General features: G+C 51.2%; 46 protein-coding genes. 38 read left to right on the forward strand and 8 right to left on the reverse strand.

Features of this window, described 5'->3' with window-relative positions; translation table 11 throughout:
- Positions 1 to 222: 222 nt before the first annotated feature.
- The 24 genes from FYJ78_RS11620 (at position 223) to FYJ78_RS11735 (ending at position 29,869) form a co-directional block, all read left to right on the forward strand.
- A complete protein-coding gene (locus FYJ78_RS11620) occupies positions 223 to 504 on the forward strand; it encodes a TIGR03905 family TSCPD domain-containing protein (protein ID WP_154621557.1) in 282 nt (93 codons plus the stop codon).
- Complete coding sequence (locus FYJ78_RS11625) at positions 464 to 1,267, forward strand: histidinol-phosphatase HisJ family protein (RefSeq protein WP_328597720.1); 804 nt, start codon at positions 464 to 466, stop codon at positions 1,265 to 1,267. Before FYJ78_RS11620 ends, FYJ78_RS11625 begins: the two co-directional genes overlap by 41 nt.
- A gap of 67 nt (positions 1,268 to 1,334) precedes the next feature.
- Positions 1,335 to 1,472, forward strand: a complete 138-nt coding sequence (scfA, locus tag FYJ78_RS11630; RefSeq protein WP_072022752.1) for a six-cysteine ranthipeptide SCIFF — start codon at positions 1,335 to 1,337, stop codon at positions 1,470 to 1,472.
- Between the two features lie 122 nt (positions 1,473 to 1,594).
- Positions 1,595 to 2,980 (forward strand): thioether cross-link-forming SCIFF peptide maturase, encoded by a 1,386-nt coding sequence (scfB, locus tag FYJ78_RS11635; protein WP_154621559.1) that lies wholly within the window; start codon positions 1,595 to 1,597, stop codon positions 2,978 to 2,980.
- Between the two features lie 283 nt (positions 2,981 to 3,263).
- Entirely contained in the window at positions 3,264 to 4,286 is a 1,023-nt protein-coding gene (gap, locus tag FYJ78_RS11640) for a type I glyceraldehyde-3-phosphate dehydrogenase (protein ID WP_154621560.1), read from the forward strand.
- 96 nt (positions 4,287 to 4,382) lie between these two features.
- Positions 4,383 to 5,600 (forward strand): phosphoglycerate kinase, encoded by a 1,218-nt coding sequence (locus FYJ78_RS11645; protein ID WP_154621561.1) that lies wholly within the window; start codon positions 4,383 to 4,385, stop codon positions 5,598 to 5,600.
- A gap of 89 nt (positions 5,601 to 5,689) precedes the next feature.
- A complete protein-coding gene (gene tpiA, locus FYJ78_RS11650; RefSeq protein ID WP_154621562.1) occupies positions 5,690 to 6,439 on the forward strand; it encodes a triose-phosphate isomerase in 750 nt (249 codons plus the stop codon).
- Positions 6,440 to 6,464: 25 nt separating this feature from the next.
- Entirely contained in the window at positions 6,465 to 7,994 is a 1,530-nt protein-coding gene (gene gpmI / locus FYJ78_RS11655; protein WP_154621563.1) for a 2,3-bisphosphoglycerate-independent phosphoglycerate mutase, read from the forward strand.
- A gap of 70 nt (positions 7,995 to 8,064) precedes the next feature.
- Positions 8,065 to 8,760 (forward strand): iron-sulfur cluster assembly scaffold protein, encoded by a 696-nt coding sequence (locus tag FYJ78_RS11660; RefSeq protein WP_154621564.1) that lies wholly within the window; start codon positions 8,065 to 8,067, stop codon positions 8,758 to 8,760.
- 48 nt (positions 8,761 to 8,808) lie between these two features.
- Positions 8,809 to 9,813 carry a GGGtGRT protein gene (locus tag FYJ78_RS11665; protein ID WP_154621565.1) on the forward strand — a complete coding sequence of 335 codons (1,005 nt, stop codon included), beginning with the start codon at positions 8,809 to 8,811 and terminating at the stop codon, positions 9,811 to 9,813.
- Between the two features lie 509 nt (positions 9,814 to 10,322).
- Positions 10,323 to 12,041 (forward strand): N-6 DNA methylase, encoded by a 1,719-nt coding sequence (locus FYJ78_RS11670; protein ID WP_154621566.1) that lies wholly within the window; start codon positions 10,323 to 10,325, stop codon positions 12,039 to 12,041.
- A complete protein-coding gene (locus FYJ78_RS11675; RefSeq protein ID WP_154621567.1) occupies positions 12,041 to 12,574 on the forward strand; it encodes a hypothetical protein in 534 nt (177 codons plus the stop codon). Before FYJ78_RS11670 ends, FYJ78_RS11675 begins: the two co-directional genes overlap by 1 nt.
- Positions 12,575 to 12,602: 28 nt before the next feature.
- Positions 12,603 to 14,390, forward strand: a complete 1,788-nt coding sequence (locus FYJ78_RS11680; protein WP_154621568.1) for a type I restriction-modification system subunit M — start codon at positions 12,603 to 12,605, stop codon at positions 14,388 to 14,390.
- Positions 14,390 to 15,616 (forward strand): restriction endonuclease subunit S, encoded by a 1,227-nt coding sequence (locus tag FYJ78_RS11685; RefSeq protein ID WP_154621569.1) that lies wholly within the window; start codon positions 14,390 to 14,392, stop codon positions 15,614 to 15,616. Before FYJ78_RS11680 ends, FYJ78_RS11685 begins: the two co-directional genes overlap by 1 nt.
- Entirely contained in the window at positions 15,616 to 16,620 is a 1,005-nt protein-coding gene (locus FYJ78_RS11690) for a virulence RhuM family protein (RefSeq protein WP_154621598.1), read from the forward strand. The genes FYJ78_RS11685 and FYJ78_RS11690 overlap by 1 nt, the downstream gene beginning before the upstream one ends.
- A gap of 121 nt (positions 16,621 to 16,741) precedes the next feature.
- On the forward strand, positions 16,742 to 19,786 hold the full coding sequence (locus tag FYJ78_RS11695; RefSeq protein ID WP_154621570.1) for a type I restriction endonuclease subunit R: 3,045 nt from the start codon (positions 16,742 to 16,744) through the stop codon (positions 19,784 to 19,786).
- A 353-nt stretch (positions 19,787 to 20,139) separates the two neighbouring features.
- Positions 20,140 to 21,288, forward strand: coding sequence for a lactaldehyde reductase (gene fucO, locus FYJ78_RS11700; RefSeq protein WP_154621571.1), 1,149 nt, complete (start codon positions 20,140 to 20,142; stop codon positions 21,286 to 21,288).
- A 123-nt stretch (positions 21,289 to 21,411) separates the two neighbouring features.
- Positions 21,412 to 21,786, forward strand: a complete 375-nt coding sequence (locus FYJ78_RS11705) for a RidA family protein (RefSeq protein WP_154621599.1) — start codon at positions 21,412 to 21,414, stop codon at positions 21,784 to 21,786.
- A 180-nt stretch (positions 21,787 to 21,966) separates the two neighbouring features.
- A complete protein-coding gene (locus FYJ78_RS11710; protein ID WP_154621572.1) occupies positions 21,967 to 22,911 on the forward strand; it encodes a nitronate monooxygenase in 945 nt (314 codons plus the stop codon).
- Positions 22,912 to 23,066: 155 nt separating this feature from the next.
- Complete coding sequence (locus FYJ78_RS11715; RefSeq protein WP_154621573.1) at positions 23,067 to 23,831, forward strand: TSUP family transporter; 765 nt, start codon at positions 23,067 to 23,069, stop codon at positions 23,829 to 23,831.
- 23 nt (positions 23,832 to 23,854) lie between these two features.
- Complete coding sequence (locus tag FYJ78_RS11720) at positions 23,855 to 25,321, forward strand: DUF3375 domain-containing protein (protein ID WP_154621574.1); 1,467 nt, start codon at positions 23,855 to 23,857, stop codon at positions 25,319 to 25,321.
- Positions 25,321 to 26,010 carry a DUF4194 domain-containing protein gene (locus tag FYJ78_RS11725; protein ID WP_154621575.1) on the forward strand — a complete coding sequence of 230 codons (690 nt, stop codon included), beginning with the start codon at positions 25,321 to 25,323 and terminating at the stop codon, positions 26,008 to 26,010. The genes FYJ78_RS11720 and FYJ78_RS11725 overlap by 1 nt, the downstream gene beginning before the upstream one ends.
- The gene (locus FYJ78_RS11730) at positions 25,976 to 29,368 is read left to right on the forward strand and encodes an ATP-binding protein (protein ID WP_154621576.1); all 3,393 of its coding nucleotides are present in this window, start codon (positions 25,976 to 25,978) and stop codon (positions 29,366 to 29,368) included. The genes FYJ78_RS11725 and FYJ78_RS11730 overlap by 35 nt, the downstream gene beginning before the upstream one ends.
- A gap of 102 nt (positions 29,369 to 29,470) precedes the next feature.
- Positions 29,471 to 29,869 (forward strand): hypothetical protein, encoded by a 399-nt coding sequence (locus tag FYJ78_RS11735; protein ID WP_154621577.1) that lies wholly within the window; start codon positions 29,471 to 29,473, stop codon positions 29,867 to 29,869.
- 87 nt (positions 29,870 to 29,956) lie between these two features.
- Here the strand turns inward: FYJ78_RS11735 and FYJ78_RS11740 are convergent, their stop codons facing one another.
- Positions 29,957 to 31,117 carry a UxaA family hydrolase gene (locus FYJ78_RS11740; RefSeq protein ID WP_154621578.1) on the reverse strand — a complete coding sequence of 387 codons (1,161 nt, stop codon included), beginning with the start codon at positions 31,115 to 31,117 and terminating at the stop codon, positions 29,957 to 29,959.
- Between the two features lies 1 nt (position 31,118).
- Positions 31,119 to 31,430, reverse strand: a complete 312-nt coding sequence (locus FYJ78_RS11745; protein ID WP_154621579.1) for a UxaA family hydrolase — start codon at positions 31,428 to 31,430, stop codon at positions 31,119 to 31,121.
- Positions 31,431 to 31,588: 158 nt separating this feature from the next.
- On the opposite strand from FYJ78_RS11745, the gene FYJ78_RS11750 reads away from it, so the two are divergent.
- Together FYJ78_RS11750 and hcp are read left to right on the forward strand one after the other, a co-directional pair.
- Positions 31,589 to 32,473, forward strand: coding sequence for a LysR family transcriptional regulator (locus tag FYJ78_RS11750; protein WP_235900045.1), 885 nt, complete (start codon positions 31,589 to 31,591; stop codon positions 32,471 to 32,473).
- Between the two features lie 214 nt (positions 32,474 to 32,687).
- The gene (hcp, locus tag FYJ78_RS11755; RefSeq protein ID WP_154621581.1) at positions 32,688 to 34,328 is read left to right on the forward strand and encodes a hydroxylamine reductase; all 1,641 of its coding nucleotides are present in this window, start codon (positions 32,688 to 32,690) and stop codon (positions 34,326 to 34,328) included.
- A gap of 119 nt (positions 34,329 to 34,447) precedes the next feature.
- On the opposite strand, the gene FYJ78_RS11760 is transcribed toward hcp, so the two are convergent.
- Together FYJ78_RS11760 and FYJ78_RS11765 are read right to left on the reverse strand one after the other, a co-directional pair.
- Positions 34,448 to 38,089 carry a beta strand repeat-containing protein gene (locus FYJ78_RS11760; RefSeq protein WP_154621582.1) on the reverse strand — a complete coding sequence of 1,214 codons (3,642 nt, stop codon included), beginning with the start codon at positions 38,087 to 38,089 and terminating at the stop codon, positions 34,448 to 34,450.
- 53 nt (positions 38,090 to 38,142) lie between these two features.
- Positions 38,143 to 39,786 (reverse strand): ShlB/FhaC/HecB family hemolysin secretion/activation protein, encoded by a 1,644-nt coding sequence (locus tag FYJ78_RS11765; RefSeq protein ID WP_154621583.1) that lies wholly within the window; start codon positions 39,784 to 39,786, stop codon positions 38,143 to 38,145.
- Between the two features lie 527 nt (positions 39,787 to 40,313).
- On the opposite strand from FYJ78_RS11765, the gene FYJ78_RS11770 reads away from it, so the two are divergent.
- From FYJ78_RS11770 to FYJ78_RS11780, 3 genes are all read left to right on the forward strand, one after another.
- On the forward strand, positions 40,314 to 41,972 hold the full coding sequence (locus FYJ78_RS11770; RefSeq protein ID WP_154621584.1) for a hypothetical protein: 1,659 nt from the start codon (positions 40,314 to 40,316) through the stop codon (positions 41,970 to 41,972).
- A gap of 98 nt (positions 41,973 to 42,070) precedes the next feature.
- Positions 42,071 to 43,243 (forward strand): pectinesterase family protein, encoded by a 1,173-nt coding sequence (locus FYJ78_RS11775; protein ID WP_154621585.1) that lies wholly within the window; start codon positions 42,071 to 42,073, stop codon positions 43,241 to 43,243.
- Between the two features lie 35 nt (positions 43,244 to 43,278).
- Positions 43,279 to 44,943: a glycoside hydrolase family 28 protein gene (locus tag FYJ78_RS11780; RefSeq protein ID WP_154621586.1), complete on the forward strand. Its 1,665-nt coding sequence runs from the start codon at positions 43,279 to 43,281 to the stop codon at positions 44,941 to 44,943.
- A 347-nt stretch (positions 44,944 to 45,290) separates the two neighbouring features.
- Here FYJ78_RS11780 and FYJ78_RS11785 read toward each other — a convergent pair whose 3' ends face one another.
- Together FYJ78_RS11785 and FYJ78_RS11790 are read right to left on the reverse strand one after the other, a co-directional pair.
- Positions 45,291 to 45,986 (reverse strand): DUF542 domain-containing protein, encoded by a 696-nt coding sequence (locus FYJ78_RS11785; RefSeq protein WP_154621587.1) that lies wholly within the window; start codon positions 45,984 to 45,986, stop codon positions 45,291 to 45,293.
- A gap of 214 nt (positions 45,987 to 46,200) precedes the next feature.
- Entirely contained in the window at positions 46,201 to 46,689 is a 489-nt protein-coding gene (locus tag FYJ78_RS11790; RefSeq protein WP_235900047.1) for a hypothetical protein, read from the reverse strand.
- Between the two features lie 1,196 nt (positions 46,690 to 47,885).
- Here FYJ78_RS11790 and FYJ78_RS11795 point away from each other — a divergent pair.
- The 9 genes from FYJ78_RS11795 (at position 47,886) to FYJ78_RS11830 (ending at position 51,898) form a co-directional block, all read left to right on the forward strand.
- On the forward strand, positions 47,886 to 48,893 hold the full coding sequence (locus FYJ78_RS11795) for a DUF805 domain-containing protein (protein WP_154621588.1): 1,008 nt from the start codon (positions 47,886 to 47,888) through the stop codon (positions 48,891 to 48,893).
- A gap of 111 nt (positions 48,894 to 49,004) precedes the next feature.
- Positions 49,005 to 49,655: a hypothetical protein gene (locus FYJ78_RS11800; RefSeq protein WP_235900049.1), complete on the forward strand. Its 651-nt coding sequence runs from the start codon at positions 49,005 to 49,007 to the stop codon at positions 49,653 to 49,655.
- Positions 49,656 to 49,664: 9 nt separating this feature from the next.
- On the forward strand, positions 49,665 to 49,865 hold the full coding sequence (locus FYJ78_RS12775; protein WP_195847964.1) for a hypothetical protein: 201 nt from the start codon (positions 49,665 to 49,667) through the stop codon (positions 49,863 to 49,865).
- A gap of 72 nt (positions 49,866 to 49,937) precedes the next feature.
- Positions 49,938 to 50,201, forward strand: a complete 264-nt coding sequence (locus FYJ78_RS11805; protein ID WP_154621590.1) for a hypothetical protein — start codon at positions 49,938 to 49,940, stop codon at positions 50,199 to 50,201.
- Between the two features lie 575 nt (positions 50,202 to 50,776).
- Positions 50,777 to 50,992 (forward strand): DUF1659 domain-containing protein, encoded by a 216-nt coding sequence (locus tag FYJ78_RS11810; RefSeq protein ID WP_456242922.1) that lies wholly within the window; start codon positions 50,777 to 50,779, stop codon positions 50,990 to 50,992.
- Between the two features lie 14 nt (positions 50,993 to 51,006).
- A complete protein-coding gene (locus FYJ78_RS11815) occupies positions 51,007 to 51,219 on the forward strand; it encodes a DUF2922 domain-containing protein (protein ID WP_154621592.1) in 213 nt (70 codons plus the stop codon).
- A 76-nt stretch (positions 51,220 to 51,295) separates the two neighbouring features.
- A complete protein-coding gene (locus FYJ78_RS11820) occupies positions 51,296 to 51,502 on the forward strand; it encodes a DUF1659 domain-containing protein (protein ID WP_154621593.1) in 207 nt (68 codons plus the stop codon).
- 13 nt (positions 51,503 to 51,515) lie between these two features.
- The gene (locus FYJ78_RS11825; protein ID WP_154621594.1) at positions 51,516 to 51,719 is read left to right on the forward strand and encodes a DUF2922 domain-containing protein; all 204 of its coding nucleotides are present in this window, start codon (positions 51,516 to 51,518) and stop codon (positions 51,717 to 51,719) included.
- Between the two features lie 29 nt (positions 51,720 to 51,748).
- Positions 51,749 to 51,898, forward strand: a complete 150-nt coding sequence (locus tag FYJ78_RS11830; protein WP_154621595.1) for a YvrJ family protein — start codon at positions 51,749 to 51,751, stop codon at positions 51,896 to 51,898.
- 622 nt (positions 51,899 to 52,520) lie between these two features.
- Here the strand turns inward: FYJ78_RS11830 and FYJ78_RS11835 are convergent.
- Both FYJ78_RS11835 and FYJ78_RS11840 read right to left on the reverse strand, forming a co-directional pair.
- Positions 52,521 to 53,153, reverse strand: a complete 633-nt coding sequence (locus tag FYJ78_RS11835) for an RloB family protein (RefSeq protein WP_154621596.1) — start codon at positions 53,151 to 53,153, stop codon at positions 52,521 to 52,523.
- Positions 53,154 to 53,162: 9 nt separating this feature from the next.
- Positions 53,163 to 54,425 (reverse strand): AAA family ATPase, encoded by a 1,263-nt coding sequence (locus FYJ78_RS11840; RefSeq protein WP_154621597.1) that lies wholly within the window; start codon positions 54,423 to 54,425, stop codon positions 53,163 to 53,165.
- Between the last annotated feature and the right edge of the window lie 277 nt (positions 54,426 to 54,702).

The following is a 54,702-nucleotide window of genomic DNA, read 5'->3' on the forward strand; positions in this document are numbered from 1 at the left end:
TATCCGTGGTAAAATGATTTTGATCCATAGCGATTCTCCTTTGTGGTTGTGTTTTTGTGCAACTACATTTTACCACAAAGGTTCGCTATGGATTTTTAAGTGTTCAACTTAATTATACAATCCGCCTACTTTTTTAAAATTTTCGGATAAAGAATTGTAAATCCGGACAAAATCCCGTATGATGTAAGAGAAAAAGACAAGATGAAAAGGAGACTGATGGGAATGTATGAATACGAATACCGGACGAAGGGAACTTGTTCCCGCCGGATCACAGTCCGGCTGAACGGCAAAACGATTGAGCAGGTGGCGTTTGAAGGCGGATGCAATGGGAATTTGTCCGGCATTGCAAAACTGGTTCGGGGGATGGATATCGATTTCGTTATCAGCCGGTTCCGGGGGAACCGCTGCGGCAACAGGCCGACTTCCTGCCCGGATCAGCTGGCCGTCGCTCTGCAGGAGGCCTATGAGGCGGAACAGCGGGAAGGGGAAAGCCATGATCTTTGACAGCCACAGCCATACGGAATTCTCAGGGGATTCGGAGATGAAGGCGGCAGACGCGCTGGCGGCAGCCGAATCGCTGGGGCTTGGACTCGTCTTTACGGAGCATTTGGATCTGGCTTATCCGGGGCCGATTTCGTTTACGTTTGATCCCGGGGAATACTGGGAGGCGTATGCGCCGCTGCGCGGCGACAGGCTGCGGCTCGGCGTGGAGATCGGCATGTGGGACAGAACCTGCGAAGGAAGCCGGGCGTTTATCGATATGGCGCCGTTTGATCTCGTGATCGGCTCGGTTCATCTGATCGACGGAAAAGATATCTATTATAAAGAAGCGTATGGCGATGAAGAAAAGGCGTCGTTTTACCGCCGGTATTATCGGCAGATGGCAGAAAATGTGCGGCTCCACTCATTCATCGATGTGATGGGGCATATCGATTACATTGCCCGCTACGCGCCGTATGACAATCCGGAGGTGGATTACGGCACGTTTCAGGAGGAGATCGACGATGTGCTTCAGGCCCTTATCGATACCGATACCGTACTGGAACTCAATACGCGCCGTCTGGGGGAAACGCTGGCGCTGAAAGAGCTGGTGCCGGTATATCGCCGTTATCGGGAGATGGGCGGCCGCTTCCTTACACTGGGGTCTGATGCGCATACGGCGGATGCCGTCGGCATGAATTTTGCCGCCGCGCAGGATTTTGCCGCGGCGCTCGGACTGCAGATCGTGACGTTCCGTCAGCGCAGGATGGAAATTTGCGGGGAATAATTCCTTGTACTGCGCTGCAAAAGCAGATATAATAGAAAGAGATTCTACTTGGATAGGAGGGCGAATGATGAAGCACATCAAGACGGTCAACAAGCCATCCATGCAGGCTACGCTCAAGACGGGCGGCTGCGGCGAGTGTCAGGCTTCCTGCCAGTCCGCTTGCAAGACTTCCTGCACGGTTGGCAATCAGGTCTGCGAAAAATAACCGCCATATCGCGGGGGGCCTTCCCTTTCGGGAGGGCCTTTTTCTATGGAATGCCCATCGAAGTGCATCTCAGCGGCTCGTGCGCGGTCTGCTGGAAGCGGAGAGAACAGGAGTATAAATAGATGAAAGCAAAGATTCATAAATTTGAGCAGAACGGGACTTATATTCTGCTGGATATCAACAGCGGAGCAGTTCATGTCGTCGACCGGATGATCTATGATCTCATGGACACCTTTGACGGCGGCAATGAGGAAGAGGTCGTCAGGATCTGGAGCGGGACTTATGCGGCGGAGGATATCCGGGAAGCGCTGTCCGAGCTTCACGAACTGATGGAGGCCGGAGAGCTTTTTGCGCCGGATATCGATGTGCCGCCGACGTTCCGCCAGACGGGGCTTGTCAAATCGCTGTGCCTCATGGTGGCGCAGGACTGCAATCTGCGCTGCAAATACTGCTTTGGCGACGGCGGAAGTTATGGCCAGAAGCGCGCCGTCATGACGCCGGAGATCGGGCGGAAGGCGGTGGACTATCTCATCAAGGCCAGCGGCCCGCGCAAACATCTGGAGCTGGATTTCTTCGGCGGCGAGCCGCTGATGAACATGAAGACGGTGAAGGCCGTGACGGAATATGTCCGCCGGCGCGAGAAGGAGACGGGCAAGAAGTTCAAGCTCACGATGACGACGAACGGCATGCTGCTGAATGACGAGAACATCCAGTGGCTCAATGACAACGACTTTGCGCTGGTGCTGTCTCTGGACGGACGCCGGGAAGTCCATGACGCCATGCGGCCGGATGCCGGCGGCCATGGCTCCTATGACCGGGTAATCCAAAACTTCCATCGCTGTGTGGACAGCCGCAGGGGCGGAGATTACGATTACCGTGGTGTTTATACGTATCTGCGCGGCACATACACGAAAAAGAACATGGATTTTACCAAAGATGTCCTGTCCATGAACGATGAAGGCTTTGATATCCTGTCGATGGAGCCGGTGGTCATGAAGGACAGTCCGCTGGGCTTTACGGAGGAGGATCTGCCGCGCATCCGCGAGGAGTACGACCGGCTGACGGAGGCTTATATGAAGCGTCACCGCGAGGGAAAGGGATTCTTTTTCTTCCATTTTAACATGGACCTTTCCAACGGGCCGTGCGTGGCAAAGCGCCTGTCCGGCTGCGGCGCCGGACATGAGTATGTGGCGGTGGCCGAAAACGGCGACCTCTATCCGTGCCATCAGTTCGTCGGCCGCGAGGGATACCGGATCGGCCATGTGGATGAAGGCATCACGGATCATGCGCTGTCGCAGTATTTCCGCGAGAGTCATGTGCTGAACAAGCCGAAATGCCGCGACTGCTGGTCCAGATTTTTCTGCTCCGGCGGCTGCCATGCGAATGCGGATCTTTTCCACGGCGACATCCGCCAGCCCTATGAGGTGGGCTGCGAGATCCAGAAGAAGCGGCTGGAATGCGCGATCTATGTTCAGGCTTTGCTGGCGCTGGAAAAAGAGGATGCATAGGCATAAATATTATTTATTGCAGAAGTGGGATGCGACAAGGAAATTGCCTTGTCGCATCCCACTGTTTTTTACCGCAAATTCTATTGCTTTTTTTTGTTTCTGCCTGTATAGATGGCGAAAGAATATTGTTATTTATTTGTAGTGAATATTCAAAAAACAACGAAACCGATTCATGGAATAATTGCTTAAATTTATGATAAAAACATTGACATTTCGCCTTTGCTTATTGTATGATTAGACCTGTAAGAACTGAACTTCTAAAGAATTTAGGGGGTAATTTTCAATGGCAGTAAAAGTTGCTATCAATGGTTTTGGTCGTATCGGCCGTCTTGCATTCCGTCAGATGTTTGATGCGGAAGGTTATGAAGTAGTTGCTATCAACGACCTCACGAAGCCGTCGATGCTCGCTTACCTGCTGAAGTATGATTCTTCTCAGGGCAAGTATGAGTATGCGGACACGGTTTCGGCTGATGATGAGGCTGGCACCATCACGGTCAAAGGCAAGACGATCAAGATCTATGCCGAGAAAGATGCAAAGAACATTCCTTGGGCAAAGCACGATGTAGACGTTGTTCTCGAGTGCACGGGCTTCTATACGTCCAAAGAAAAGGCTTCTGCACATCTGGAAGCTGGCGCTAAGAAAGTCGTCATCTCCGCTCCGGCTGGCAACGACCTCCCGACGATCGTATTCAACACGAACCACAAGACGATCCCGGCTGGCACGAAAGTTATCTCCGCTGCTTCCTGCACGACGAACTGCCTCGCTCCGATGGCGGACGCACTCAACAAGTTCGCTCCGATCCAGAGCGGCATCATGCAGACGATTCATGCGTTCACGGGCGACCAGATGGTTCTCGATGGCCCGCAGCGCAAAGGCAACCTGCGCCGCAGCCGCGCTGCTTCCGAGAACATCGTTCCGGCTTCCTCCGGTGCAGCTAAGGCAATCGGCCTTGTTCTGCCGGATCTGAACGGCAAGCTCATCGGCGCAGCACAGCGCGTTCCGACCCCGACCGGCTCCACGACGCTGCTCTATGCTGTTGTCAAGGGCGAAGTTACGGTTGAGGGCATCAATGCCGCTATGAAGGCTGCTCAGACGGAGTCTTTCGGCTACAACGAAGACGAGATCGTTTCCAAGGATATCGTCGGCATGCGTTACGGCTCCCTGTTCGATGCTACGCAGACGATGGTTTCCCATACGGGCGACGGCAACTCCCTCGTACAGGTTGTTTCCTGGTATGACAACGAGAACAGCTACACGAGCCAGATGGTTCGTACGATCAAATACTTCGCTGAGGAAGTAAAATAATTCGCGCTTAGCTGAATAACACGAAGATCTTTTGAGGTCCGGCCTAAAGTTTGGGCCGGACCTTTCTTCATGCCGTAATTTTTGGAGGTTGAGAAAATGGATAAGAAAACCATCAAAGACGTTGACGTAAAGGGCAAGAAGGTTTTTGTCCGCGTCGACTACAATGTCCCGTTTGACGAGCATCAGAACATTACGAACGATACGCGCATGGTGCGCACGCTGCCGACGATCAACTACCTGCTGGATCATGGCGCGGCGGTCATCCTCGCCTGCCATATCGGCCGTCCGACGGAGGCCCGCGAGCCGCAGTTCTCTACGAAGCATCTCGTGAAGCATCTTTCCGAGCTGCTGAACAAAGACGTAAAATGGGCTTCGGACTGCGTAGGCCCGGAGGCGGAAAAGCTGGCCGCGGATCTCAAGCCGGGTGAAGTCCTCCTGCTGGAGAACCTCCGCTACCACAAGGCAGAGAAGAAGAACGATCCGGAATTTGCCAAGCAGCTTGCTTCGCTGGCTGACCTTGCCGTGGACGATGCGTTCGGTGTTTCCCATCGCGCTCATGCTTCCAATGCCGGCGTTCCGAAATATATTGAATGCGTTGCCGGATTCCTGATGGAAAAGGAAATCAACTACATCGGCAAGACGCTGGAAGCCCCGCAGCATCCGTTCGTCGCCATCATCGGCGGCGCCAAGGTTTCGGATAAGATCGGCGTGATCACGAACCTGCTGGACAAATGCGATACGATCATCATCGGCGGCGGCATGGCGCACACCTTTGATGCGGCCAAGGGCCTGCCGATCGGCGATTCTCTCTGCGAGCCGGACAAATACGATCTGGCGCGCGACATTCTCAAAAAGGCCGAGGAGAAGGGCGTCAAGGTCGTTCTGCCGCTGGACCTCGCTGTGGCCAACATGTTCCCGCTCGCTGATGCAGAGAAGTGGAAGAAGGAAGGCAAGATGAAGGTCGTCGATGTCGATAAGGTCGAGGACGGCTGGGAAGCTCTGGATTCCGGTGAAAAGACGAGCAAGGCTTATGTCGAGGCGCTCAAGGGTGCCAAGACGGTCATTTGGAACGGGCCGATGGGCGTATTTGAGTGCGATGAGTTCGCCAAAGGTACGCTGGCTGTGGCGAAAGCGGTAGCCGACGCTACGGATGCAGGCGCCATTTCCATCGTCGGCGGCGGTGATTCCGTTGCGGCGCTCAAGAAAACGGGCCTGACGGATAAGATCTCCCATGTTTCCACCGGCGGCGGCGCTACGCTGGAATTCCTTGAAGGCAAGGAAATGCCGGGCATTGCGGCGATTGCAGACAAATAAAAGCGATGGTAGCCTTCCGGCCCCCGAAAGGCTGCAGGATGAAGGTGTATACCTCAACAGGTGTTTTACGATAGGGAGGATTTTACAGAATGGCTAGAACTCCGATTATTGCCGGCAACTGGAAGATGAACAATACGATCAAAGAGGGCGTTGAGCTGGTCAAGGCTCTGGCTCCGCTGGTCAAGGATGCGAAGGCAGACGTTGTGGTATGCCCGACGGCTACGGCGCTGTCCTCCGTTGCAGAGGCGGTCAAGGGAACGAATATCCATGTCGGCGCACAGAATGTGCATTGGGAAGACCACGGCGCATTCACGGGCGAGATTTCGACGGGTATGCTGAACGAGATCGGCGTCGACTACTGTGTCCTTGGGCACAGCGAGCGCCGCGGTTATTTCGGCGAGACGGATGAAGGCGTCAACAAGCGCGCCCATGCAGCGTTTGCCGCCGGCATCACGCCGATCATCTGCTGCGGCGAGCCGCTGGAGATTCGCGAGCGCGGCTCGTATCTTGAGATGGTCGCTTTTCAGGTGCTCGAAGCTCTGGCCGGCTTCAAGCCGGAAGAGGTCGGCAAGCTCGTCATCGCCTATGAGCCGATCTGGGCGATCGGCACGGGCAAGACGGCTTCCTTTGAACAGGCGGAAGAGGTCTGCGCGCATATCCGTCAGACCGTGGAAGGCAAATTCGGCAAGGACGCTGCCGATGCCATCCGCATCCAGTACGGCGGCAGCGTGAAGCCGGCTACGATCAAAGATCTCATGAAGCAGCCGAATGTCGATGGTGCTCTCGTCGGCGGCGCTTCGCTGAAAGCCAAGGACTTCAGCGAGATCGTCAATTACTGATTCGCAGAAGGAGCAATATCTTATTATGGCAACACTCAAAAATGCGCCGGTCGCGCTCATCATCATGGATGGCTGCGGACTGGGCGATCAAAGCGATAAGAACAATGCCGTGCAGGTCGCCAAAACTCCGGTGCTCGATGGCCTTTTGGCAAAGTACAAGAACAGTCAGCTGCAGGCTTCGGGCGAATACGTCGGTCTGCCGGACGGGCAGATGGGCAACTCCGAGGTCGGCCATACCAACATCGGCGCCGGCCGCGTCATCTATCAGCAGCTGACGCGCATCACGCGCGATATCAAAAACGGCGATTTCTTCAAGAATGAGGCGCTGCTCGATATCGTCCGCGGCGTGAAGGAAAAAGGCGGCGCGCTTCACCTGCTCGGACTGGTTTCTCCGGGCGGCGTTCACAGCCATCAGGGTCATCTGTATGCGCTTCTTGAGCTGGCTAAGCGGAACGATATTCAGGAAGTGTATGTTCACGCCTTCCTGGACGGCCGCGATGTACCTCCTCAGAGCGCCGGTCCGTTTCTCAAGGAGCTTGAGGAGAAATGTCAGGAGATCGGCGTCGGCACGATTGCGACGATCAGCGGCCGCTATTATGCGATGGACCGCGACCACAACTGGGACCGTGAGCAGAAGGCCTATGAGGCGATTGCTCATGCCGAAGGCGTCAGTGCGGATTCGCCGGAAGAGGGGCTTAATGCCAGCTATGAGAACGGGGCAAACGATGAATTCGTTGTGCCGTGCGTGATCAAGGGCTATAACGGCATGAAAAACGGCGACGGAGCGATTTTCTTCAACTTCCGTCCGGACCGTGCCCGCCAGCTCACCCATGCTTTTGTGGATACGGCCTTCGACGGATTCGAGCGCGACGAAGCGCTCAAGGTTCCGTTCGCTACGTTCTCCCAGTACGAGGACGGCATGAATGCCAAAGTCGCGTTCCCGCCGGAATTCATCAGTCATACGCTGGGCGAGATCATTCAGGACAAGGGCCTGACGCAGCTGCGCATCGCCGAGACGGAGAAATATGCGCATGTCACGTTCTTCTTCAACGGCGGCGTTGAGGAGCCGTACAAGGGCGAGGATCGCATCCTTGTCCCGTCGCCGAAAGTCGCGACTTATGACCTGCAGCCGGAAATGAGTGCGATCGAAGTGACGGACAAGGTCGTAGACGCCATCAAATCCCGGAAATACGACTTCATCATTCTCAACTATGCGAACTGCGATATGGTCGGACATACGGGTGTGTTCCCTGCGGTCGTCAAGGCTGTGGAAACTGTCGATACCTGCGTGGGCCGGTTTGTCGATGCCATCCGCGAGGTCGGCGGCGAGGTCTGCATTACTGCGGATCATGGCAACGCCGATAAGATGATGGACTATGAGAACAACCAGCCGTTCACGAAGCACACGACGAATCCGGTTCCGTTCATCGTCGTCTCCGACCGGGTTAAATCGGTCGCGGACGGAGCGCTCTGCGATATTGCGCCGACGCTTTTGACGCTGGCAGGCATTGAGATTCCGTCGGAAATGACGGGAAAAAATCTCGTCGAACTGTAATGTGATTGGTAAACCAGAGGCGGTTTATGCGTCTCAGTATTATATTTTAGAAAAGAGAGGAATACGAACAATGATTGCTTATTCACAGAAAGTGGAAGACATGGCATGTGTAGCGCAGGAAGTACACCATGGCGCTGCTCCGATTCCTGAAGAAGGCAAATGGGTCAAATCCAAGAATGTTCAGGACATCAGCGGTCTGACGCATGGTGTCGGCTGGTGCGCTCCGCAGCAGGGCGCCTGCAAGCTGACGCTCAACGTCAAGGACGGCATCATTCAGGAAGCGCTCGTCGAGACGATCGGCTGCTCCGGCATGACGCATTCCGCTGCTATGGCGGCTGAGATTCTGCCGGGCCTGACGGTTCTTGAAGCGCTGAACACGGACCTCGTCTGCGATGCGATCAACACGGCGATGCGCGAGCTCTTCCTTCAGATCGCTTATGGCCGCAGCCAGACGGCGTTCTCCGATGACGGTCTGCCGGTCGGCGCCGGTCTTGACGACCTCGGCAAGGGCCTGCGCAGTCAGGTCGGCACGCTCTATGGTACGCTCAAGAAAGGCCCGCGTTACCTCGAACTCGCAGAAGGCTATGTTACGAAACTCGCGCTCGACAAAGAAGGCCGCATCATCGGCTATGAAGTCGTTCAGGTCGGCAAAGTCCTTGAGGCAGTCCGTCAGGGCAAAGACGCCAACGAAGCGATTAAGGCGAATACGAGCACGAAAGGCCGCTTCGCTGACGGCGTGAAGTTCATCGATCCGCGCGAAGAGTAAGATGTCTCTTACGAGTTATTGGGAACCAAATCGAAAGGAATGAATAGAATGTCATTATTCGAAGGCTATGAGCGCCGCATTGACAAAATCAACGAAGTCTGCAAACAGTATGGAATTGCCTCCATCGAGGATGCCAAGAAGATCTGCGCTGACAAGGGCATTAACCCGTATCAGATCGTAGAAGATCTCCAGCCGATCGCTTTTGAAAACGCAAAATGGGCTTATACGCTCGGCGCCGCCATCGCCATCAAGAAGAACGTCACGACGGCTGTGGAAGCGGCCAAGGCTATCGGCGAAGGCCTGCAGGCCTTCTGCGTACCGGGCTCTGTCGCAGACCACCGCAAAGTCGGCCTCGGCCACGGCAATCTCGGCGCGATGCTTCTGTCGGAAGAAGCAGGCTGCTTCTGCTTCCTCGCCGGCCACGAGTCCTTCGCGGCTGCTGAGGGCGCCATCGGTATCGCCAAGACGGCGAACAAGGTTCGCAAGAACAAGCTGCGCGTCATCCTCAACGGCCTCGGCAAAGATGCAGCGCAGATCATCAGCCGCATCAACGGCTTCACCTATGTCGTGACGGACTACGACTACAAGACCAATAAGGTCAACGTCGTTGACACGATCGTTTACGGCAGCGATCCGGAGCGTTCTCAGGTCAAGTGCTACGGTGCTGACTCCGTACAGGAAGGCGTTGCCATCATGCATATGGAAGATGTCGATATCTCCATCACGGGCAACTCCACGAACCCGACGCGCTTCCAGCATCCGGTTGCCGGCTGCTACAAGAAGGAGTGCATCGAGAAGGGCAAGAAGTATTTCTCGGTTGCTTCCGGCGGCGGCACGGGCCGTACGCTCCATCCGGACAACATGGCCGCAGGCCCTGCTTCCTACGGCATGACGGATACGATGGGCCGCATGCACAGCGATGCCCAGTTCGCAGGCTCCTCCTCCGTACCGGCACACGTCGACATGATGGGCCTCATCGGCGCCGGCAACAACCCGATGGTCGGCATGACGGTCGCTGTCGCGGTTGCCGTGCAGGAAGCCATGAACAAATAAATGATTGCTGACAGACGATGACCGGCCAAGCGCTGTCATCGGGCAGAAAAACCGCAGTCCTATCGGGCTGCGGTTTTTTGTATATAGAAAACCCTGGTTAGACCAGGGGTTCGATAAAGCTTTAGCGATGAGTCTTTAAAGGATTTAATAAACCTCCCTTGAAGTATGAAGTTGCGGTCCGTCAACTGCAACCAATACGACAAAGGAGGTATATCGTAATGAAAGATCACGATGTACATAGTTTATCACATACAAAATGGGAGTGTAAATATCATATTAACCAACAGTAAACATTTCATTCATATTATTAACTATATATAAGCTCTTCTGGATAAAAGAAGCATCTAAAAACTTATAAAGGAAAATCTTTGATAATATTATCGCTTGGTTATTAACAACCCTCAAAAAATATTTTGGTTATTAATAACCGCTTGACAAACAGAGGAATATCGTTTATTATAAAACCATCGAAAACGAAGTACACAAGATCTCGAAGGGAGAAGATACATATGTTACATGATGAACTCAATACTTTGTATACCACCAATTGGCATAAGACAGCCTCTATTGGGATTGATATGCTACGTGAAATCGGATATAGCTCCTATCATTATACAAAACTGTTAACGGCATTAGCTGCTTTAGCATACAAGACCAGGAGTACAGATTTATCTACTCAAATTGAATTACAAAAACATATAGACAAATCAATTACAGATTTCGCTACCAAAGGATTTCTTCTTGGTTTTGTACAAGAACACTGGGATATGATCCTGAAATATTCTAACAGTGCCAATATGAAAGAACTGAAAGCAGTGGCGTTATTCTTTAGTAACGGTAAGGGGGGCATTTTCCCTACCCCGGATTGTTTAAGCCTTTTAGCTGGTCATCTTCTTGATATAACCTTATCAGATAACGTACTAGACTTATGCTCCGGAGATGCCAATGCTTCCATCAATCTGCTAAGGACTACAGAGAGTAGTGCTATCACCGATGTAGAAATATCAACAGATTGTATAATCGTCAGCAATATTCGCTCCTGGCTCTTAGATAACCCTATTAATATCAAGCAGGAAAATGTCTTGACGATGGAGCATGATTATTTCAAGGCTGACAAGGTCTTTATTCATGCCCCCTTCGGGTATAGATCTGAATTTGATTTTTCCAATAGTCAATATTCAATGCTGCTAAACTCAATACCACGCGTTGATAGAGGGGATTGGGGATTCATTTTCTCTGCTATCCTGTGTCAGAATGATCCTGGTCGGACTGTTGCCGTTACATCAGCTGCTCCTTTATTCCGTGATAATCGTGGTGTACAAGCAGTTCGCGAAATGCTTGTGAAGAGTGGGAAACTAGAAGCTGTTATCACCTTACCGTCCGGCCTGTATATGCCGTATACCAACGTACAAACACATCTTCTAGTCTTCAGCAACGACAATACTGCAGTTCGCATGATAGACGCTTCTGCGTTAGGCACCCAAAGCATGCGAGTAACCACACTATCCGAGAACGACGTTGATTCTATCTGTCAAGCAATGGAAGAAGATTCCGATAACAGCAAGCTGATTTCACATAAGCAACTTGAGGCTAACCAGTTCAATCTGATTCCAGCAAGTTATTTGCATGATATTTCCGCTACAATCAAAAATGGTGTTCCATTGGGCAAACTTGCACTATCTATCCAGCGTGGAAGTACGCTGCCTTCAAAAGAATTACAAGCCCTGGTCAGTGATGCGCCTACACCATACCAGTATTTAATGCTTCAGAATATCCAAGATAACCGTGTTCAGAAGGATCTTCCCTTCTTGAAAGAGATTGATGCCAAAAACGAAAAATTCACGGTATCTACCGGAGATTTATTGATTTCACGTATGCCTCCGTTCAAGATTGCTGTTATGCCCGATATGGGTAAACAGAAGGTCTTGGCTAATGGCAATCTATTCTATCTGCGTCTTGATTCCGAAAAGATTCACCCGGTTTATGCCATGTTATTCCTGAATAGCAATAAGGGAATTGAAATGTTGAATGCTTTCGCGCAAGGGGCAGCATTGGTTAGCATTTCGAGAAAGTCGTTGGAGCAAGTCATGATTCCGATGATTCCGATGAAAGAACAGTTAGAGCTTGTCGAGAAATACGAATCTCTTATTTCCGAATTGACCACAATCGAGAAGCAAGCCGCGTTAGTTCGTAACCGCATTGCTAGTCTGATGGGAGGTGAAGACTGATGGCTATTTCAGAGGAGAGCTTTCAGGATCTTGTGGCTGCAGTAAATACTGAGATATTCCAACATTTACAGCGCGCATGGAAAGACCAAAAGTTAGCTTCTTATCTAAATAGCATTGGTCTTGGCCATTTAACACCACAAGAAGCAGCTACCTATTGGGAAGATAGCTGCAAGGATGGTAAAATATTAATTATTGGTGCTCCGAGCATCAAGGAACGTGAAATTCTGGCAACGTTGAAAAGTGAGCATATAGCCAAGGATCGTATTGAAATCCATCTTGGCTACGATGAGCTGAAAAATTTTCCATACCAGAAGTTGAGATACAATAATAAATATCGGCTGGTGCTCGTGGGAGCGATGCCTCATTCGACTAATGGAAAGGGAGACTTCTCCAGCGCCATCGCCAATATGGAACAGTCAGATGGATTCCCCAAGATTATCCGCCTTTGCAGTAATGAGCAGTTAAAAATCACAAAGACAAATCTTCGGCAGGCAATTCATAAAGAAATTGAAAGTGGCTATCTGGCAGCCTGAAGGCTGTCAGCAGGAAGGATGAATATATATGGCAGAAAATAGCAATGAGATGATTTCACAGGTCGGGAAGAATATACAGGAAAAAGCAGCACTGGTATGGTCGGTAGCTGATGACCTCGTTGGTGCTTTCAAACCGCACGAATATGGCTTAGTAATCCTGCCGATGGCGGTCATCAAGCGATTCCATGACTGCCTGCTGCCGACACAGGAGAAGGTGCTGGAAACTTATGCCAAAGTCAAGGAACTGGCTGTTAAGGATGGCTTTTTGAAGAAGGCTTCCGGTTATCAGTTCTATAATACTAGCAAATTCACGTTCAAGACACTGGTTGCTGACCCAGAAAATATCGAAGACAATTTCAAAGCCTATCTGAACGGCTTTTCGGACAATGTGCAGGATATCCTTGCCCGCATGGATTTTCCGGCACAGATCAATCGTATGGTGGAAGGTGGCTTGCTTTATCAGGTCATCTCGGACTTCAATTCCGATAAAGCCGATTTCTCCCCCGAAAATGTGGCTGCCGTCGATATGGGCTACATTTTCGAGAATCTCGTTCAGCGCTTTTCCGAGTCCTACAATGAAGAAGCCGGAGCGCATTTCACCAGCCGCGACATCATCTATCTGATGTGTGACCTGCTGGTGGCTGGCGATAAGAATGCCTTTGAAGAGGATGGTATCTCCAAGACCGTCTACGATATGACCATGGGCACCAGTCAGATGCTTACCTGTATGGAAGAACGTTTGAAAGCGTTGGATGCAGATGCCGACATCAACGTGTTTGGACAGGAGTTCAATCCCTTCACCTTCGGTATTGCCAAAGCCGATATGCTGATTCGTGGCGGCGATCCCGATAATATGCAGTTCGGTGATACCCTCTCTGATGATAAATTCACGGGCTATGAGTTTGACTATATCATCTCGAATCCCCCTTTCGGCATTCCTTGGAAGCGCGAGGAGAAGGAAGTTACTGCGGAGCATAAGAAGGGCGCTAATGGACGATTCGCCCCAGGGCTGCCATCAAAATCGGATGGTCAGATGCTCTTTATGCTAAACGGTGTAGCCAAACTGAAAGACACCGGGCGCATGGCTATCATTCAGAATGGTTCGTCGCTGTTCACGGGTGACGCTGGCTCTGGTCAGTCCGAAATCCGCCGTTATCTCATTGAAAATGACTGGCTGGATGCCATTGTACAGCTGCCGAATGATTCGTTCTATAACACGGGTATTGCCACTTATGTATGGATTGTTACCAAGGACAAGCCCGAGGAACGCGCTGGCAAAGTACAGCTCATCGATGCCAGCCAGTGCTACACCAGCCGCCGCAAGAACATCGGCAACAAGCGGGTGGATATAACAGGTGCCTGCCGTGACCTTATCGTCAAGCTTTATGGGGATTACACGGACGGCAACTTCAAGGACACGGACGAGAACGGCAACGAGATTACTGTCAAAAGCAAAGTGCTGGACGCCGTAACCCTTGGCTACAACAAGATTACGGTGGAATCCCCGGAACTGGATGAAAACGGCGACAAGGTTCTCAAGAAGAACAAGCCCGTGGCTGACACCAAGAAACGCGATACGGAAAACGTCCCCTTGGATGAAGATATCGATGCTTACTTTGAACGCGAGGTTCTGCCCTATAATCCAGATGCGTGGATTGATAAGAAAAAGACCAAGGTGGGCTATGAGATTCCCTTTACCCGGACTTTCTATGAATACAAGCAAATTGAGCCTGCTGATGTTATTGCTAAGCGCATTGAAGAGCACGAAAAGAGTTTGATGGCTAAACTCCATGAACTGTTTGGGGAGGAAGCATAATGAAGGCTATAATGCGTGATGAACAGGAAATGAAGTATAGTGGGGTAGAATATCTTGGCTTTATCCCAAATGATTGGAAGGTAGCAAGTGCAAAATATTTTGTAAAAATATCTAATGGTTCTGACCCTAAATCTGAAGGTGATATTCCGGTTTATGGAAGCGGAAAAAAAAGCTTTCGAACCTGTGGCGAATATAAAGAGGGTCCTGCTGTTTTACTTGGTCGTAAGGGAACAATAGATATTCCACAATATATAGATGGTCGCTATTGGAATGTTGATACAGCATTTGATGTTAAGAATAAATCTGGCTATTCATTAAGATACTATTATTATCTTTCAACATGTTTTGACTATAAACGATATTCAACACAAACAGCCTTACCTAGTATGACACAATCTAACTATACTGATATGCGAATTACATTACCTATTTATTTTGAACAACAACATATCTCCAACTATCTTGATGACCGTTGTTCCAAGATAGATGCTATCATTGCTGAAGCTAAAGCCAGTATTGAGGAATACAAGGAACTGAAACAGGCGGTTATCTATGAAGCTGTTACTAAGGGCTTGGATAAGACTGTTGAGATGAAGCATTATAATGACTGGTTCGATAAGTGTCCCTCAAACTGGGAATATAAGCAAATTAGATATCTCTATGAATTGCGTGATGAACGAAACTTTAAACCTTTAAGCGAAGTAAATCTTATTTCCCTCTACACAGACCAAGGTGTAATACAACACGCAGATATTGAAAAAACATCTGGCAATAAGGCTATTACTGCCGACGGCTATAAGAAAGTATATCCCGAAGATATAGTTGTAAATATTATCCTTTGTTGGATGGGGGCTATGGGGCGTTCTGAATATCAAGGGGTTACCAGCCCCGCATATGATGTTTATAAGCCCATTGGGGGTTCAAAAGTTTGTTCAAGATACTACCATTATCTGTTTAGAACAGACCGATTTTCAAAGAAATGCTATACTGTTGGGCGAGGGATAATGATGATGCGTTGGAGAACATACAGTTCTCAGTTTCGAGCTATAAAAGTTCCTGTTCCACCATACAATGAACAGATAGAAATTGCCAATTATTTAGATAAAAGAATATCTCATATGGAAGAACTTATTAACGCAAAGCAATCTCTTATCGAAGACCTAGAAGCCTACAAAAAGTCCCTTATCTACGAAGTAGTTACCGGCAAGCGGAAGGTGGTGGCGTGATGGGCAGGGCTAATATCCGCAACAGCACGGTGGATTTTCTGGTATTTACCAAGGACAGCGGCGTAGGTTCCATCGAGGTGCGCGTACAGGATGGTGATGTATGGCTGACACAGAAGGCCATGGGAGAGTTGTTTGACATTGACCGCAGTGTTGTTGCCAAGCACTTGAAGAAAATCTATATGGATGGGGAACAGGATGAGAGTTCAACTTGTGCAAAATTTGCACAAGTTGCCGATAATGGCAAAACCTATCAGTATAAGTTCTACTCTTTGTCAGCCATTATCGCCGTTGGCTACAAGGTAAACTCCCAGCGGGCTATCCAATTCCGCCAGTGGGCTACCAAGGTGCTGGACACCTTTGCCAAGCGGGGATATGTGTTGGACAAGAACCGTCTTATCAATGGCCAGATTTTTGACGAAGACTATTTTGACCACCTGATTTCCGAGATTCAGGAGATTCGCGCCAGTGAGCGGCGATTCTATCAAAAAATCACGGACATCTACGCCACGGCGGTGGACTATACGCTGGACAGCAAGACAACCAAGGATTTTTTTGCTACCGTGCAGAATAAGATGCACTATGCCGTTCACGGCAGTACAGCGGCAGAGCTTATCATGGACAGAGCCAACCACAAGAAGGAACACATGGGGCTGACCTCGTGGAAAAATGCCCCAGATGGAAAAATCGTCAAGGCCGACGTGTCAGTCGCCAAGAATTACCTGGCTAAAGAAGAAATGCAAGAGCTTAACGAGATTGTCACCATGTATCTGGACTACGCCACCCGTCAGGCCCGCCGCCATATCCCCATGACCATGGCTGACTGGGCCAGTAAATTGGACGCTTTCCTGCAATTCAATGATGCAGAAATTCTCCATGACAAAGGTAAAGTGTCTGCAGCTATCGCCAAGGCCTTTGCGGAAAGCGAGTTTGAGCAATACCGGATTTTGCAGGATAAACACTACGTCAGCGATTTTGACAGACTGATGCAGGAAGCGGACAATTAAAATGGGCACAAGCTTTGCCTGAATTTAATTGTCCCACAACTTGTGGGACAATTGGACAAAACAGCGATAATTTATTTGTGAAAAGGACAACATGAAAAAACAGGTTAAGTAGGTGATTTCATTGGCAGAGAATGAGAAACAGTTTGAAGCAAATATAGAAGAATACCTGATAAGCCCAGCAGGCGGCTATGAGCCAGCAGATGATTCTGGCTATCGGAATTCTATTGATATGGCTTTGGACATTGAGACACTGGTAAAATTTGTCAAAAAAACGCAGCCGATTATGTGGCAGCGTTTCGAACGTCAGTGCAATTCTGACCCATTGCGCAAGTTCTACAAATGCTTTGAAGATGCTGTATCTGAGGATGGACTTGTCTCCGTTCTCCGCCATGGCTTCCGCCACCGTGGCATGGATTTCAAGGTATGCTATTTCAAGCCGGAATCCACCCTCAATGAGCAGGCAGTCAAGCATTATCAGCAGAACATTTGCCAATGCATCCGTCAGTGGCATTATACGGACAAAAACAAGAACAGCGTGGATATGATGCTGGCAGTCAATGGCATCCCCGTAATTGCCATCGAACTGAAAAACCAGTTGACGGGACAGAGCATCGACAATGGTATGGCGCAATGGATGTATGACCGGGACTCCCGAGAACCGGCATTCCGTTTGAATCACCGCATTCTGGCGTTCTTTGCGGTTGATCTTTATGAAGCCGCGATGACTACAACCTTGAATGGTGATAAGACATTCTTCCTGCCATTCAATCAAGGCAGTAATGGACCCGGTGCAGATGGAGGAAAGGGGAATCCTCAGACTTCGGACAATGATTATGTCACAGCCTACCTTTGGAAGAGAGTCCTGCAGAAAGATAGTATGCTCGATATCCTGCAGAAATTCGTAAGCTATCAGGTTACGCTGGAGAAGACCAAGAAGAATGGAAAAATGACGAGCGTCACGAAGAAGAAGCTCATCTTCCCGCGATTCCATCAGCTGGACGTTGTTCGCAAGCTGATTTTCGATGTCCGTGAGTATGGTTCTGGACGCAATTATCTGGTTCAGCATTCCGCAGGCTCAGGAAAATCGAATTCCATTGCTTGGACAGCCTATCGCCTGGCATCGCTCCATAATGCAGATAATGAACCAATCTTTACTTCCGTTGTCATCGTAACTGACCGCCGTAACCTTGACGCGCAACTGCAGGATACCGTCACTGGCTTTGATCATACCCTTGGCAGCGTGGAAACCATCGGTGAGAAAAAGACTTCCCAAGATTTAAAACGCGCCATCAATGCCGGCAAGCGCATCATCGTCACGACACTGCAGAAATTCCCAGTCATCTATGAAGAAGTCAACGACATGACAGGCAAACGCTTTGCCATCATCGTCGATGAAGCACATTCTTCGCAGACAGGCAACTCTGCCATGAAAATGAAAGCGGCCCTGGCCGATACTTCGGACGCATTGAAAGAATATGCGGAAATAGAAGGCAAGGCAGAAGATGAGATCCTTGACTCTGAAGACCGTATGGTTCGTGAGATGATTGCACATGGTCATCATCAAAACCTCTCTTTCTTTGCCTTTACAGCTACTCCAAAGCAGAAAACGCTGGAAATGTTCGGAACAGAATACATGGACGGCTCATTTCATCCCTTTCATATATATTCCATGCGTCAGGCCATCGAAGAGGGGTTCATCCTCGATGTCCTGCAGAACTATACGACCTACAAGACCTGCTATCAACTGGCTAAAAACGTAGACGATAATCCCGATGTACCTCAATCAAAAGCCCTGAAGATGATCAAGCGGTTCAGCGAGCTGCATCCGTATAATATCCAGCAGAAGTCTGCCATCATCGTCGAAACCTTCCGTGATGTCACGAAGAAAAAACTTAAGGGCAAGGGTAAGATGATGGTCGTTACCGCCTCACGTCTTGCGGCTGTTCGCTACTTCCATGAAATCAAGCGGTATCTTACAACGAATCATTATGATGATGTGGAAATCCTGATAGCCTTCTCCGGCAGCATCAAAGATCCGGATGATCCCAGTGGCAAGGAATATAAGGAAAGCAACATGAACGTGGATGCGGAAGGGAATAACGTATCCGAAGCCCAGACCAAGCAGGTCTTCCACGACGAAGGTAATATACTCATCGTGGCGGAAAAATATCAGACAGGGTTTGATGAGCCACTGCTGCATACGATGATTGTCGATAAGAAGCTGCGCGGCGTAAAAGCAGTTCAGACCTTATCTCGACTGAACCGTTGCCACCCAGATAAGGAAGACACCTTCATTTTGGATTTCGTCAACACGAAGGAAGAAATTCTGGAAGCCTTCCAACCTTTCTATCAGGAGACATATCTGGAACAGGAAATCAATACGGATACCATCTATAAAGTCCAGAAGATGCTCCATGAATATAAGCTCTATGACGAAACAGACATCGAAAATGTCAACAAAATCTATTTTGATGAAAATGCCCGCAAGAACAACAAAACGCAGGCGGCCATTACGAACACGCTGCTACCTGTACAACGCAAGTATAATGACCTGAATCAGGAACAACGCTATCAGTTCCGCAAGATGTGCCGCACATTCGTGAAATGGTACTCCTACATCACTCAGATTACGCGAATGTTCGACAAGTCCTTGCACCAGGAGTATATCTTCTGTTCATATCTGGCCAAGGTTCTACCAAGCGATCCAGAAACCCCTTTTGACCTGAACAACCGCGTGCGCTTGGAATTCTACAACCTTCAAAAAACCTTTGAAGGCTCTATTGAACTGGTAAAGGAAGAAAAAGGCGAGTTTGGCCCTGCTAAGCCCAAGAAACCCGTCAAACATGAAGAAACCCTAAGCCCCCTCGAAGAAGTCATCGCCAAAATCAATGAACAGTTCGCAGGACAGTTTGAAGAAGGCGACCGTGTAGTAGCCACTGTCCTATATGAAAAGCTCAAAAATAACAAGAAGCTGCAGAAAGCAGCCAGGAACAACGGGCAGCAGATGTTCATGAACAACGTATTCCCGGGGATTTTTGATGAGACTGCACAAAATGCCTACATCGAAAGCACAGAAACTTTCACCCGAATGTTCCGGGAATCGGAACGCTACCATGCCATCATGAATGCTTTGGCATCCGTCATGTTCAATGAATTTCAGAAATAATGGACACCAAAAAAGGCCGGGTACTCCCTGGCCTTTCGTCAATGCTCATCATTTTTGCGGTTGTCATCGTGCTTGATGCTTCTTATCTCATATAGTAAGCGTATGACGGACCGACAAGCGCTTTTAAGCGCAGCTGGTAAGCAGAGGCCTTATAAGGCCGTAAATATAAAACCCCCGGCTATGCCGGGGGATATTTATTTGGTGCGTCTGTTTTTGCTGAAGATTTTTCTCATGCTGCCTTTTTTGTTTGGCAGCAATCTTTCTTGTTTTTGTGGCAATTTTTTTTGTTTCGGCGTATAATGAGCTATAGAAGTTAGAAATTTCACACTTAATAAAATTCGGGAGGTTTTAGCATGGTTAATCGTATTGTCTTGAACACGATTTCGTATCATGGCAAGGGCGCCATTGAAGAAATCCCAGGAATTGCACAGCGTGAAGGCTTTCATAAGGTCTTCGTCTGTTCCGATCCGGATCTGGTGAAGTTCGGCGTCACCGCGAAGGTTACCGCCCTTTTGGAACAGGCAGGGATCGATTACGCGCTTTACTCGGAAATCAAACCGAATCCGACCATTCAGAACGTACAGGATGGCGTCAAGGCATATCAGGAGGCCGGGGCGGATTCCATCATCGCCATCGGCGGCGGTTCTTCGATGGATACGGCAAAAGCGATTGGCATTATCATCACCAACCCCGAATTTGCTGATGTGCGGTCTTTGGAAGGCGTAGCGCCGACGAAACATCATGCCGTGAAAACCATCGCTGTGCCGACGACAGCCGGTACAGCTGCTGAAGTCACGATCAATTATGTGATTACCGACCCGGAGAAAGTGCGCAAGTTCGTCTGCGTCGACGAGCATGACATTCCGGCTTATGCCGTGATCGATCCCGACATGATGTCCTCGATGCCAAAGGGGCTGACCGCTTCTACCGGCATGGACGCTCTGACGCACGCCATTGAGGGCTATACGACGAAGGGCGCATGGGAAATGACCGACATGATGCACCTTGAAGCCATCCGCCTGATTGCCGAAAACCTGCGTCAGGCCACGGCAAATGATCCGAAGGGGCGCGCCGGTATGGCGCTGGGGCAGTATATCGCCGGCATGGGCTTTTCCAACGTAGGTCTTGGAATCGATCATGCGATGGCGCATACCCTGTCCGCACACTATGATACGCCGCACGGCGTCGCCTGTGCCATGCTGCTGCCGATCTCCATGGAGTTCAATCAGGAATACACTGGAGATCGGCTGCGCGAGGTCGCAAGGGCCATGGGCGTCAAAGGCGTCGATGCGATGAGTCAGGAAGAATATCGTACGGCAGCAATCCGTGCGGTTCGGACCCTTTCCGCCGATGTCGGCATCCCGGCTGTCCTGGATAAAATCAAAGAAGAAGACCTCGATCAGCTGGCCGATGATGCCCTGAAAGACGCCTGCTATCCGGGCAACCCGCGTGAGGCGACGCACGAACAGGTGAAAGATCTGTTCCGCAAGATCATGGCGTGAAATCCGGCGGAGCGTTTTTTCCTCCGGTTCATATCGTAAGTCCTTGTTTGCTTGCAGCATATGCCTGTTTCGGGTACAATAACAATAGGATTTGTTACATTTGTCAATTCAGGGGGTACGATGATGAAAACGATTCATACCAATGATGCGCCGGCTGCGGTCGGACCGTACAGTCAGGCGATTCAGGCGGGAAATACGCTCTATCTGTCGGGGCAGATTGCCATCAATCCGGCGGAGGGAAAGATTGTCGCTGCGACGATTGAGGAACAGGCGGAGCAGTGCTGCCGGAATATCGAGGCGGTATTGGCGGCGGCAGGTACGGATATGAACGCCGTGGTCAAGACGACGTGTTTCCTTGCGGATATTGCCGATTTCAAGGCGTTCAACGAAGTTTACGCCCGGCATTTTGTCAGCAAACCGGCCCGCAGCTGTGTGGCGGTAAAGGATCTGCCGGCGGGGGCGCTCTGTGAGGTGGAGGCGCTGGCTGTTTTGGAATAAGTGAAAAGCGGCATGCGCCTGCAGACCGGAAGACGAATCGATGTTTTCCGGTCTGTTTTTCGTTTCGGCGGAAGGTTTTTCTGCCCCAGGGCGCGAATAAAGCGGATAGAATCGATTGGATCCTGCGGTCCGATGAGAAGAAGAAACGATACTCAGGAAGAAGGGAAAGGGAGTTTTGTGATGCGTACGAAATTGACGAAGCTTTTGGGAATATCTTATCCGGTTTTGCAGGGCGGGATGGCATGGATTTCTGATGCGTCTCTCGCTTCTGCCGTGTCGAATGCGGGCGGTGCGGGGATTATTTCGACGGGAGGACGTACGACGGAGTATACGCGCGCGGAGATTCGGCGCTGCCGTACCCTGACGAATAAGCCCTTTGGCGTAAACGTCATGCTGATGGCGCCGAATAAGGAAGAGATCGTCGAGGTGATCTGCGAGGAGAAGCCGGCGTTTGTCACGCTTGGCGCGGGAAATCCCGTGCCGTATTTCGGGAAATTTCATGCGGCAGGCATTAAGGTGATTCCTGTTGTGCCGAATGTGCGGCTCGCCAAACGTGTTGAAGCCAATGGAGCGGATGCGATCGTCGCTGAGGGGATGGAGGCGGGCGGTCACATCGGTTCGATTGCCACCATGCCGCTGATGACGCAGGTCATCCCCGAGGTCGCGATTCCGGTCGTTATGGCAGGCGGCTTTGCCGATGGACGGGGGCTTGCCGCTGCGCTGATCATGGGGGCGGCCGGCGTGCAGATGGGGACGCGCTTTCTCGTGGCGGAGGAATGTCCGGTTCATGAGAAGGTGAAGCAGTGTCTTCTCGCGGCAACGGATACGGACAGCATCGTCACAGGCGCGACAATCGGCGGCGCGGTACGCGGCCTGCGCAATAAGTTTTCGGAGGAGTTTGTCGCGCTGGAGCTGTCGGGCAAGGCGACGAAGGAGGAACTGCTGCGGAAGGCGACGGGGACGAATAAGCTGGCCGCCGTGGACGGCGATACGGAACATGGCATGATGCAGGCGGGGCAGAGCCTGACGCCGCTGAAGGAAATCGAGCCGGCTGCCGCTATCCTCGGGCGGATTGTCCGCGAGGCCGCAGACCTCCTGACGAACGCGCCGGCCCGTATGCGCTGAGGGTGATGATCGGAAAGACAAATCGTTTTGGCTGGGCTGTGATTCGCGCATCGGGCTCCCGGGGTGATGCGCGAATTTTTGTCCGGCCTTTTCTTTGCGTCGTCCGGGAAGTCTGATATAATAAGAGAATAATTGTAAAGAAAGTGGGTATCATCATGGAAATGCTTGATATGTATACACTTGGTTTTCTGGTGTTTTTCGGATTTATGGCGGCGTTTGTCGATGCGGTAGTCGGCGGAGGCGGTTTGATTTCCATTCCGGCGTTGATGTGGACCGGGCTTCCCCCTGTCACGGTGCTGGGGACGAATAAAGCGGCGGCCGTGATGGGGGCCTTGACGAGTTTTGTGACGTTTGTGAAATCCGGGAAGGTGAACGGCTGGCTGATCCGGCGGCTGTTTCCGCTTTCGCTTATCGGCTCCGGCATCGGTGTGCTGACGGTCCGGCTGGTTCCGTCGGAGATTCTGCGTCCGCTGGTGGTGGTCATGCTGATTGCCGTTCTGATTTACAGCATTGTAAAAAAGGACTGGGGGCGTGAAAACCGCTATGCGGGAATGTCGGGACGGCTGCTGGTGCTGTCTGGACTGACGGCGTTTGCGTTTGGGTTTTATGACGGTTTTTTCGGACCGGGGACGGGGTCGTTTCTCTTGTTTGCTTTTTTGCTGGCCGGGTTTGATTTCCTCGGGGCGGCGGCCAACGCCCGCGCCCTGAATTTCGCCAGCAATATCGCGGCGGCGGTGCTGTTCACGTATTTCGGACTCGTGAACTTTTCTTATGCTGTTCCGATGGGACTGGCCATGATTGCCGGCGCCTGGTGCGGGGCCCGTGTGGCGCTGTCGAAGGGGACGGGCTATGTGCGGCCGCTGTTTATTATCATGACGACGATTCTGATCGGAAAACAGCTGCTGGATCTGTTGAAATGACGGAATGCCGGGAGGAATGACGTTTGGCAGATATACCGGAATATATGACCTATAGTTATTTGCGAAATTTGCGTCAGAACAACGCAGCCTGGCGGCTTTTGACCGCGGATCAGGCTGCGTTTATTGCCGCGTTTTTTTATCGGGAATTCATCGCGGGGAAACGGCGCGGCATTGAGGCGCAGGAGCTTTTGGAGCGGCTGGATCTCTTTCTGTACGACGCGCAGCGTCAGTCTGAGGGGGAGGCTTTCGGGCGTTCTCCTCAGGATTATTTGGAAATCTGGTCGGACGGCAGCCATGGCTGGCTGCGGAAATATGAGTACCGTGAGGAATGGTATTATGATCTGACCGCGCCGGCGCAAAAAGCCGTGGAGTGGCTCGTCAGCCTGCATAAGCAGGATTTTGTCGGCACGGAGTCCCGTTTGCGCACGGTATTCAATCTGCTCCATGAGATCGCGCGGGAGACGGATACGGACGTTGCTCATCGCAGGGCATGGCTTCTGGAGCAGCAGGAAAAGATCGCGGCGGAGCTGGATGAGCTTGAGCGCAGCGGTGTGGTGAAGCCGCGTCTGGACGAGGTTCAGATCAAGGAGCGGTTCCTGCAGGCGGAAAGCACGGCGCGGGCGATTTTGGCGGATTTTCGTGAGGTCGAGGAGAATTTTCGCGAACTCACGCGTCAGGTCCGGGATGATGTGGTCAAATGGACGCGCGGCAAAGGGGAACTGCTGGAAAAAATTTTTCATGAGAGCGACATCATCCGTCATTCGGAGCAGGGACGCAGCTTTATGGCGTTCTGGCGCTATCTCATGATGTCCCGCCAGCAGGAGGATTTTCGGGCGACGCTGGAGCAGGTGTCTCAGGCGGAGCCGGTGCATGAACTTTTGGCTGAGCATCCGATCGCGTCCATCAACCGGGAATGGGTGCGTGCGGCAGGTTCTGTCCAGCAGACGCTGGGACAGCTTTCCGCGCAGCTGCGCCGCTATGTGGACGAGGATTATCTGCGGGAGGAGCGTACCATTTATCAGCTGATCCGGCGCATTGAAACGGCGGCCGTAGATCTGCGCGCAGATACGCCGGAGAAACCGGTCATGACGATTCAGGATATGGCGCCGGAGATTCAGCTGCCGATGGACCGGCGTCTTTATGCGGCGCCTCATGCGACGAAGCTGGAAAGCCCTGCCCTGCAGGCGGGAAGCGGAGCCGACGGATCACTTCGCGCGATTTTCGATCAGGTCGTCGTCGATCCGGAGCGACTGCAGGCGAATCTCCATGCGCTTCTGGCCGAACGCCCGGCGGTGACGCTGTCCGAGGTGTTGGCCGTTTATCCGCTGGAACAGGGGCTGCCTGAGTTGCTGACGTATCTGGTTCTGGCCAGTCATGAGGCCGGAGAGGCGTTTGATGCGGAGGCCGTGGATCGTATTTTGTTTGAACGGGACGGCCGGAAGTGGCTGGCGGTCTGCGACCGCGTTGTCTTTCGAAGGGAGGATCGGTAATGGAGCCGGTAGAGGAGAAGCTGTCCGTGACGGAGACAGGCGAAAGCCCGCAGGAGCAGGCTTTTTCACGCGCGGCGATTATGCTGCTGAAAGGCGTGGTCAGCCGCGGGCAGGATGAAGCGCTCTGGCAGGAAATTCTTAATCAAAAGACCAGTCTGCAGGATTATTTCCATCGGATCGGTCTGGCGATGGTCGTCGATGAGCTGGACGAATTTGCCTGGCTGAAACAGGCGGAGGATTCCGGACTGCCGCGCCTCGTGCCGCGCTATCCGCTGAGCTACAATCTGTCCATGCTGCTGGTGCAGCTGAGAAAGATGCTTGGCGAGCATAATCCCGTCGGGGTGAGCGGTCGGGTGATCGTGCGCTTTGACGACATGCTGCGCTGCATGGAGCCGTTTCTGCCGGTTCAGGCGAATGAGATGAAAGTGCGCCAGACGGTCGAACATCTGATCCGGGCGGCGGCGCGCATGGGATTTTTGCTCAGGATCAAGGAAGGCGGAGAGGACTATGAAGTGCGTCCGATACTGCGCCACTTTGTCGATGCGCAATGGCTGGATGAATTTGCCCGGAAATTGGAGGAGTATGAGGCCCTGGGACGGGAGCGCCGCCGCGATGGGGAAAGCCGGACCGATGCGGAGGAAGGAGGTTTGATGGATGAATTTGTTCGAAATGAAAAAGGAAGCCGGTGAGATTCCGCTGGGCTTTCGCCTGCAGCGGCTGGAGGTTTACAACTGGGGGACGTTCCATCAGAAGGTCTGGACGCTGGAGCTGAACGGCGATACCTCCCTGCTCACCGGGGATGTCGGCTCGGGCAAATCGACGCTGGTTGATGCGATCCTCACGCTGCTGGTTCCGCCGCGCAGGGTGACGTACAATAAAGCGGCTGATTCGAGCGCCAGAGAGCGGAGCCTGACCTCCTATGTGCGCGGTTACTATGGACAGAAGCGGACCGAGGACGGCGGCGGACGCCCGGAGGCCCTGCGCGGCAAGGATCAGTACAGTGTGGTACTCGGCGTATTCAGCGACCGCAACTTCGGCAGCACGGTGACGCTGGCACAGGTATTCTGGTTCCCAGATGAGGCGGCGTCTTACCCTCAGCGTTTTTATGTGTTCGCGAAGAAGCCGCTGGCCATCACAGAGCGCTTCTCTTCCATCGGCGGAGATATGCGCGCGTTCCGGCGGCAGTTGGAAAAGGATGCCTTTATCCATACGTTTGAGGATTATCCGCCGTACAGCCATGAATTCCGGAAGGTTTTCGGCATCCGTCAGGTACAGGCGATGGATCTGTTTCAGCAGACGGTATCGATGAAAAAAGTGGACAGCCTTACCGGGTTTGTGCGTCAGAACATGCTGGAAGCGCCGGACACGCAGCAGGAAGTCGATCTCATGCTGCGCCAGTATCATGACCTCGAGGCCGCGCATCAGGCCGTGGAGCGGGCCAGAAATCAGCAGAAATGCCTGCTGCCGATCGAGTCGCTGGGCCGGGAATACGAGGAAGCCGGCCGCCGCAGGAAGGAATATGCGTCGATGCAGGAGCTTCTGCCCGGCTGGTTTGCGGGCAAGTCGTGGAAGGCGCATGAAGGGATGCTGCAGCAGATTGAGGAGCAGCTGCATCTGCTGGGACAGCGCATCGAGGATGGGAGCGGCCGGCTTGACGCGCTCCGACGGCAGCTCGCGGATGTCCGGCAGGAAATGGCCCGCAATGGCGGGCAGCAGCTCGATGAAGTCCGCCATCAGCTCGAACTTCAGCAGCAGAAGAAAGGGCAGTGCGAAGCAGCCCGGCGGTCTTATCGGGAGCAGATGGATAAGCTGGGGCTTTCTATGCCGGAGTCTGCGGAGCAGTTCCGGGATAATCAGAACGCTATGGCGGAACGCGCGAAGGACATAGAGCGTGAGCTGGAGGAATATGCCGTCGACGCGGCGGATATTGAGGCGAACCGGCGGGAAGCCGCGGCGGAGGAAAAGCAGCTCGACGAAGAGATCCGCTCGCTGTCCGGCCGCAAATCGAATATCCCGAATGTATTTGTGACGCTGCGCGGTCAGCTCTGCCGCGATCTCGGCCTGGCCGAGACGGAAATGCCGTTTGCCGGAGAGCTCATGGCCGTGCGGGAAGAGGAGTCCGAGTGGGAAGGCGCTTTGGAGCGGCTGCTGCATGGCTTCGGCATTTCCCTGCTCGTTCCGGACGCACATTACGGCGAGGTCGCCGGATGGATGGAGAAGCATGACCTCCGCCTGAAACTCGTTTATTTCCGCGTACCGGACTATGTCGAACCCGTGGACTGGAATCGGCTTCCGGATGAGGCGGCCTGCCGCAAGCTGCGGCTGCGGGAGGACTCGCCCTGCCTGAACTGGATGCAGAGCGAGCTGGCCGCCCGGTTCCGTCATATCTGCTGCGAGTCGATGCAGGAATTCCGTCAGGCGAAATTTGCGCTTACTTTGCATGGACAGGTCAAGACCGGCGGCCGCCGGCATGAAAAGGACGATCGGCGCGCCTTAAATAACCGCCGCGATTTTGTGCTGGGATTTTCCAATCTCCGAAAGATTCGTTCGCTGCAGGAAGAGCGGGAAACGAAGCGGGAAGAGCAGAAGTTCTTCGGAGAAAAGCTAAGAGCGAACAAGGCGGAGCAGAAGAAGCGGCAGTCCGCAAAGGATGCGATCATGCTTGCCGGCCAGATTCAGACCTTTTCCGTGCTCGATATCGCGCCGATTGACCGTCAGATCGCACAGCTGGCTGCGCGGGAGGCCGAGCTGCGGCAGAAAAGCGATATTTATCGCCGGCTGCAGGAAGACGAACAGAAGCTGCTGCGCGAAATCGGCCTGCTGGAGCCGAAGCTGGCGCAGCAGCGCGACGAGCGGGGACGACTGCAGGAGCGCTGCGACACTACGCGCAGCAAAATGGCGGAGGAAGCCATGCTCATGGAAGAGTCGCCGGCTGAGGAACAGAAGATCGTGTATCCTCTGCTTGAGCAGCATGCCGCTGACGCCTTGAGCGATCCGGCTTTCGATTTGCGCCTTCAGTCCAGACAGATGGCCGATTATGGGCGCTGGCTGCAGCGGGAGGGCGCGAAGCAGGACGAGATCCTGCACCGTCATGGTCAGGAGCTCACGCAGCGCATGGCTGAATACCGGCAGAAGTGGCCCGAATCCAGCGCGGATCTCCTTTGCTCGCCTGAGGCCGCGCCGGACTATATCGCGGTGCTCGACCGGCTGCGGACGGATGATCTGCCCAAGTTCGAGGGGCGTTTCCGCGAGCTGCTGCGGGAAAATACCATCAATCAGATTGCCTTATTCCATACGCATCTTTTGGATGCCTGTCAGGAAATCGAAGACCGCATCGGGCGGATCAACCGGTCGCTTGCGGAGATCGATTACAATGAGGGGCGCTATATCCAGATCGAATGCAGCCGGGCCGTCAGTGATATGATTCGCCAGTTTCAGGATGATCTTCGCGCCTGCACCGATGATGCGCTGACCGGGCTTTCCGACGATACCTACAGCGAACAGAAATTCCGGCAGGTTTCCAGACTGCTTGAGCGGCTGCAGGGACGCCCCGGCTCTGCCGACCTCGATGCGCGGTGGCGCCGGGAGGTCATCGATGTGCGGAACTGGTATACGTTCGCAGCTTCGGAGCGCTGGCGCAATCCCGCGCCGGATCAGGACGACGAGTACGAGCATTATACGGACTCGGGCGGCAAATCCGGCGGGCAGAAGGAGAAACTGGCCTATACGATTTTGGCGGCCAGCATTGTCTACAATTTCGGCCTTGAGGGGAAAAGGGCCGGAGAGCAGTCGTTCCGCTTTGTCGTCATCGATGAAGCATTCCTCAAGAGCTCCGACGAGTCGGCCCGCTTCGGGCTGGAACTGTTCCGGAAGCTTGACCTCCAGCTGCTCGTTGTCACGCCGCTTCTTAAAATCGCTACGATCGAGCCGTTTGTATCGCATGTCGGCTTCGTCTATCAGAAGGACGAAGAACATCAATCGTATCTTCGCAATCTGACGATTGAGGAGCTGCGCGATGAGCGTCAGAACTATGAGAAGAGCCATTAAAAAGATATTGCACCGCGCTTAAGCGTGCATTATAATAAAGGCACAGGAGTATGTCTGCCTGAACGGGTTACAGGATGTAAAGGAAGGAAAGAAGGAATATCTATGGGTATATCGGCAGTCAGCATCACGACGCTAACGAATTTCCCACAGATGAATCGGGAAATCACCGTTAAGGGACAGCAGGCGGCCAGCGCGCGGAGCGAACAGGCTGCGTCCTACACCAAAGTCTCCAACTTTGGCAATGAGACAAAGCTCGGAACGAGCAAATTCCAGCAGGCCAATAAGCAGGCCGACCAGATCGGCATGGAAAAGACCTCGCAGCTCATGGACAAGGCGAAATCGTATTTTCGCGTGTCGAACTTTGGCAACGAGACCAATCTGGGCAAGAGCAAGTTCCAGCAGATTAACGCACAGATCATGAAAGTCCGCGAACAGGCGTATACACAGTTTCGCGATTTTCAGCAGAAAGCCACGGGAACGACCGTGGATATCGGAGCGTAAGTCGTCCGGTCGTCGGATACAGCAGACAATAAGGCGGATAATCGGTCTAACCGGCCGATTATCCGCCTTATTATGATGGGAACGCTGTTATACGAAGCGGCAGACATGATCTACGGCGATATCCGAGAATCCGTAGGCTTCGGCCTTGGTCAGATGACCGTTGGCGACGGCGTGGATTTTCTCCAGTAAACGGGCGCCGCTTTCCTCCAGACTCCATTCGCCGCGAATGATGGCGGAGAGATCGACATCCATGTTGTCTTCCATCCAGCTGAAGGTATGTTCGTTGGCGGTCACTTTGAGCACCGGTACAATGGCATTGCCGGTTGGCGTACCGCGGCCGGTTGTGAAGATAATCGCTTGACATCCCGCGGCGGCCATGGAAGTGACGGAGGAAATATCATAACCAGCCGTGTCCATGACTATGGCGCCGCGCTTTGTCGGACGCGCTGCCTGTTCAAGCACCTCGACGATGGGACGCGTGCCGCCCTTGCGGATGCAGCCCAGACTCTTTTCATCCAATGTGGAAAGGCCGCCGGCCTTATTTCCCGGAGTCGGTTGGCCGGCGCGGCAGTCCTGTCCGGCAGCCAGCAAATGACGTTCATAGTCTTCGCAAATTTTGATGATCTGGTCGTGAATTTCCGGGGAAGCCGCCCGACGGGCCAGCACATGTTCGCCGCCGATCCACTCGATGGACTCGCTCATGATGGTCGAAGCGCCCAGATCGATCAGGCGGTCGCTCAGATTGCCGACGGCCGGATTGGAGGCTATGCCCGAGGTTGCGTCGCTTCCGCCGCATTCGATTCCCATGAGAAATTCACTCATGGGGAAGGCCTCTTTCTGCTGCTGCCCCGCTTCGGCAGCCATTTCCCGGGCGGCCCGGACGGCTTTTTCGATGGTTTTTAACGTGCCGCCTTCTTCCTGAATCCCAAAGGATACGACCGGCTTGCTGGTTTGCGCCTGAATTTTTTTCCGAAGCTCATCGTGAGGTACGGTTTCACATCCCAGTCCGATGATAACGACGCCATAGACATTGGGATTCCATGCGAACCCGGTCAGCACTTTCTGGCTCATAGCGGTATTGGCCGCTACATCGCTGCAGCCGGTATTAAATACAATATTGACCGCGCCGCGGACCTGACTGGCTACGATGCGGCAGGTCTCGCTGCCGCAGGCGCACGTGGGCAGGATCAGCACATGATTGCGAATGCCCGGACGTCCTTCCGCTCTCCGATACCCGTAGAATTCCATGTTAAACCTCCCCTTTCGTCAGAAGATATTCCCTGCTGTAATCGCGCGGTATGCTCCGGATATTTTTCTCTGATACCCAGGCGCCGGGCTGAATCTCTGCCAGAGCTTCGCCGATCACCTCGCCATATTTGTATACCCGGTCCCCTTTTTTGATGGCAGTCCGTGCGATTTTGTGCCAGCAGGGAATTTCTTCCGCCGCGGCGATTTCCGCACTGCCGCCGCCGGAGCATTTTACCAGATCACCGGGACGGACTTCGCTGGTACAGGTGGCTACATTGTCCTTTTCGTCCAGAAGAATGGCTCGTTTTTCCATGAGAATCTCCTTCCTTTCTTTTCCTTTGCTGAGTTTATCATATCGCTTCGTCGGGAAAAAGAAAAATACACATCGGCAATATACCTATTGAAAAAAGCAATGTATTTTATTATAAATAGGATCGCTTTCTGCTATACTGGAAGGGAGGAGGGGCTTCTATGAACATTCAGCAAATGCAATATTATCGCGAGGTATGCCGGTGGCAGAATATCACGCGCGCCGCACAGGAACTGCATATCGCACAGCCGACGCTGAGTCTTGCGATGCAGGCCATCGAGCAGGAAACCGGACTGAATCTTTTTCGCCATGCAGGGCGCAATATCCGGATGACTGCGGAGGGAGAGATACTGTATCGTCAGGTAGAGCGCATGCTGCGCCAGTTTGCCCGTTTCGAGTCCGGCATCAAGACGCTGGCGCGCCGGCACAGCTGTCTGCAGCTGGCACTGCCGGCTCAGCTCGGCACATTGATTCTGCCGCTGCTGCTCGGTGAATTTCGCCGTCAGCATCCGGATATCCAGCTGGAAATCACTGAGCCGTCTGCGCTTGAAGCACTGGATATGGTCGAGAAAGAAGAAGCGGACCTTGCCATCGTTCATGACGGGGATATCCGGTCCGGCCTGACTTCACGGAGCCTGGCTTCCTGGCCGGTATGCCTGTGCCTCCGCCGTGATCATCCATGGGCCGGACGCGCGTCCGTCACGCTGGCGGAAGCGGCGTCGCTTCCCCTTGTCATGCTGGGCCATAACTCCATGGTGACCCGGAAGCTTTTGGAGCGGTTTCAGCTGGATCATCTTCAACCGGAAATCCTTCATTTCTCCATGCATCTGTCTACCATTTGGAATCTGGTCGAAAAACAGGTCGCAGCCGGCATTGTCACCGGCCATGCGATTCTCGCGCACAGCGGGCTTTGCACGGTTCCGATCGAAGGTCTGCAGCAGTGCAGTTATCTTTTTACCAAAACAGGACGGCAGATTCATCCGGATCAAAAATGCCTCATGCAGTTTATCCGGAACGCGTTTTCTTCCCAGCAGATTGCCGGCTGATCGCCCTATCGCCCTGTAAATGGCGGCCGTGAAAGGCGGCGGTCTCTTTTCTGCGCGTCGCGTGGTCTATCCTTTCGTAAAGCCGGCGCAGCTGTAACAACTGTTACAGTATTTTTGCCCCGGGCTTGCTATAATGATTCCAGTAGAACAAACGAAACCCATTCTGTGTAGGATGATATTCAGCAGGAAACGATTGGAAAGGGAGAGTGTGAGTATGGAGAACAAAATGTTTTGCTTTCAGTGTCAGGAAACGGCCGGCTGCAAGGGCTGCACGCAGGTTGGCGTCTGCGGCAAGAAGCCGGAGGTCGCTGCCATGCAGGATCTGCTCATTTATGTGACGAAGGGGCTGTCTGCCGTTACGACACGCTTGCGTGCGGAAGGCAAGAAGGTTTCGGCACAGGTCAATCATCTCGTCACCCTGAATCTTTTTGTGACGATCACGAACGCGAACTTTGACCGGGAAGCGATCGTTGCCCGGATCCGGGAGACGCTGTCGGTGAAACAGGAACTGCTCTCCCGGTTGGACAGCAAGGAGGGCCTGCCTGAGGCGGCCGGCTGGAACGGCGATCCGTCCGACTTTGACGCCAAGGCGAAGGGCGTCGGCGTCCTCGCTACGGAAAACGAGGATGTGCGCAGCCTGCGCGAGCTCATTACCTATGGACTCAAAGGACTGGCTGCCTATGAAAAGCATGCCAATGTGCTGGGCGGCGAGGATGAATCCATCGACGCGTTTGTCCAGTCGGCACTGTCCAGACTTCTGGATGACAGCCTGACTGCGGAAGATCTGACGGCGCTGACGCTGGAAACCGGAAAGTACGGTGTGGCTGGCATGGCGCTGCTCGGCAAGGCAAACACGGGCCGTTACGGCAATCCGGAGCTTACCAAGGTCAGCCTTGGCGTCTGCAAGAATCCGGCGATTCTCATTTCCGGTCACGACCTCAAGGATCTTGAGATGCTGCTGGAGCAGACGCAGGGAACCGGCGTAGATGTTTATACGCATGGCGAAATGCTGCCGGCGCATTACTATCCGAAGTTCAAGAAGTATGCGAACTTTGTCGGCAACTACGGCAATGCCTGGTGGAAACAGAAGGAAGAGTTCGAGCAGTTTAACGGGCCGGTTCTGCTGACGACGAACTGCCTGGTTCCGCCGAAAGACAGCTATAAGAGCCGTGTGTTCACGACGGGTGCGGTCGGCTTCCCGGGCTGCCCGCATATCGATGCCGCGGCGGACGGTACGAAGGATTTCACGCCGCTCATCGAGATGGCAAAGAAATGCCCCGCTCCGACAGAGCTGGAGCAGGGACAGATCGTCGGCGGCTTTGCGCATGAGCAGGTATTCGCTCTGGCGGACAAGGTCGTTGAGGCGGTGAAGTCCGGCGCGATCCGCAAGTTCGTGGTCATGGCCGGCTGCGACGGCCGCATGAAGAGCCGCGAGTATTATACGGAATTTGCCAAAGCGCTGCCGAAGGATACGGTGATCCTCACGGCCGGCTGCGCGAAGTACAAGTACATCAAACTGCAGGAGGAGCTCGGCGATATCGGCGGTATTCCGCGCGTGCTCGACGCCGGACAGTGCAACGATTCGTACAGCCTTGCCCTTATCGCGCTGAAGCTCAAGGAGGTATTCGGTCTGGCGGATGTCAATGAGCTGCCGATCGTTTACAACATCGCATGGTATGAGCAGAAAGCCGTTATCGTCCTTTTGGCTCTGCTGCACCTCGGTGTCAAGAATATCCATCTCGGACCGACGCTTCCGGCGTTCCTTTCCCCGAATGTGGCCAAGGTTCTTGTCGAGAACTTCGGCATCGGCGGCATCACGAACGTGGAGGATGATATTCGGACGATGATCGGCTGATCTGTCCGTAAGACAAAGAGATCGGTTCGCTTCCGGCCGGACGGGCGGAACGGCAATACAAAGAGGGCCGCATGTTACAAGCATGCGGCCCTCTTTTGTATTTGGGGTAAGGGGATTCGTTATTTGGCTTTCTGATGTGCGCCGGGATAATGCAGCTTCAGCAAAGAGCCGTTTTCATCAGAAGATACCGGATTGCTGGCGGATGATGATGCCGCGGCCGGGGCTGCATCGTTTACAGTAATGGCTCCGTTGCTCACATCGGCTGCCTGAATGGTGACGGCGCCGGTTGTGCCGAGGCTGAGTCTGGTCGTTGCGCCGTTCGTGGCGATCTGAACCGTTTGCTCCGTTTTTTCTGCGGTATTGTCCGGATGGACGGCAGCCTGTACCGTGGTGTAGGTCGGGGTTTCACTGCGGGACAGCCCTGTTTTTTCTGTGATGGTCAGGGCAGACGCATTGCTGCTGTCCTGTACGATATAGTAGTTTTTCCCTGCGTTTACGGTACTTCCATCGACGCTTCCGGTCAGACTGTAGGTGCCGACGGCGGTCGGAGCCGATCCGCCGGTTGTTGTATAGGCGATCGTATGGCCGTCCAGCACCGAGGCGTCATCGCCGTTGACAAAGCCGCTTACCGTTCCGCTGTAAGGCGTTTCGCTCGTCCAGTCACTCTGTACAAGCGAACCGTCCTTTGAGGTATAGCCCGTATGCGAAGCCCAGCCGCTCTGCACCGTTACGTTGTCGGCTGTCATGGTCAGCGGCGCGCGCTCGACCGTGGCAGTGGAAGTCAGCGTGTTGTTTGCTCCGGTAACGTTGTAGTTCTTGAGATCGGTGACGGTGGTTGAGAGCGTATAGGTGCCGACATCCTGTGTGACGCGCCCGTTTGTGCCGTCACCCGTATTCGTATAAGTCAGGCCGAGGGACGAGACGGTATCGCCGTTGACCAGTCCGGTTCCGCCTTCGCCGGTCCCGACGATGGTATATTTCGAGGTGTCGAAAGCGGTGCCGTATGTCGTGCTGACATCGTTGAGTTTTACGTTGTCGAGGTCGAGCGTAGCCTTCGTGACCGTGGCTTTGGCGGTATTGGTATCGTACTCAATGGTATAGTTTTTTGAGGAGCCGAAGTCTGCCGTCAGGGTATAAGTGCCGACATCCTGCGTGACTCGTCCGTTTGTTCCGTCTGCTTCGCCTTCGTTGGTGATCGTCATGGAGCTGGCGATGTCGCTGTTCGAGTCGCCGTTGACAGCGCCTTCTACCGTCAGGGCTTTGGCATTGTCAAAGGCGGTTCCGTAGGTCGTTGTGATATCGTTGACTGTGGCTTTAAGCTTGGCCTTGTTCACCGTAACCGTACCTTTTTTTCCGGTTACCACATCATAGTTTTTCAGGGTTGAGCCATTGTCCGTGATCGTGAGATCGTAGGTTCCGGCATCGTTAGTCGTGCGGCCTTCTTCGGTCGAGAGCGCGCCGTTGTTTACCGTTACATTGATCTGATGCGTGCTGTCCTGAATCGAGTCGAGCGTATCTTCTCCCTTGAGGCTGGATGCGTCCGCGGAGTAGGCCGACTGAGTGGTGTTTCCGCTGGAATCGGTATAATAGATGGTGCTGTTGCCATAGGTCATGGCAGCATTATTGACATTGATGAGCAGCTTTGCCTTATTGATTTTGAGTGTCGGCGTTCCGACCAGATTGTAGCCGGTGGCGCTGGTCGAGTAGACGGTGCCTCCTTCGTAGGTTCCGGCGTCTTTTCCGCTGGCAATATCGGAGGAAACACTGAGCTTTGTGCCGTCCAGTGAGGAGTCGGCGGCGGTGTAGTCTGAGACGGAAACGGACTGATTGTACCCGTTATACGTCTTTTCGATGACCGGTGTGTCTACCGTTGTAAGGCCGACTTTCAGCAGGGGCAGGGAGGTGCCGTCGTACTGCCGCCAGACGCCGCTTCCTGTGCCGGTCGTATCCACATCCCAGCCGGCATAGGCGGACGTATGGAGCAGCTCGTCGTAGGTTTTTTCGCTGCCGCCGCCGGTATACGCATAAGAAAGCGTTTCTCCGTTGCTGTTTGTCGAGGCGTAGTACGCATCGCTGACGGTATCGCTTTTCCCGCTGCCGATGATCGCGGATACTTTCCCTTCCCCGACGGCCGACGGCGCATTGACTGCATGTGAGATGGTTCCCGCGTTGTTGCCGACGATACCGGCTGTATTGGACTGACCTGTGATTGTGCCGGTATTGACGGCATAGGAAAGCGAGGTGCCGGTTTCCATGACGCCGACGATGCCGCCGGCATTTTTCTGGCCGGTGGTTACCGCCCCCGCGTTAGAGGCGTTGGTGATCGAAGAGGCATTGGCAAGCCGCCCGGCGATACCGCCGATATACTGGCTGTTGCTGGCATTGCCGGTTACCTCCCCGGTATTGAGCACATTGGTCATGACCGATCCGGAGCTTTCGCCGACAATGCCGCCGGTTTGTTTTGCACCGGTTACACTGGCGGCATTCCGGCTCGCTGAGATCGTATCGCCGTTTTGCTGATAGCCGACGATGCCGCCGACGTAGCTGTTTCCGCTCACGGACCCGGAAACGCTGGCATTTTCGGTGGTCGAGGCTTTGCTGTAACCTGCGATACCTCCGACTTTGCTGCTGGATCCGCTGATGGTTCCGCTGATGCTGACGTTTTTGATGGTATTGCTGTCACTGTATCCGACCAGCCCGCCGACCGATTGTCCGCCCGTGACGGTTTCATTGGCGAGATTGACGTTGCGGATGCCCGCTTTCTTTGCGTAGCCGAACAGGCCGACATTATTGGTGCTGGTTCCGCCGTTGCTGCTGGAAATCGTCAGGTTGCTGATGGTGAAGCCGCCGCCGTCGAAAATCCCGCTGAAAGCATTGCCGCCGCCTATGCCGGAGAACGAAAAGCCTTTGGCATCGATGTCGCCGCCGACCATATAATTCCCGCTGAGGTTGTTTTGCATGTTTTGCAGCTCATAGACGTTGCGCACGAGCATGCAGTCGTTGATGGTTTTATCCGTTCCGGAAAGATCGGAAGCCTTGTAGCCCAGTGCGGATGCGGACAGGCTGCTGTCGGCATTGCCGGAGGTGTACTGAGTCGTATTGACGCTTGTGGCTTCACTGCCGGTTGAATAACCGGCGTCGATATCCCCGGCGGCTTTGATGGTGACATCGGTCAGCGGCGAAGAGCCGTCGCTGGTGATGTTTGTCGTGTTGGTGAGTACGATGTCATTCCCTTCCAGTGTGACGCTGTTTGCCTGCAGGCGGCCCTGATTTACGATGTCGCCGGATGCGGACGAGGCGGTGCTCAGCGGATTGCCGCCGCTGGAAAAGGCGCTTTGGTCAACGCTGCCAAGCGGGCGCGTCGAAGCGACAAGGCTGCCGACATTTACTTGCGCGTTTGAACCAAACAGGATGCCGTTCGGGTTGATGAGGTAGATGGTTCCGCCGCCGGAAAGTAGTCCGTCAATGGTTGATTTTGTCGCGCCGTGAACCAGATTCAGATAGTTGCTGCTGTCAAAGGCGACGGTTTCGCCTTTTGCAATCGAGAACGTCTGCCAGTTCAGCACATTGTTGGCGCTCTTGCCGGTGATGTTCATCGTCTTGTCTGCCGTGCTGATGGAGGCAGCGGCAGAATTATCGTAAGTCCCCTGGCTCGGCAGGGCGAGAGCCGCCGGCGTAATGGCAAAAAGGCCGAGCGAGAGCGTGGAAAGCGTCAGCAGGATGTTGCGTGCCAGCCGGCGCTGATAGCTTTTTGTATGCATAAGTTCCTCCTGTCGTAAGATGATAAAGCGAATGCCGGATCGAAACGTCTATGTTACCAGATTTTGCCGGCCATGAACCACAAGCGGTGATTGGACGCTGCGTCGTCTGTGGCGTTTTTGTCCAGACCGATGCGCCGGGCATAATCGAGTCGGAGGAAATAGTCATCGGGGCGGGTATAGGACATACCGAGTCCCCAGCCGGACAGGTGCATGGAAGGATAAGTCCCGTCCTTGCTGCCACGGCTGTAGCCGTTATCGTAGAATGAACAAAGCGTCAGGCCGGGAACGCTGGTGTGATAGCGCAGCTCTGCCGAAGCCAGTCCGCCAACATCGCCCGCTCCTTCACCCTGCGGATAGGCACGCACGCCATTTGCACCGCCGAGATAGAACTGCTCGGAACTGTCAAGATTGCGGCTGGCAAGCTGTCCCTGCGCCCTTACGAGCAGATCCCAGCGGCGGTTGAATCCCTGCACGGAAGTCATGTCGATCACACCCTTGGTGAAACGGCCTTTGGCGTGGCTGTACATGGCGTTTTGCTTGGCATAGTCGGAGACCATGGTCATTTGTCCGTGGGAGACCGTCACCGCGGTGTCCAGAACGTTCTTGCCAGTGCGGATGGTTTCTGCATAGCCGATATGACCTGTCTGGGAGCGGCGCTTGACATCATAATTGTAGGCGCGAAGTTCGTCTTTCAGACGGCGGTAATCGAAGCCGTACCTCAGATAGCGGCTTCGGCCGGTGGTGCGTAAAAGCGGCGTTTCCGCATACAGGCTGATGTTATCGGACTGACCGACCGCATTGATGTTTTTGAACTGACTGCCGAGCATGTAGTCGGAGCGTCCGACGGAAATGCCGGCTTTTGTCGCTGTGGTTCCATAAGGCAGATCGAAGGACGCACTGTAATTGTGCATGTGGTCATTAGATATCAGTCCGCTGATATTCAGGTGTTCGCCGTGATGATCGACGTTGTAAACGTCATCGATGAGTCCGTAACGGTAGTGGCCGGCGGCTTTTGTGCCATGATTCTCGGCATAGAGGGTGGCGCGGACATTTTTGGCATCTTCGATATGCAGCGTGAGATCGCTGGTCCCTGTCTGGCCGCCCGGGCTGAGAAGTCCTGTCGCTTTGACGGCGCCGAGATCGTTCAGGCGATACAGGACGCTTTCCAATCCGTTTGTCGTGATCGCTTTGCCGGATTTCAGGCCGCGGGTGATGCGTTCCACGACGCTGTCCTGCAGCTTGCTCTTGTTATCGATTTTGACCGAACCGTAGAGGCCCGGAAGGATCTTTATGGATAGTACGCCGTTTTGTATCCGCTGGGCGGGTGCATACGCGGCGGCAGCCGGATAACCGTGACTGCGCAGATAGACTGTGATTTCTTTTGTCATCGCATTGAGATCGTTCAATGTGACGAGGCGTCCCGTGTAGCGGGAGGCAATGCGTTTCATGGCCGTCTGGCTGACGCTCAGATTGTCTCCGGATACCGAAATGTCCTTCAGTTCAAACCGGGCCTGTCCTGCTGCATTGGCTGGAGCCGGCTGGTCGACCTCGACCCGGACGGCAGAGGAAGTGCCGGTCTGGGCCTTTACCTGTGCGGCATCGTCAGACAGGGACTGAGCGGCAAACACCGTGCTGCTTAATCCGAGCGACGACATCATGATGGCGCTGATCAGCGCCTTTTTTTTGCTGACAATCATCAGAAAATCCCTCTTTTCCTAAGGTTACAATATGTTTCATTATAAAGACCGGATTTTATAATGACCTTGGCAGAGATTTCGACGGATTTCGGATTGTTTTTTATCCTCCCTTCGATTGTATTGTATCATTTTTTCGGATTTGCCAATTATATAGAAAATTTAGCAATTCATATAAAATCTTTAGAAAAGCAGGAAAAAACAATAATTTTATAATAAAACGATAAGAAATATATAAGAAACAGATAGTTAACAATAGCAAATATCGTCCGATTGTTTATCGGTTTCGTTAAAATCCGTTAAAATTTTATAGGGTAATCTAAAATTTTTCTCTGTTCATCCGCATGGGAAGAAGGTATGATTTGTTTCGTAAACAGGTGTAAGTAATTACATCGATGATGCAGATTGGGGATGCAGACCGGAAACGCACCTTGTCTGTTTGGTTTTCGACGGAGATTCAGGACAGCCGATGTGAATGTCAACGAAAGACTGCGGTGCAATGCCGCGGTTTGCTTGAAGGGGAGAGTATGATGAATAAAAGGAAGCTGATGCTGGGGCTGGCCTGTCTGGCTGCGGTCAATGTCAGTGCCGTGGCAGAGGCCGGGGCGAATCCGTTCGCCTGTGTGCCGTTTGAAAGCGGTCTTTACGAGGACGTAGCAGCCCTGGTGCATGATGGTCTGATCTATGGATATACCGACAGCACCTTTGACGCGAAGCATCCGCTGAGCCGTTATGAGATGGCCATCTTCACGGGCAAGGCATTGACGGGCTATCAGAGTGCGGGGCCGGAGGATCGGGCCCGCATCACGAAGCTGGCGACGCAGTTCCGCGATGAGCTGGCCGGGATGGGCGCTTCTCTGCCGGGGACTCAGAAAAGCAGAAGCAGCCGGAAAAAGACGGGCGGCGAGAGCGGCGGAAGCAAGGGCCGGATCGGCAATGTGGAGATTACCGGACATATCGAGCATCTTTGGAATGCCGAGCGCAAGACGTATACGAATGAAACAAAAGCCAGCAGCCGATACAAGAACTCGACGGAAGACAAGTATTTCGATCTTGAAGTTCAGCTCAATGCCAAGGCAAATCTCGGCGGCGGCTGGACAGGAAACGTCGGTTTTTACGGGGCGAAGGACCGCGGCGGCATCGTGCGGGCCAATGAAAACATCGACGGTCATTTTGACATCACGCGCGCCTACTTTATGGGGCCGGTCAATAAGAGGGCCACGCTGGAGGTTGGTCGCGATAAGAGCGCGACATTCAAGAGCATCGTTATGGGCGAGTATTGGAACGGCGCGCGCTGGTCGCAGCGGATCAATAAAAATCTTACGCTGAACTTCACCTATGCCAAACCGGACTATAACAAAAAGACGCAGATTTCCGGAGCGACATATACCTCATCGACGTATAAATACAAAGACGGACAGTGGGTGAAGAACAGTCCGAATTATCAGAAGACCGGGCAGTCGCTTCCTTCGGAGGCGACGACGGGCGGAAACCTGCCGTCTTCGTATGAGTATACTTATACGAAAAATGGAGATACGTATAAGACTGTTTACAGCGATCCGGTGTTCACGTATACGGATCCGCGCAGTGTAGCTCAGACTTATGTCAATCCGGGAGGCAGCTCGATTACGTTTGAGTCCATTGAAGCGAATTACCGCTTCAGTCCGAAGTGGCGCATGGATCTTGGCTGGTGGCAGACGCACGCGCATTTTTTGGCGACGAATCCATACAGTTCCAAGAAAACGGTGTTGGATGCGCAGAACCTTTATAATAATCAGGAATATGCCAACACGCATCTCGGCGAAATGCGTCTGTTCTATCAGCCGACGCGCAAGTGGGCCTTTTCGGCAAACCTTACGAAATCAGATCGTTCGGAGCAGAATACCGCTTGGATGGCCGGCGTATCGTACGGACGCTACAGCTCGCAGCAGCCGCACAGCTGGCAGACCACCCTGCATTATGGGCGCTGCGGACGTGAAGCCTATATTAAGAGCGGGTCGGATATGAAGAATGATATGTGCGGCGGCAAGGGACTGGAGTATTATTTCTACTATGTGCCGACGAAGAACATTGTCACGACGTTCCGCTACCTGCGCGTCAAACCGATCGATATTCCGCTCGGCGGAAGCGGACAGCTTGCCCCGTTTGTACAGAGCGAGTATCGTGCGGAAATCGACTGGTACTTCTGATACCGGGATGGCTGTGCAAGGGAAGGGGAACATGCCGATTCCATTCCCTTGCGGGCCGTCCCTTTGCGAAGCGGATAGCGTTTCAGAAAGGAACGATCATGAATCCTAAGAAATTTTGGCGGCGTTCGCAGCTGGCGGCTTTGCTGTTGACGCTGACCGTGCCGTTACCGGCGGCTCTGCCGCCCGTCGTGTCTGCCGCGGTACAGACGAATGCCGCAGCGCAGCAGCCTGCCGCGATGCAGAAGGTGATCATTCAGGGGGAGCAGGAGCTTCCCGTGCAGGCTATTGTCGACCAGAGCGCAGGCTCTGTCAGACAAAATGCCGCCGGGCAGTGGGTCTGCCCGACCATCAAACAGGCATTGGCTCAGATCAAGAAAATGAAGCTGGACTCTGCGGCTGTTTTGCTGAAGCCGGGCATTTACCGCGAAAAGCTTACGATTAAGCAGCCGAATCTTACCTTGGCGGGAATGACCTCGCCGGAATATACGATGATTGTCTTTGACGATGCCGAAGGAACGCCGGTGCGGCCAGAAGATGCGGCCAGCGGGCGCAAGCTTTATGGCCTGTCGGGATCGCCGACTTTTAAAATCCATGAGGATGCGGTCAATTTTCAGGCCGTCAATCTGACCTTTTCCAATGACTTTGTTCCGGAAGATTATCCGGAAATGAAGAACCGTCAGGCGCTGGCTATCAAGAACAGCTCCGATGGAAGCAGCTTTTGGAACTGCCGCTTTTTGGGGCGGCAGGATACGCTTTATGCCGATGCCGGCCGTCAATATTATAAGAACTGCTATATTGAGGGGGATGTAGACTTCATCTTCGGAGCGGGAACCGCCGTATTCGAGGATTGTGAGATCCATTCCGTAAATCGTGAAGGTGATGTCAAGGGATTTGTCACGGCGCCGAGCACTCCGGCCGGGAAACCCGGCTTCCTGTTCAACCGCTGTCATCTGACCTGCGGATTTGACGATGGCGTGGCTTATCTTGGACGTCCCTGGCATCCGTCTTCCGCGCAGTCTCCGGTGAGCTCGGCGGTTACCTTCCGCAACTGCCTGATCGAAGATTTCATTGCGGAGGACGGGTGGTCGCCGATGGCGAATAAAGGCGGCATTTCGGAGCCGAAGGATAACCGCATGTTTGAATACCAGAATACCGGCGACGGGGCCAGAATCACCAAGCCCCGCCGACAGCTCAGTGAAGCGCAGGCCAAGGATTATACAACCAAGGCGTTTTTCAGCGGCTGGGTGCCGGAGACGGTGTTTGTCCGCTGAAGAGGATATAAGGAAAGGGGCTGAGTTTTATCATTATGAAGAGTAAGGTTTGGAAATGCGCAGTAACCGCTGCCGCCTGTCTTGGACTGATGCTTCCTATGAGCGGAGGAGGGGCAGCGCCTGCCGCGCCGACGGGACTGAAGGTTCCGGCACTATCGGCGGATGACAGCAGCGTACTGCTTCTGTGGGACCGCCCGGTGAAGGGCGATACGGCTGCCTATTATAACATCTATGCAAACGGGCAGCGCATCGGCTCGACCAAGACGCTGCAGGACACGGCAGCCGGCCGTGAGATTAAGAACTTTGCGGCGGAGAATCCGGAACTCTGCGGTGATCTGCTTCGTCAGCATAACTACGAAGTCCGGAATCTCAAACCGGAAACAACGTATGCCTTCACAGTTCGCGCCGTCGATAAAAACGGTGCAGAATCCTCTGATTCCGCAACGGTCAATCAAATGACAAAGGCTGTGCCGACCGTAGTCCGGATCACGGATTATGGTGCCGTCGGCGATGGAAAAACGGTCAATACGGCAGCTCTGCAGCGCGCGATCAATGCCGTGCCTGCAGGCGGCGTGCTGGAGATTCCGCAGGGGACCTTTGTTTCCGGCGCGGTCCAGCTGAAAAGCGACATGACGCTGAGACTCGATGAAGGGGCTGTGCTTTTGGAATCAGCGGATCCTGCCGACCTCGTCATGCAGAAAAACGGCCGGTATAACGGGCTGCTCAACGCCGATTCGGTCGAAAATCTGCGCATTGTCGGCGCGGGCGCGATCGATGGCAACGGCTGGACGATGGATGCGTCCGGAACGAAATATCTGAAAGCGAAGAATAAAGAAAACAAAGGGCTGCGCGATGATCGTCATGTCCTGAACATCGGCATTGCGGCAAAGAACCAGACGCAGGCCCAGATCGATGCCGGGCTGGCGTTTAAAAAAGCCTATAATGCGCGCTCGACGACGGTCATCCTGAAACACGTCAAAGGGCTTTATCTGGAAGGCGTCACGTTCCGCAATCCGGCCATGCACATGCTGACCGTGGAAGGCGACGATGTTCTTCTGAACAACGTCAACGTCCGCACGTACGATGCGAACAATGGAGATGGCATTGACTATGACGGAAAGGGACTGACGATCGTCAACTCCTTCTTCGATACGGGAGATGATGCCATCAACTTCAGCGCTGGTATCGGCAAAAAGGCCACGGCGCTCCCGCCGGTCAGCGATATCTGGCTTTTCAATAATTACGTCGCCCATGGACACGGCGGTATTGTACTTGGCAGTCATACGGCATCCTGGATTGAAAACATGCTCGCAGAGGATAATGTTTTCAACAAGACCGAAATCAGCCTGCGCTGCAAAACCGGTCAGGGAGTCGGCGGCGGCGGACGAAATGTCACCTTCCGGCACAACGTAGCCAAGGACATGAAACGGCAGGGAATCATCTTTACGACCGCCTATACCGATGTCAATGCGGTCGGCTCCTTTGAACCCGCCGATCCGGGACAGTTCCACGACATTCTGGTCGAGGACTGCGCCATCGATGGTACGGGCAAAGCGGCCATCGAGATCGACGGGCTGCCGGAAATGCCGCATCGCAGCATCACGTTCCGCAACATTCGCTTTACGCGCACACATGAAAACATCGTAAACAATGCTCAGGACATCGTCTGCGAAAACGTAACCTACGACTATGCAAAATAACCCATTCCGTTCTGTGCAAACCTTCTACTTACAATAAACCCAGAAAAATACAACGCACAGACTTCAAACAAGCTGCAGCCATTTTCCCCGGCTGCAGCTTGTTGTATTACGGGGCAAGGCGAAAGAAGCAGGCGGCTGACCGGTCATGTTGACCCGTCAGCCGCCTGCTTCTTTCGCTATTCATGTTTTTCTTTTGCGTTCTTTAGGCTGTCCCGCCTTTTTGCGGCGGATTTACAATCTAAGTGCAATAGCTCCCAGGCAATTCAATGATGGCAAAACTCATGTGCTGCCGTAAAACGTTGTCGGGGAATGGCCACGATCGTCGTACGCGACATCCCTCCGCGGTGTCACTGCTGTTCTGCGTACTCGGGGAAGGCAATGGAATTTTCTTTGAAGATGTGGATGAAGATGTCGTCGAAGAGGGCCTCCATCGTTGCGTAGGTGTGGCGGAAGGTCGGGCAGGCATCCTCCGGCGGCGTGAAGTTGTCGGTGAGCTCCTGAATCTCCTTGATGACGTCGCCTGCGCCCGTGTGTTCCTCTTCGAGCTGGTGGACGAGGTCGAGCGTCGCTTTGTCCGGGTGCGGATGCTGGCGCATCAGCGGGAAGACGAGCTGTTCTTCCTTGGCAAAGTGCTCCTCAAGCTCGGCCTTGAGGCCCGCGTAGAGGTGGTGGAGGCGCGTGAGCATCTCGCCGTGATGCGGATAGTGGACGATGAGGATCTTGTTGAGGAGATCCTCCGTCTCGGCCATGAGTTTGCGATCCGTGACGTGGTGCGTCGCTTCGAGATCATCGAGCATCTCTGTGACCTTGAGGTCCTTGAACGACTCGATGTCGGCGTGCACATCCTTCGCCGCCGTCGGACGGGCCGCGACCTCGTTGAGTTCCGCGAGGAACTTCTCGATGTCCATGCCCTTCTCGCGGAGGGCAATCGAGATTGCCTCATGCCCGCCGCAGCAGTAGTCGAGATGCAGGCCGTTGAGGAACCCGATCGTGTTCGGGTGCGCCTTGACAACATCGGCAAGAGTCATATCTTTCGTGATCATACTATCGCTTCCTTTTCTATTTGTATGGTTCGTGTCGTTACCGTGGTTTGTCCATCCCGTTGCCTTGTTTCCGGGACTTTTTCAGTATATAGGATGATGGCAGCTGGTTCTGTAACATCCGGTACAGAAAGATTGCTTTGTTTATAACTAAAAAACAGGCATGTGCTGCAGTTTTCCTGCGACACATGCCTGTTTCATTTCATTCATGGATCTGTCAGTTCAAATAGCCCATTTCGATCTCGTCGACCTTGTTGTTCTCGATTTCGAAGACGAAGCCGAGACTCTTGTCATCATCGCAGTAGTAGATGTACTTGTCGCCGCGGATCTTGTCGGGCTCGCCGTAGGCTGCCTTGACGGCGTCAAGGGTGGAGCCGGCTTCGATGCCGGCGGCTGTCTTGATGCCATTGTGGCGGGAGATCTCGATGTGGCGTGCGTAGCCATCTACGAACTTCAATTCGAAGGAATCGCCGTACTCGTATTCTGTGACCTCGCCGTTCCACAGAGGATGGTGTTTCGTCTCCACCTCTGTCGGCGTGCCGTACACCTGCCGGACGTAGTCCGCAGAAGCCCCGTACTCAATGCCGCCTGCGACGAGCGCCGATGATGGGACAGCTGCCGAGCAGACTGCTGCGCCCATCGTCAGAACAGCACCAGCAGCCAGTGAAGGAATCCATTTTTTTATCATGATCATCTCCCTTTCCATGCATCTAAATAGAATAAAGTTTTATTTTATTATACAGAACCTGCATGAAAACCGCATGAAATAGAAGCTGCACTCAGGGAGGGAAGGCTGCCTCAAAGGAGATCGGGGATGCCGCAGTGGGCTTCGGCGAGGCTGCCGCCTCCGAGCCCTTGATGCCCTCCGGATGGTTGTGCGCCGCCGCAGCGCATCCCGCGAGCGAAAGTTTTAGTCTGCCATGAAAATGTTATCAAATTCCCTGTGCTGATGGGAGATACGAGGAACCGCGTGGTTATTGGGATGGCGGGATGGTGGATTTGTTAGTTGGTCGATTAGTGGCATTTAGTGGATTTTCGTTTCCAACAGTATATGGTTTGTGAACCCACTTTTTACCCGCTGAAAAGGATTTTACAAAACTATTCTATTGGTAGGAAAAAGTGATTTTTAAGTTATGAATTGTCATGGTTTGTGTCCATGATATAAGTACATTTTTTAGGAAAGATGTGGAAGATATAGCTCCCCGGCAGAATTGACTTTTGCCGGGGATTTTTTTTGTCAGGGGAGATTCGAACGATTTGACAAAATTTCGAACGATTATTTATTATGCTAAAGGGGTTAAGAATGCTTATGATGAAAGGCTTGACGGGCGATAGGTGGAAAAACGTGTGTGATTCGTTCGAACGATTCGGCATATTTTTGTACGATTCTATTGGTTAAGGAATGGCTGGCGAGCCTAAAATGGGGAATGTGTCAGCCGACTGCTAAGGCGTCTCCCGCCCGGCGCTGTCTCTGCTTTGGTGGACGCTGGCGCCGACCTTGCGACCGGCACCAACTGTCCCTGTCCACGTCGCAGAAGAACACCGCCCCGCCCTAATAAAAGCCCATGCGTGGCAGGAAAGGTGGGGCGGCGGACTGTCTGCCTCCATTTCTGCGGCCTTCCAGTCGTCAAGCTCCTGCCTATGCGGGGACTCAGATCTTCGTCCTATTTCCGCATAGGTAGGAGTTTTCCTCCTTTTAGCGCCTAGTCATTCCGCCAGACAGACCGCCGCCGGTGCAACCAGTCACAGGCAATGCGTGTCCGTTGCTTTTTGTGGACAGCTGCGCTGTCCACGTTAGCACCGACACGGAAGTGGGGGGAGCGAAATTTGAATATAGGAAGGGAATACAAGAGTATAGGTCGAATATGGTAATAAAATGTTTGGCTAGGAGGGAATTTGAAAATGGGATTATTTGAAAAGCGGATAAATAGGAAAACATATATAGGCCTATCTTTATTTTTGGCGTTTTGCCTGACTATTATCAGAGAAATGCTTAAAAACCCTAATGGTAATAATGAATTGTTCGGATTGCTTTGGGGGCATTTTACTGGTAATGTATCTAGTGACAGTCATCTGCGTTGTAATGATATCGAAGGTGGTCATAGTATAAAATTATCATTGATAACAATATTGTTATCATTTATACCATTAGTTAGCCTTTTTGTATTTTTTTACCTTGCTACTACAAAGGCTAGTGACAAAGGAAATGAAATGCAAATACCGACAAAAAATAGATATACAGTGAATTTAGTAAAAGATTTACAAAATAAGTATAAAATATATTTATCATCAGACGATACTTCTATGGATGCTCAGATTGCCAATGATTTATATGAAGCATGTAACGGTATAAACTCCCTAAAAGGAAAAATACTTGAAAACAATCTATCTCCTAATAATTTTATTAAATTTTATAATATAATGAAGTGTGATGATGTGCTTTGGGATGAAAAGGAAGGAATATATCTGCCCTTTCTATCAATACTTACTCCTGACACACTTGGCTTATTATGTCAAAATGCACATTTGCCTGAAAAAGAACAAAAGCAAATTGTTCTGCATGAATTAAATAAAAACACAGTTAGTAAACTTAAAGAAAACAACGATACGTATAAAGAAAATATGGATAAGGTTAATGGTTTATTGGGGGATATAAAACGTGTATGGGTGTTGGTGTTTTTACTGATATCAATAGGAATGATGGTTTATCCACCTTATCATACGGTTATCCATGGAAAAGGCGAAATGTTTGAAGGATATAATATAATTGGCGAAGCACCTAAAAATATACCGTCAGGAAGGGAAAAATTTACTTCTATTGATTATTCGACATTGGCATTTCATGAGGTGATTTTGGCTGTGGTATGTTGTGCTGGATATACGTTGACAACAATGGTGAGAAAGAAGTGATGTATTATGATTTGCCCTAACTGCAAAAGAATAATACCTGATGATGTGAATTTTTGTAGATACTGTGGAGAGAATATTACATCCACCCAAAATGTTAATGATGATATGCTAATGAGTGAGGAAGGCACGTCAAAGGGGAATACAGATATAAGTGATACTAAGGATGATGTTATAACCGAAAAGAAGAGCTCGGTCAAGGCTTTTTTGTTATTATGCGTTATTGCATTGGCGATAGCAGGCGCCTTAATGTATTTTCGTAGTGGCAATGAGACAAAATTCACGGCCAATAGTCTCCAACACTACACATATATAGGGAAAACGTCACAGTTGTCAATGAATGTACCATTTGAATTGAAAGATACTGATCCGGGAGTGGCAGACAGCACGATAAGTAATATAGTATACAAGTCGGGGGTGTCTGGAAATTTCAAGGTGGAAGTAATTGGGATACAATATAATTTTGATGTTAGTATGTTAAGTATATCGGATTTCATCAATGGTTTTATAGACTCGCTGGGGGATGAAAAACGTATTGACAATATCGAAAAGGTCAGCGCTGTTAATACATCTATAAACGGCATTCCATGTACTAAACAAGTATTTAATTATTATGATAAACAAAGTAAGTATAATCTACAAAGTTTGAGCGTCGTATTAAAAAAGGATAACGAGATATGGGTGGTTATTACTGGTTATAAGAAAGGTGATATGAAGGCAAGTAAATTTGCTGAGGAACTCGTTGGTAGTATAAAATTAGAGTGAGGGATAATGATGCTGTTGATTATGAACTTTTTGGTAGCGATGGTCTTCTTTATGGGATTAGCATTGGCAAAGTCGGCATGGTCGGATAAGAAGTATATTAAAGCGATTGGTTTTGCTATAATAACAATTATTGTATGTTTTACATTGTTGTTTATGAAAGAAAGTATGAAAGTCGCTAATCGTAGTTCCGCATTAAGTTTTTTATTCTGAAATTGTATGATGATAGTATTGTTCGGAAAGTAATATACCGAAAAATGAAGGTTATCTTATAGGAGGATAATTATGTCGAATCTTATAAAGATAATGGTTTTGGTTATATTTGTCTTTGGGGGATTTAATGTAACTCAGGTTTATCGAAATACTGAATATCAGTTTAGAATTGAAATACCGGATTATCTTAAATATAAGACATCAAAAGGGCCTAATGTAAAAATGAGTGCTGCTGCTTATAATGGAACACCCAATATGAATGTTATTGTTAAGTCGTTTCCGTTGTTGCCATTTTCGAATGATGAAGTTCTAAATGATTTGTTGGTAGGAAACTAATCTCATCAATCGAATACTAGACAGCTGCTTAAATATGGAATTATTGAAATTCCCAATCACAAGGTTTTATGCACGGTCTGGCGGATAAAATACACATATCCAGAGATGACATTCTTTTTAACTGCGTATGTTTTTGAATTTGTTAGCAATTACCGATATTATTGTATCTCCTATTTCCTTGAACCTGGAACGGAGGCAAAATACGAAAAGATGATTACTTATTCCATAGGTAGCTTTGTAGATGAAAAAGGATGTTATTAAGTGATAATTGCGTCTTTGGATGGTTGTTACTAGGATGGATGTAATTTATTTAGCTGTTTTTGTGTCAGATTCGGCTGGTGCTGGATAAAAATAAAAAATCCTTGCATTTGACGGTCAACTCCATAATATAGGTATTGAAAGAGATTTCTCGTATAAATCCTAACTGAATACATATCGGAAATGACAAATTTTACGCTATCTGGCGCGAGACTGCGCTTAGATATATTTGGGTTGTCATTCTGCATAGGAGCCGCAGGGGTGATGACCTTGCGGCTTTTATGCGTTTATGAAGGAGGGAAAAAATCATACTTACCATTCGCTCGAAACAGACCACTACGCTGAAAATCACCCGTGTAAAGGGCACGTCCAGCATGGGCAAGGACACCCATGATTACGTCAATCTTTCCGTCAATCCGGAACTTACAGACGGGGACGTGCTTTCCATCGGGACGAAGCTCAGCAATTTGCAGCAGTACCCCGTTGACGGTATCAGCCGCATTGACGCAAGTTCGCTGGCAGAAGAACACTAAGGGAGGGCTAGACCATGAAAGAAACGCTTTTGATTGAGTTCGCGGTGGAAAACGGCAAGAACACCACCATTTCCATCCCCGACCCGCGTTCTGACGTGAGTAAGGCGGATGTGGTCACGGCGGCAGAGGAAATCGTGGCCAAGAAGGCTGTCCTTTCTGCCGAAAATCCGGTAAGCGCCTTCAAGCGGGCTTACGTCCGTACCATTCAGGAGACGGAGCTGGAATAACTGACCGTAAAATCGCTGTGCAGGGAGGCCGCTGGGGAAACCTTGCGGCCTCCTTGCGCTATGAGGAGGGACGAGAATGCGCGTAAATTCGACCACTAACCTGCGGATTGCCTGCGAGTACAGTTATGATTATGACAAGGTGTACTGCAAATACATCAATCTAAAGGTCAATCCGGACGCCACCGACGAAGATTTGCTTTTTACCGCCAAGACCATTGCGGCGTTGCAGCCCCTTCCCTTGCATAGCATTGACCGCGCAGATAGCTGCGATTTGACCGCATAAGGAGGGCTGACCCGTGGAAAAGACGCTAATCATTATATTTTGGCTGGATAACGGCAAAACCATGAATCTTTCCATTCCCCACCCGCGCAGCGACCTGACGCAAAGAGAGGTATATGCGGCGATGGTGGAAATCCTGAAACGCAAGGTCATTTTGTCGGAGAACGGGGGCAGGGCAACCGCAGGCAGTCAAGCACATGTACCTGCGGATTGTGGATGAACAGCTCCTGCCATAAGGGGGGCGAAAAGATGGAGCAGACCATACTCACCGCCGTTTCCGCTGTGGGCTTTCCCATTGTCGTGACGTTCTACCTATTGACCAGTTTTCAGAAGTCCATGGATAAGTTCACCGATAAGCTTGGGGAGCTGATACAGGAACTTAGGCGGTTTTTAAAATGAGATTAGACGAAAAGCAGGCGGCTGATTGGTCAATTGACCGGTCAGCCGCTTGCTTATTTCATATATTCAAATTGTGGGCAAATACTAGTATAAATTTAATCGATAAAATAATGTAATTTTACTGTTATCCATAAATGGTAAATTAGAAATCCCCAAAGCCAAATAAGGAGAAGTAGTGAACTGCCTACTTTTTTATCTGTTTCTTTTATCTCAACATCTGTATTAGGTTGTTCGTGTAACTGTTTTATAAATGTACTTAAGGAAAAGCAACTAAAGCCAATCCATAATGCAGAACCTAATACAAGCGCTAGAAAGAAAAAAGGGGGAATTCGTTCTCCTTCAGCATATCTATGTAAAAATGATAAGACTCAAAGAACCAGATAATGAAAAAGAGTAAAACGAATTTGTTCATAACTTTTAATATGTACATATAAACAACCTTCTTTTATCTGACAATATTAAAAATGAATGGTAAAACGGCAATTTGTTTGTTTTAACAAGTACAGATTGCCTATAAATAAAGCATTATATGGAATTGAGCGTTTGGAGAAAATGCTCAATGTTATTTTTACAAACTAAAGATTCTTGGATAAATGGATATTGCTTTTCTGTGTGTTGATGATTAGTGACGCAAAAAATCTGTGAAGATTTTATAAACCTCAGTGCTTGGGGTGAAACCAACAGTGTGAGGCTTTTTCTGATTGGTAAGACAGTATTGTTCTAATTTTTTTGCATTATGGATGGCGTCATCTTCATTGCCATTGTTCTTTAATTTATCAAAAACTGTAAGGGAGTTCTTTTCGTAATCAGGAATGATGGTTTTTAAGTATTTGAGTACATCATCGGTATTCGTATAGTTGCGTGTCGTATAAATAAAATGACAAATGAACCATATTTCGAAGCAAGGATTTGATACAATCAATTTTATGTTTTTCTCTTTGGGGATAAGTTTTTCGGCTGCTTTTAATTGCGCATCTTTTGATGAATCAAAATCGGCATCAACTAAGCATACAGCTAAGTCGTTATCACCTAAGTCGTCGTTATTATATTGCTTGACTAATTGCTGCATCATATTTTCGGGGTCAGTTTCATTACCTTTGGCAAGAACAACATTAATCGTATCGCTTTTGAATTTGTTAAAATAATTAATTTCTGTTTTGTTTTTGCCTTCGGCCTTGATTAGAAGAATTCTTTTTGGGGTCCTGGTATTTGAATTTCTTTGTTTAATCTTATAGGCTTTTCGATTACGCATCATAATATCTACCTACCTAATATTAGGAATAGCACCGTATCTGCCAATAAGGTATGCCTTGCGGATGTCTTTATTCCCATGTTTAGAAAATTCATCAAGAGAGTAGAGTTCTGATTCACCAGTTTGATTATTTTTTTCCATAAAATATATTTGGTCGCGCCTTTGGATGGTGTCGGTCATTAACTCAGTGGCGTGAGTGGAAATGATAAGCTGAGCATTTGCTTTGTTGATTTCCGGGTCATTGAATAGTGTGATTAAATGAATAACTAACAAAGGGTGAAGGCTCTTATCAAATTCATCAATACATATAATTGACCCATCGTTGAAAGCTTTTAATAACAAGGGGCTGAAAAGAAATAAATTTTGAGTTCCAGCAGATTCGTCTCTAAAATCTATTTCCAGTGATTCTTCCAAACCTTTGTCGTTAATAATATTGTGAACCATTTTAATATCAATTTTTTTTGTTTTTTGCGGTAAAAGGTTTGATAGCATGGATAAAGGTGGATTTTGTTTGACGAATTCATCCACATCAACTTCTTTGGAGGTGTAATGATAGTCTGCAATGTTTATATCTGCTTTTTGTAAAAGGTCTTGTATAAATGGACGTAATTCGCTATTGTTTTCGTCGGATAATAAACTTTCAACTCGCGGCATTAAATTGTCGGCAGTGATTGGATCGTAAGTATCAATTTTTAAAAACCACTTGAAGGGAACAAGTATTGTTTTGCTATTCCAAGCAGCAGCAGTGGCTAGGAATAGTTTGTTTTCCCCGTTTCGTTCAATAATAGGAGAAAGCTCTCTGCGAATTGCAGGGGAGGTAAATTTGTATTCTTCATTTTCTCTTATAAATAAAGTGGTTGGCCTGCTGGATTTATACATATAAAGGTATTCTGTAATGATTTTCTTTGAAGTGGCGGAAAAACCATATACGTATTTTGTGTTATCCGCGATAAAGACGAATTCAAATTCAGATGGTAACACAGAGCTTTTAGTATCGAACTTGAAGGGTTCAATAAGTGGCAAAATATCCCCAGGCTGACTGATGTTGGACCTTCGTACAATGATTATAGCGGCAGTTAGAGCCTTAAATAAGTTGGACTTTCCTGCGGCATTGGCACCAAAGAGACAAACATTCTTGAGGATTCGGTCGACATTGCGGCCATTACTTATTTCGGCAACATTTTCGGTATGCTCCAAATCAGTAGAGGCTTCCATTGATAGAACGGCTTCGTTTTTAAAAGAGCGAAAGTTTTTTACGCTAAACTGTACCAGCATTGTAAACCTCCTAACCTTGAAAAATAAAAAAATTAAACAACAAAAAGGCGATTTTCAACACCTTGATGTAAAAAATCGAGCTTTGAATACATATATTCTATAATGAATGCTACATAAAATCAAGTATGTTAGAAAATTTTGTGTTTTATCCTTGTAGGTTTACAATAGATGTGAGACTGGAGGGATATACAAAAGCGACCGAATCCCGTAGAATATTGGTTGCAACAAACTTCTACAAAAGGAGACCCGATCGCCATGTCTATCATACCACATCAGA

The organism is Wylensekiella montiformis (assembly GCF_009697385.1).
GTDB lineage: Bacteria > Bacillota > Negativicutes > Selenomonadales > Selenomonadaceae > Selenomonas_A > Selenomonas_A montiformis.

What these genes read in the sequence shown, in the direction of transcription:
- FYJ78_RS11680 (WP_154621568.1), top strand. Translation starts at nt 12,603, where the DNA reads ATGGCAGAAAATAGCAATGAGATGATTTCACAGGTCGGGAAGAATATA.
- FYJ78_RS11710 (WP_154621572.1), top strand. Translation starts at nt 21,967, where the DNA reads ATGCGTACGAAATTGACGAAGCTTTTGGGAATATCTTATCCGGTTTTG.
- FYJ78_RS11760 (WP_154621582.1), bottom strand. Translation starts at nt 38,089, where the DNA reads ATGCATACAAAAAGCTATCAGCGCCGGCTGGCACGCAACATCCTGCTG.
- FYJ78_RS11790 (WP_235900047.1), bottom strand. Translation starts at nt 46,689, where the DNA reads ATGGAAAGGGAGATGATCATGATAAAAAAATGGATTCCTTCACTGGCT.
- FYJ78_RS11785 (WP_154621587.1), bottom strand. Translation starts at nt 45,986, where the DNA reads ATGATCACGAAAGATATGACTCTTGCCGATGTTGTCAAGGCGCACCCG.
- FYJ78_RS11780 (WP_154621586.1), top strand. Translation starts at nt 43,279, where the DNA reads ATGAAGAGTAAGGTTTGGAAATGCGCAGTAACCGCTGCCGCCTGTCTT.
- fucO (WP_154621571.1), top strand. Translation starts at nt 20,140, where the DNA reads ATGGTTAATCGTATTGTCTTGAACACGATTTCGTATCATGGCAAGGGC.
- gpmI (WP_154621563.1), top strand. Translation starts at nt 6,465, where the DNA reads ATGGCAACACTCAAAAATGCGCCGGTCGCGCTCATCATCATGGATGGC.
- FYJ78_RS11820 (WP_154621593.1), top strand. Translation starts at nt 51,296, where the DNA reads ATGCGCGTAAATTCGACCACTAACCTGCGGATTGCCTGCGAGTACAGT.
- FYJ78_RS12775 (WP_195847964.1), top strand. Translation starts at nt 49,665, where the DNA reads ATGCTGTTGATTATGAACTTTTTGGTAGCGATGGTCTTCTTTATGGGA.
- FYJ78_RS11830 (WP_154621595.1), top strand. Translation starts at nt 51,749, where the DNA reads ATGGAGCAGACCATACTCACCGCCGTTTCCGCTGTGGGCTTTCCCATT.
- FYJ78_RS11800 (WP_235900049.1), top strand. Translation starts at nt 49,005, where the DNA reads ATGAGTGAGGAAGGCACGTCAAAGGGGAATACAGATATAAGTGATACT.
- FYJ78_RS11690 (WP_154621598.1), top strand. Translation starts at nt 15,616, where the DNA reads ATGGGCAGGGCTAATATCCGCAACAGCACGGTGGATTTTCTGGTATTT.
- FYJ78_RS11765 (WP_154621583.1), bottom strand. Translation starts at nt 39,786, where the DNA reads ATGATTGTCAGCAAAAAAAAGGCGCTGATCAGCGCCATCATGATGTCG.
- tpiA (WP_154621562.1), top strand. Translation starts at nt 5,690, where the DNA reads ATGGCTAGAACTCCGATTATTGCCGGCAACTGGAAGATGAACAATACG.
- scfB (WP_154621559.1), top strand. Translation starts at nt 1,595, where the DNA reads ATGAAAGCAAAGATTCATAAATTTGAGCAGAACGGGACTTATATTCTG.
- FYJ78_RS11795 (WP_154621588.1), top strand. Translation starts at nt 47,886, where the DNA reads ATGGGATTATTTGAAAAGCGGATAAATAGGAAAACATATATAGGCCTA.
- FYJ78_RS11750 (WP_235900045.1), top strand. Translation starts at nt 31,589, where the DNA reads ATGAACATTCAGCAAATGCAATATTATCGCGAGGTATGCCGGTGGCAG.
- FYJ78_RS11715 (WP_154621573.1), top strand. Translation starts at nt 23,067, where the DNA reads ATGGAAATGCTTGATATGTATACACTTGGTTTTCTGGTGTTTTTCGGA.
- FYJ78_RS11625 (WP_328597720.1), top strand. Translation starts at nt 464, where the DNA reads ATGAGGCGGAACAGCGGGAAGGGGAAAGCCATGATCTTTGACAGCCAC.
- FYJ78_RS11740 (WP_154621578.1), bottom strand. Translation starts at nt 31,117, where the DNA reads ATGGAATTCTACGGGTATCGGAGAGCGGAAGGACGTCCGGGCATTCGC.
- FYJ78_RS11725 (WP_154621575.1), top strand. Translation starts at nt 25,321, where the DNA reads ATGGAGCCGGTAGAGGAGAAGCTGTCCGTGACGGAGACAGGCGAAAGC.
- FYJ78_RS11835 (WP_154621596.1), bottom strand. Translation starts at nt 53,153, where the DNA reads ATGATGCGTAATCGAAAAGCCTATAAGATTAAACAAAGAAATTCAAAT.
- FYJ78_RS11815 (WP_154621592.1), top strand. Translation starts at nt 51,007, where the DNA reads ATGAAAGAAACGCTTTTGATTGAGTTCGCGGTGGAAAACGGCAAGAAC.
- FYJ78_RS11660 (WP_154621564.1), top strand. Translation starts at nt 8,065, where the DNA reads ATGATTGCTTATTCACAGAAAGTGGAAGACATGGCATGTGTAGCGCAG.
- FYJ78_RS11775 (WP_154621585.1), top strand. Translation starts at nt 42,071, where the DNA reads ATGAATCCTAAGAAATTTTGGCGGCGTTCGCAGCTGGCGGCTTTGCTG.
- FYJ78_RS11685 (WP_154621569.1), top strand. Translation starts at nt 14,390, where the DNA reads ATGAAGGCTATAATGCGTGATGAACAGGAAATGAAGTATAGTGGGGTA.
- FYJ78_RS11745 (WP_154621579.1), bottom strand. Translation starts at nt 31,430, where the DNA reads ATGGAAAAACGAGCCATTCTTCTGGACGAAAAGGACAATGTAGCCACC.
- FYJ78_RS11665 (WP_154621565.1), top strand. Translation starts at nt 8,809, where the DNA reads ATGTCATTATTCGAAGGCTATGAGCGCCGCATTGACAAAATCAACGAA.
- FYJ78_RS11670 (WP_154621566.1), top strand. Translation starts at nt 10,323, where the DNA reads ATGTTACATGATGAACTCAATACTTTGTATACCACCAATTGGCATAAG.
- FYJ78_RS11675 (WP_154621567.1), top strand. Translation starts at nt 12,041, where the DNA reads ATGGCTATTTCAGAGGAGAGCTTTCAGGATCTTGTGGCTGCAGTAAAT.
- FYJ78_RS11770 (WP_154621584.1), top strand. Translation starts at nt 40,314, where the DNA reads ATGAATAAAAGGAAGCTGATGCTGGGGCTGGCCTGTCTGGCTGCGGTC.
- FYJ78_RS11805 (WP_154621590.1), top strand. Translation starts at nt 49,938, where the DNA reads ATGTCGAATCTTATAAAGATAATGGTTTTGGTTATATTTGTCTTTGGG.
- FYJ78_RS11735 (WP_154621577.1), top strand. Translation starts at nt 29,471, where the DNA reads ATGGGTATATCGGCAGTCAGCATCACGACGCTAACGAATTTCCCACAG.
- FYJ78_RS11620 (WP_154621557.1), top strand. Translation starts at nt 223, where the DNA reads ATGTATGAATACGAATACCGGACGAAGGGAACTTGTTCCCGCCGGATC.
- FYJ78_RS11645 (WP_154621561.1), top strand. Translation starts at nt 4,383, where the DNA reads ATGGATAAGAAAACCATCAAAGACGTTGACGTAAAGGGCAAGAAGGTT.
- FYJ78_RS11705 (WP_154621599.1), top strand. Translation starts at nt 21,412, where the DNA reads ATGAAAACGATTCATACCAATGATGCGCCGGCTGCGGTCGGACCGTAC.
- scfA (WP_072022752.1), top strand. Translation starts at nt 1,335, where the DNA reads ATGAAGCACATCAAGACGGTCAACAAGCCATCCATGCAGGCTACGCTC.
- FYJ78_RS11840 (WP_154621597.1), bottom strand. Translation starts at nt 54,425, where the DNA reads ATGCTGGTACAGTTTAGCGTAAAAAACTTTCGCTCTTTTAAAAACGAA.
- hcp (WP_154621581.1), top strand. Translation starts at nt 32,688, where the DNA reads ATGGAGAACAAAATGTTTTGCTTTCAGTGTCAGGAAACGGCCGGCTGC.
- gap (WP_154621560.1), top strand. Translation starts at nt 3,264, where the DNA reads ATGGCAGTAAAAGTTGCTATCAATGGTTTTGGTCGTATCGGCCGTCTT.
- FYJ78_RS11730 (WP_154621576.1), top strand. Translation starts at nt 25,976, where the DNA reads ATGAATTTGTTCGAAATGAAAAAGGAAGCCGGTGAGATTCCGCTGGGC.